Here is a 56,547-nt window from a genome sequence, read left to right on the forward strand (position 1 = left end):
ACCGAAGCCCCAGTAAACGGCGGCCGTAACTATAACGGTCCTAAGGTAGCGAAATTCCTTGTCGGGTAAGTTCCGACCCGCACGAAAGGCGTAACGACTTGGGCGCTGTCTCAACGAGAGACCCGGTGAAATTGTAGTCCCTGTGAAGATGCAGGGTACCCGCGGCTAGACGGAAAGACCCCGTGGAGCTTGACTGCAGCCTGATATGGGAGATGGGTCGGTCATGTACAGGATAGGTGGGAGGCGGAGAACTCCGGGCGCCAGCCCGGGGGGAGCCGGCGTTGGGATACCACCCTTGGCGGATTGATCTTCTAACCTGCGGCCGTGAACCGGTCGGGGGACAGTGTCAGGTGGGCAGTTTGACTGGGGCGGTCGCCTCCCAAAAGGTAACGGAGGCGCCCAAAGGTTCCCTCAGCGCGGATGGACATCGCGCGGCGAGTGCAAAGGCACAAGGGAGCTTGACTGCGAGAGGGACGTCTCGAGCAGGGACGAAAGTCGGGCTTAGTGATCCGGCGGCACTGAGTGGAAGGGCCGTCGCTCAACGGATAAAAGCTACCCCGGGGATAACAGGCTGATCTCCCCCAAGAGTCCACATCGACGGGGAGGTTTGGCACCTCGATGTCGGCTCATCGCATCCTGGGGCTGGAGTCGGTCCCAAGGGTTGGGCTGTTCGCCCATTAAAGCGGTACGTGAGCTGGGTTCAAAACGTCGTGAGACAGTTTGGTCCCTATCCACCGCGGGCGTTGGAGACTTGAGGGGAGCTCCCCCTAGTACGAGAGGACCGGGGGAGACGGACCGCTGGTGTCCCAGTTGTCCCGCCCGGGGCATCGCTGGGTAGCCATGTCCGGCACGGAGAAGCGCTGAAAGCATCTAAGCGCGAAGCCGGCCCCAAGATGAGGTCTCCGCTCCATGAGGAGTAAGACCCCTGGAAGACCACCAGGTCGATCGGCCGGAGGTGTACGCACGGCAACGTGCTCAGCTGACCGGTACGAATCGGTCGAAAGCTTGACCCACCCCGTTCGTCCTTCCCGGACGGCCCGTGCGCATCCTCCACGCGCTCGCCTCCCGCGCCAACTCTTCTCTTCTGTGCGATCCTTTGGACCGGCTCCGGTGGTGAGAGCGGAAGGGTCCCACCCGTTCCCATGCCGAACACGGCCGTGAAACCTTCCAGCGCCAATGGTACTGGGCGGGCCACCGCCCGGGAGAGTAGGTCGCTGCCGGAACCGGTTCGCTCTTCGTTCCTGGTTAGCTCAACTGGTAGAGCATCCGGCTGTTAACCGGAGGGTTGCAGGTTCGAGTCCTGCACCAGGAGCCAAGATGGAGGGCCCGCGAACTCCCCGGAGTTCGCGGGCTTTTGCTTTCGGTCTGTCCGGCCTCGGCAGGGGGGCGCCGGCGCCGAGCGCGCGGGCGGGAGAGCAGGTCGAGTCGCCGGCGCGCCGCCGTTCTGATACCTTACGCGGGGAGGAAGGAACGATCCAAGGGCTCTTTCTGAGCTTCGAGGGCGGCGAGGGCGCCGGCAAGTCGACCCAGGCGGCTCGCCTGGCGGACGCGCTGGCGGCCCGGGGCGTTCCGGTGGAGCTGGTGCGGGAGCCGGGCGGGACGGCGCTGGGCGAGGCGGTGCGGGCTGTCCTCCTGGAGCGGCGCGAGACGCCGCTGGTGCCGGCCGCGGAGGCGCTCCTCTACCTGGCGGCGCGGGCACAGCTGGTGCGGGAGCGGATCCTGCCCGCGCTCGCCGCAGGGCGGTGCGTCGTCGCGGACCGCTTCGCCGATTCCACCCTGGCCTACCAGGCCTTCGGCCTGGGGGAGCCGATCGAGCTGGTGGAGAGTGCCAACGGATGGGCGACGGCGGGAAGGAAGCCCGATCGCACCTACCTCCTCGACCTGGATCCGGAGGTCGGGCTGGAGCGGCACGAGTCGGAGCATCCCGTGCGGGACCGTATCGAGGCGCGGGGCTTGGAGTACCATCAGCGCGTGCGGGAGGGCTACCGCCGGCTGGCGCGGGCCGAGACGGGGCGGTTCCTGGTGCTGGCGGCGGAGGAGCCGGTGGAGCGGCTGCACGCCATCATTCTCGAGGACGCTTGGCGGCTCTGGTGTTCTCGCGGGGAGCGGGGTGGGGAAGCGTGAAGCTGGTGATCGCCGTGGTACAGGACAAGGACTCGGGGCGGCTCCTGAGCGCGCTGGTCGACCGCGGGCACTCGGCGACCAAGCTGGCGAGCACCGGGGGCTTCCTGCGCGAAGGGAACACCACCCTGCTGATCGGCGTGGAAGACGACGAGGTGGAGGAGGTGCTCCACCTGATCGGGGAGGTCTGCCAGTCGCGCCAGCAGATGGTCAATCCCATGCCGCCCGCGGCCGGCCAGGTGGAGAGCTACATGACCTACCCGGTCGAGGTGACGGTCGGCGGCGCCACGGTCTTCGTCCTCGATGTCGAACACTTCGCGAAATTCTAGCGGCGGCGGTCCCGGCTCCGGTGGCGGCGCCCCGGCGGCGCGGCCGCGGCCGCACGCGCTGCTCCTGGTCGGCCCCGAGGAGGCGACGGAGCGTGCCGCCCGCGCGCAGACGCAGCGCGCCCTCTGCGAACGGGGTGAGGGATGCGGTCGTTGCGCTTCCTGCCGCCGGCTGGAGGAAGGAGCACATCCCGACTGGCTGGTGGTGGAGCCGCCGCGGACCGGCAGCGTGGGCATCGACGAGGTCCACCGGGTCATCCGCTGGCTCTCCCTGCAGCCTCTGATCGCTGCGCGGCGGGTGGCGCTCTTCCGCCAGGCGGACCGGCTGAGCCCCGCCGCTCAGAATGCGCTGCTCAAGGTGCTGGAGGAGCCGCCCGGCGACGCGCTGCTGCTCCTGGCCAGCGCGCTGCCGGACCGCCTCCTGCCGACCGTCCGCTCGCGCTGCGGCGAACGCCGGATCGAGCCCGGAAGCGAGGCGCGTGACCGGGCGGATGACGGCGGTCGGCGGCCGCCGGCGGGAGGCTCGCCGGAGGCGGCCTGGCTGGAGGCGATCCTCTCCCCCGGCTCCCTGGAGATCTGGCAGGCGGCGCGGGAGGCGGCGGGGTCGAGCCGGGAGGAGATCGAGCAGGGCCTGGGCGCCCTGGAAGAGGTGCTGGCCGCCAGCTTTCGAGAGCCGTCGCCGGGTGGGGCGGAGGCGGGCTGGCCGGCGCGGCTGCGAGTGCTGGGCCCGTCCCGCCGGCTGGCCGCCGCGCGCGCCGTGGCCCGGGCGCAGCAGGCGGTCCGCGCCAACGTGGGGCTGGAACTGGTGTTGGACGTGCTCTTCCTCGAGTTGCGGCGGCTCCTCGTCGACGCCGATCCTGCAACGTCAACCGGGATGCGGGCTTCGGGCCGCGGGCGGGCCGATGGAGGTGTCTGGAGTTGAACGAGGAACGGGTGCGGGTGATCGGTGTCCGTTTCCGCTTGGCCGGACCGGTGGCGGAGGTGACCGCCGGCGAGCTGGAGCCGGTGCTGGAGACGGCGGTGGTGGTGGCCGGCGAGCGCGGGGAGGAGCTGGCCCGGGTGGTGCGACGGGGCCGGTGGGTTCCCGCCGCGGAGGGCGAGGGGCTCCCGCGGGTGGTCCGCCTGGCGACCGCGAGCGACCTGGAGGCCGATGCGGAGAACCGGCGGCTGGCCGACGAGGCCTTCTCCACCTGCGCCGAACTGATCGAGGAGGAAGGCCTGGCCATGCACCTGGTGGATGCCCGCTACAATCTCGACCGGTCGCACCTCCTCTTCTCCTTCACCGCTCCGGAGAGGGTGGACTTCCGCCACCTGGTCCGCCAGCTGGCCACCCGCTTTCGCACCCGGATCGAGCTGCGCCAGGTCGGTCCGCGGGATGCAGCGCGGTTGCTGGGCGGCATCGGTCCCTGCGGGCGGATCCTCTGCTGCACCAGCTTCCTGAGGGAGTTCAACACCGTCACGGTGCGGATGGCCAAGGCCCAGGCGCTGGCGCTCAACCCCGAGTCGCTCTCGGGGCTCTGCGGCCGCCTCAAGTGCTGCCTCCGGTACGAGTGGACCGGCGGCAACCAGGGCGGCGGCGAAGCCGACGCCAAGGGCGAGCTCCTGACGGGAGTGGGGTAGCCTTTGGCCGGTACGCTTTATGTCGTGGCCACGCCCATCGGCCACCTGGAGGATATCACCCTTCGCGCGCTCCGGGTGCTGAGGGCGGTCGACCGCATCCTCGCCGAGGACACGCGCCACACGGCACTCCTGCTCCGGCACTACCGGATCCGGAAGCCGCTGGTAAGCTATCATGAGCACAACGAGCGCCAGCGGGCCGGGGAGGCGCTGGCCTGGCTGGAGGCGGGCGAGGAGCTGGCGCTGGTCAGCGACGCCGGGACGCCCGCCCTCTCCGACCCAGGCTATCGCCTGATCCGTCTGGCCGCGGAGCGAGGGGTGCGGGTGTCACCGGTGCCGGGCGCCATGGCGGCGGTGGCGGCGCTGAGCGCCTCCGGGCTGCCCACCGACGCCTTCACCTTTGCCGGCTTTCCGCCCCGGCGGGTGGGGCCGCGCCGGCGCTGGCTCGAGCAGCTGGCCGCCGAGCCCAGGACCGTCATCCTGTACGAGGCGCCGGAGAGGGTGGCGCGCACGCTGGCGGAGATGCGGGAGATCTTCGGCGGCGAGCGGCGAGCGGTGGTGGCCCGGGAGTTGACCAAGGCTTTCGAAGAGTTCCGCCGCGGCCGGCTGGACGAGCTCGCTCACCTGGCGACGGAAGGCAGGCCCCGCGGGGAGCACGTCCTCCTGGTGGAGGGGGCCGGCCGGCGGCGCGTCGCCGAGGAGGGGAACGCGTGAGCAGAGGGGAAGCGGCAGCCCGGGAAGGCAGCAGGCCTTCCTTCTATCTGACGGTGGCCATCGACTACTCCAACTCGGCCCCCCACCTGGGTCACGCCTACGAGAAGGTGGCGGGCGACGCCCTCGTCCGCTACCACCGGCTGCGCGGCGAGGACGGCTTCTTCCTGGGCGGCAACGACGAGCACAGCGTCAACGTCCTCAAGAGCGCGCGGGCCCAGGGACTGGAGCCGAAAGAATACTGCGACCGGATGCACCGGGTTTTCCAGGAGACCTACGAGCGGCTCGGCCTCCAGCTGGACGAGTTCATGCAGACCAGCGGGGAGCGGCACGTCCGGGCGGTGCAGGAGCTGGCGCGCGCCATCTACGAGAACGGCTACGTCTACAAGGGCCGCTACGCCGGCTGGTACTGCCCAAGCTGCGAAGCCTTTTACACCGAGAAGGACCTGGACGCGGAGCACCTCTGCCCCGTCCACGGCAGGCCGGCCGAGTACATCGAGGAAGAGAACTACTTCTTCAGGCTGTCCGCCTTCCGCGACCGGATCCTGCGGCACATCGAGAGCCACCCGGACTTCGTCCAGCCCGAGACGCGGCGGAACGAGGTGCTGGCGGTCCTGCGCGGCGGCCTCGAGGACATCAGCATCAGCCGGGCCCATATGGAGTGGGGCATCCCGATCCCCTGGGATCCCTCCCAGGTGGTCTACGTCTGGTTCGACGCGCTGGCCAGCTACATCTCGGGGATCGGCTACGGGAGCGATCCCGAGCGCTTCCGCCGCTACTGGCCGGCCGACGTCCACCTCGTCGGCAAGGACATCAGCCGCTTCCACGCCATCATCTGGCCCGCCATGCTGATGGCGGCCGGCCTGGAGCTGCCGAGGAAGGTCTTCGTCCACGGCTTCCTCAATTACCGCGGCTCCAAGCTCTCCAAGTCGAGCGGCAACGTGATCGCCCCTGCCGATCTCCTGGACAAGTACGGCGTCGACCCGGTCCGCTGGTTCCTCTGCGCGGAGACGCCCTTCGGCGAGGACGGCGACTTCACCGAGGAGACCTTCATCCACCGGGTCAACGCCGACCTGGCCAACGACCTGGGCAACCTTCTCTCGCGGGTGACGGCCATGATCGACCGCTACGCGGCGGGCCGGATCCCCTCGCCGGAGGCGAGCGACGGCGTCCTGCGCAAGGCCGCCGCCGCGGCCAAGGAAGCCTACACCCAGGCGATGGAGCGGCTCGCCCTGCGCGAGGCGGCGCAGGCGGCGCTCGAACCCGTTCGACGCGCGAACAAGTACCTGGACGAGCAGGCGCCCTGGGAGTTGGCCCGGCATCCGGAGCAGCGGGCGAGGCTGGAGGCGGTCCTCTACGACGTGGCCGAAGTGTTGCGGGTCTCGGCGGTGCTGGTCTCGCCCTTCCTGGTCCAGGCGCCGGAGCGGATCTGGGAGCAGCTGGGAGCCGAGGGCTCGCCCCGGAGCGGCTGGTCGGCGGCAGAGTGGGGCGGGCTCCGGGCGGGGACCCCCATCCGGCGCGGATCGGCGCTCTTCCCCCGCCTGGAGCCGCCCTCCGCCGGCGCCGGCGCCGCGGCTCCGTCGCCCCAGCCCCAGCGGGGCACGCTGGCCGCCGCTGCCCGGGACGAGGCTCCCGCGGCGGCCGGGCTGGTCGACGTCGAGACCTTCCGCCAGCTGGATCTGCGGGTGGCGCGGATCGAGGAGGCCGAGAGGATCCCCGGCGCCGACCGGCTGCTCAGGCTGGTCCTGTCGGCGGGAGAGCTGGGGCGGCGACAGGTGGTGGCGGGGGTGGCCGAGCACTACCGCCCGGAGGAGCTGGTCGGGAGGCAGGTGGTCTTCGTCGCCAATCTGAAGCCGGCGCGGTTGCGGGGCGTGGAGTCCCAGGGCATGATCCTGGCCGCCAGCGGCGAGGGCGAGCTCGCCCTGGTGGCGCCGGAGCATCCCGTAGAACCCGGCACACGGGTGAAGTAGGGTGCCTGAGCCGTCCCGGAGGCGCGGCGAGGCGGGGAGGGAGGCCGACCCGTTCGCCGGCGGCCGGCTGGAGGCGGGGGCGCCGGCCAGGGGGCCGCTCTTCGACGCCCACGCGCACCTCGCCGACCCGGCGTTGGCCGGCGAGCGGCAGGCGGTGCTGGAGCGGGCCCGGCAGGCCGGGCTCCTCTGGATCCTCGACAGCGGCACCTCGCTCGAGGACTCCCAGCGGGCGCTGGCGCGGCGCGGCGAGGCGGCGGGCGTCCGGGTGGAGGTAGCCGTGGGGGTCCACCCGCACGAGGCGGCCGGTGCCCCGCCGGACTGGCCGGAGCGGCTGCGGGGACTGGCACGCCGGGGCGCCGTCGCCATCGGCGAGATCGGCCTCGACTATCATTACGATCGGTCGCCGCGACCGGTACAGCGGGAGGCGCTCCGAAGGCAGCTGGAGCTGGCACGGGAGCTGGATTTGCCGGTGGTCCTCCACGAGCGGGAGGCGCACGCCGATCTCCTGGCCATCCTGGACCAGACCGGCCTGCCGCCCCGGGGAGGGGTGATCCACTCCTTCTCGGGCGGCCCCGGCGAGGCAGAGGCCTACCTGGGGCGGGGGCTCTTCCTCGGCGTCTCCGGTATGGTCACCTTCCGGCGGGCGGACGCCCTCCGCCAGGCGATCCGCGAGGCGCCGGCGGAGCGGCTGCTTTACGAGACGGACTCGCCCTACCTCGCGCCGCATCCGCTCCGCGGAAGGCGGAACGAGCCGGCCCACGTGGCCTGGACCGTGGCGGCGGTGGCCGAGCTGCGGGGCGAGCCGGCCGCGGAGCTCCTCCGTGCCGCCTGGACCGGCCTGGCCAGGCTGTACGGCGCACCGTTGCCGGAGAGACCGGTGCGGGGCGGGCCCGCTGGGTGAGAGGATGAACCGGCTGCCGGGCACCTCCCCGCGAGCGCTCAAGGCCCTGCTGGCCGAGCTGGGGGTGCGCCCGGACCGCCGGCTGGGGCAGAACTTCCTGGTCGACGCGCGTGTCCTCCGCTCCGCGGTGGAGGCCGCCGAGCTCCACGCGGGCGACGCGGTGCTGGAGGTGGGGCCGGGAACCGGGACGCTGTCGGCCGCCCTGCTCGAGGCGGGCTGCCGGTTGCTGGCGGTGGAGCGGGACCGCCGCCTGGCCGGCTGGCTGTCGCAGGCCCTGGCCGGCCAGCCGGCGTTTCACCTGCTCGTGGGCGACGTGCTCCGCCTGGACTGGCGGTCGGCCTGGCGGGCGACGTTCGGACCGGTGGAGCGCGCGCTGGTGGTCTCCAACCTGCCCTACGCCATCTCCGGGCCGCTGGTCCGGGACCTGGTGACGGCGGACGAACCGGCGTGGGAGCGGCTGGTCCTCCTCGTGCAGCGCGAGTTCGCCGACCGGCTGACGGCGCCTCCCGGGACGGAGGCCTACGGGGCGCTGACGCTCCTGACCCGGCGCTATGCGCGCGTGGAGCGGCTGCTCCGGGTCTCTCCCGCCTCCTTCTGGCCCGAACCGGAGGTGGAGTCGGCGCTGATCCGCCTCTGGCCGATCCGGCCGCGACCGCCACGGGAGCCCTTCGAGTCGCTGGTCCGCGTCGCTTTCGCCCACCGGCGCAAGACGCTGGAGAACGGCCTGAAGGGCTGGCGGGGTCCGCGAGGCGGGTTGGGACGGCCGGAGGTGGAACGGCTCTGCCGGCGAGCCGGGCTCGACCCCGCCGTGCGGGCGGAAGAGCTGGACGTGGCCGACTTCGAGCGCCTCGCCCGGGTGGTGGAGGCCGGAGAGCTATAATCGAAGCATGCCAAGCGGCACGCAGCGGCCCGAAGAGGGGTGGCCGGCGAGGGCGCCGGAGACCGAGATGACCTTCTTCAGCCCGACTCGGGGAGCGCTCGACTTCGATGGGGTTTTCCAGGAGATTGTCCGCTTCCTCGAGGAGGATCCGGAGTCGGAGTACACCCTCATCGTAGGCAGCGACTCGCAGCTTCGCAGCCACGATGTGGTCTATGTGACCGCCATCGTCGTCCACCGCCGGGGAAAGGGTGGGCGATATTTTTATGAGAAACGGGTACGGCGGAGGTCGGAGAGCCTGCGCCAGCGGATCCTCTACGAGGCCTCCCTCAGCCTGCAGGTGGCGGGCAGGTTGGCCGAGGCGCTCTCGGAGAACGGCCACGCCCGCATGAACGTGGAGATCCACCTCGACATCGGCTCCCATGGCGACACCAAGGACCTGATCCGGGAGATCGTCGGCATGGTCACCGGGAGCGGATTCGGCGCCCGCATCAAGCCGGACTCCTTTGGCGCCTCCAGCGTCGCCGACAAGTACACGAAGTGAGGTTGGCGGCTGTTGACGGATAAGCGCCGGCCTCCTATAATACCATGCCTTTGACGCCGAGCCCCTTTCGTGGTAGATTTTCATCGTATGGACGGAGAGGGGTGGGCGGCAGCGTGGCGGGCCAGAAGGAGATGCTCCAGATCCGGCGCGTTCTGGAGGCGCATCTCGGCGAACGGGTCCGGGTCCGGGCCAACAAAGGCCGCCGGAAGTTCGTCGAGCGCGAGGGAACGCTGGAGAGCACCTACTCGAGTCTCTTCGTGATCCGGCTGGAACAGGGCAGCGAAGGGCGACACGTCTCGTACACGTACCAGGACATCCTGACCTGCGAGGTGGAGCTCCACCTCCTGGACCGCGAGGGCGAGCAGGTGCTGGTACCTTCCGGTACCCTCTGAGGCCTCCCCGGCGGAGCGGCGCGAGGGAGTCTCGCGGCACCGGAAGGGATCTCGTGGAAGCCATGGAACCGGTCACGAAGAGGCGTGGCCGGTCTTTTTTTGTGACGCCGGAAGGGGGCGGCCGGACGGGACGGCCCCGGCTTGACGCCGTCCGCCCGGAACGCCCATCCTCTCTGTGGGCCGGAGGCCGTCGGAGCCTCCGCGAACGAGCGCCGAGGAAGGGTGTCGACCATCCGCCTGGATGCCAGGGCCAAGCTGAACCTCTCCTTGCACGTCGTGGGCCGGGTGGGCGACGTCCACGCCATCACCTCGGTGATGCAGTCGCTGCTCCTCTCGGACCGGCTGGAGATCGAGAAGGCCGACGAGACCTCGCTCTGGGTGAGCGAGGCAGGGCTGGCCGACGGCTCCAACCTGGTCTGCAAGGCGCTCCGCGAGCTGGAGGCCCGGGTCGGACGACCGCTTCCCCTGGCCATACGGCTGGAGAAGGAGATACCGGCGGCGGCGGGGCTCGGTGGCGCCAGCGCCGACGCCGCCGCCCTGCTTCGGGCGGCGGATCGGATCTACGAGCTCGGCCTGACGGGGGCGGAGCTGTCGGCGGTGGGGCGGCGCGTGGGCTCGGACGTCCCGTTCGCCCTGGTGGGCGGCAGCGCCTACGTCGCCGCCACCGGCGAGGAAGTGGTGCCGCTCCCCTTCCTCGGGGATCTGGAGGTGCTGCTGGCCGTCCCCGATCCCCCGCTGCTGACCGGCCAGATCTATGCGGGATGGGACGAGCTGGCGGCCGGCGACGCCTCCTGTCTCCACCCCGACCCGCACCGGCGGCTGGGGCGGATCCGGCCGGGCGACCGGCGATCGCTGGCCGGTCTGCTCCATAACGATCTCCTCGAGCCCGCGGCGCGCCGCTCGCCGGGGCTGCGCCGGCTCCTGCGGAGCTGGCGCCAGGTGACGCCCCTGGCCGGCATGAGCGGAAGCGGTCCGACGCTCTTCGCCCTGCCGGTCGACCGCTCCGAGACCGAGGAGCTGGAACGCCTGGCCCGCCGGGAGGGGGCGCGCATCTTCCGCACCCGCTTCGCCCGGAGCGGCGTCGTCGTCCGCGAGGGATCGCGGGAACGAGGGGCGAGGATCGGCATCCAGGCCGGCAGGCCGGCGAAAGGGTGAGCCGAGTGTTGCATGCCATCGTCTTGGCGGGCGGCCCCAACACGGGGCCGTTGCGCGAGGTGGCGGAGGTGGCGTTCGAGGCCGAGGTGCCCGTGGCGGGGAGGCCCATGGTGCTCTGGGTGGTGGACGCGCTCCGCCAGTCCGAGTGGGTGACCGGCGTCCGCGTCATGGGGCCGTCGAGCCTGGCTCCGCTGCTGGAGGGGAAGGCCGAGCTGCGCGAGCCCGGCGCCACCTTCGCCGGCACCATGCTCCGTTCGCTGGAAGGCCTGGAGGCCGACGACCGGCTCCTCTTCGCCACGGCCGACATCCCGCTGATCACCGCGCCGATGGTCGACCGCTTCGTGGCCGCGGCCGCGGAGGAAGACGCCGACCTGGCGGCGACCGTGGTGCTCCGGCAGGTCTGCGAGCGCGCCTATCCGGGGGTGCACCGGACCTATGTACCCCTGCGGGAAGGGCCGGTCACCATGGGGAACCTCTTCCTGGCGCGGCCGTGGGTGATGCCGCAGGTGATCGAGAACGTCCAGCGCCTCTACGATGCGCGCAAGAACCCGCTCCGCCTGGCCGGCCTGTTCGGGCCGGGCATGATCTTCCGCCTGCTCACCCGCTCCATGAGCCTGCCGGAGCTGGAAGCCTACTTCTCCAAGCGACTGGGCGGGGCGCGGGGCGTGGCGGTGGTCTCGCCGGATCCGGAGGTCGGCATCGACGTCGACAAGGTCGCGGACTGGCAGCTGGCCGAGGAGCATCTGGCCAGGAGGGCGCGGGCTTGAGCCGGGAGGAAGGTGCCCGGGGGTTGGATCATCCGCGGCGCAGCCGGCGTCTGGTGGCGCTGACATGGCAGTTCACGGAGAACCCCTCCCGGCTGATCTCGCTCTCGCGGCTGGGCGAGGAGCTGGGGGTGGCCAAGTCCTCGCTCAGCGAGGACGCCGCCATCATCGACGCGACGCTCCGCTCGCTGGGCGTCGGCCGGCTGGAGACCGTGAGCGGAGCCACGGGTGGCCTCCGCTTCCGCCCCGAGCTGGCGCCCGCGCTGGAGGAAGCCTGGCTGCACGAGCTGGCCCGCCTCCTCGCCGATCCGGAGCGGATCCTGCCCGGCGGATACCTCTACATGAGCGACATCATCTTCGATCCGGCCTGGGCGGACCGGATCGGCTGGATCCTGGCCCATCGCTTCCGGGAGGCCGGTGCCGACCGGGTGGTCACCATCGAGACCAAGGGGATCCCGCTGGGGCTGATGACCGCCCGGGCGCTCCACCTGCCGCTGGTGGTGATCCGCCACGGCTCCCGGGTGAGCGAAGGCTCCTCGGTCAGCGTCAACTATCTCTCCGGCTCGGGACCGCGCATCCAGACCATGTCGCTGGCGCGCCGGGCGCTGGTGGGCGCGCGGCGGGCGCTGGTGGTGGACGACTTCCTGCGCGGCGGCGGGACGGTGCTCGGCATCCGCCAGCTCCTCCACGAGTTCGACTGCGAGGTGGCCGGCGTGGGCGTCCTGGCCGCCACCCGGCTACCGGAGGTGAAGCGCGTGGACGAGTACACGGCGCTGGTGGAGGTGGGCCAGGTGGACGAGGGCGCCGGGCGGGTCGAGGTCCGCCCACTGGCGCCAGGGGGCCCCGGCGGAGAAGGGGAGAGGCGGCATGGAGAGGCCTGAGCGCGGCGTGGAGCCGGAACCGACGCCGGCGCTGATCCGCCAGGCGGCGGAGAGGCTGCAGGGCGTGGCGGAGCGGACGCCGCTCCTGCGCTCGCCGATCCTGTCGGAGCGGTACGGGGTCGAGGTCTTCCTCAAGGCGGAGTGCCTCCAGCGGACCGGCTCCTTCAAGGTGCGCGGCGCCTACGCCCGCATCCTCGGTCTGAGCGAGGAAGAGCGCCGCCGCGGGGTGGTCGCCGCCTCGGCGGGGAACCACGCCCAGGGCGTCGCCTTTGCCGCGGCGGCGCTGGGCATCCCGGCCACCATCGTCATGCCCGTCGACGCGCCCATCACCAAGCGTTCGGCCACCGAGCGATACGGCGCCCGTGTCGTCCTCTACGGCGAGAGCTTCGACGAGGCGTTCGCCTGGGCCGTCCAGGTCGCCGAGAGCAGCGGCGCCACGCTGATCCACGCCTTCGACGACCCCTGGGTGATCGCCGGCCAGGGCACGGTCGGACTGGAGATCGCCGAAGAGATGCCGGACGTGGATACGGTGCTGGTCCCCGTCGGCGGCGGCGGCCTCGCCTCGGGCGTCGCCCTCGCGCTCAAGGCGAGCAATCCCTCGATCCGCGTCATCGGCGTCCAGTCGGCTGCCGTGCCCGCCGCCTACGACGCGCTCCGACGCCGCCGGGCGGCGACCGAGACGGGGAAGGCCCCGGAGCAGGCCGACGCCCCCCGGCGGGGTCACGCGCCCACCCTGGCCGACGGGCTGGCGGTCAAGCGGCCCAGCGAGCGGACGCTCTCCATCCTGGAGCGGCTACTGGACGACATCGTCCTGGTGGGCGAGGAGGAGATCGCCCGCGCGATCCTCCATTACCTGGAGCGGGAACGGCTGGTGGTGGAGGGTGCCGGCGCGGTGACGCTGGCCGCCCTGGCGGGACAGGAGCGGCTTCGCGCCGGTGCGCGGCGGGTGGTGCTGGTGGTCAGCGGCGGCAACATCGACGTCAACCGGATCGCCCGCATCATCGACCGGGGCCTCTACGAGGAGGGGCGGGTGGCGCGCTGGAGCGCGCTCCTGGACGACCGCCCCGGGGCGCTCGAGCGCTTCCTGCACGTGGTGGCGGAGGCGGGCGCCAACGTCCTGGACGTGGTCCACGACCGGATCGACGCCCGCATCCCGGTGGGCCGGACCCGGGTGACGGTGACGCTGGAGCTGCGGGACGCGGCGCACGGGACCGAGGTGGAGAGCCGCCTGACGGCCGCCGGTTACGACCTGCAGGGCTGAGAGGGCGGCGCCGCGGGGGCGGAAGGGGGGAGGCGGTCGTGAACCTCTGGTGGGGACTGCTTCTGGCGGCGATCCTGTTCCTGGCCGCGCTCCGCTTCCTGGCGGGCCTGGTCGCCTGGGTGATCCGCCTCCTGGTCCTGGCGGGCGCCATCGCCTTCGTGGTCTGGATGCTGAGACGGTAGCGAACTGGTAGGAAATGGCAGATCCATGTCGAATCCTCGTCCAGACGGGGAGCGAGCCCGGCGGCACCGGGAGAGGCCCCGCAAGAGGAGGGATCGACGTGGAAGTGACCGAGGTGCGCATCCGGCGCCTCAACGGCCAGGGCAAGGTGCGCGGGAGCGCCAGCGTCACCTTCGATGACGCCTTCGTGGTCCACGACATCCGCATCGTGGAGGGGGAGCGCGGCTACTTCATCGCCATGCCCAGCCGCCGGACGCCGGCCGGCCAATATCTGGACGTGGCCCACCCCATCACGGCGGCCATGCGGGACCGCCTTCAGGGGGCGGTGCTGGCCGCCTTCCAGGCGGAGGAGGAGGTCCGGGAGCTGCGCGAGGGCACCGCGTGAGGCGGTCGGGCGATGTCCCAACCGCCCGAAAGCTGTCCTGACAGGTCGTAAGGCAGGCTGTATAATGACGCGGGCTTGCGGGCTCCGAAATCCTTCCCGGCCCTCAGGAGGGGAAGCCGTGGTACGCGGAAGACCTGGTTGGGTCTCGCTCCTGCTGGCTTTAAGCCTTGTCCTCGCGGCCTGCGGAGGCACTCCGGCTGCGAAAACCGGCTCGCAGCAAGGCCAGACTCAGGGCAATGGAACGGCGTCGACCAAGACGATCCGCGTCGGCCTGGTCACCGACGTGGGCGGACTCAACGACCACAGTTTCAACTACCTTGCCAACCAGGGCCTCCAGCGCGCCATACAGCAGCTGGGCGTCCAGGGGAAGGTGGTCGAATCCCACAACCAGACCGACTACGTCCCCAACCTGACCAACTTTGCGCAACAAGGCTATGACCTGGTGATCGCCGTCGGCTTCCTCATGACCGATGCGGTCAAGCAGGTGGCTCCGCAGTACCCCAACACCAAGTTCCTGCTCATCGACGACCAGATCACCGGCATCCCCAACGTCGCCTCGGCCATGTTCCGCAGCGAGCAGGCAGGCTACCTGGTCGGCGCGCTGACGGGGCTGGCGGAGAAGAACCATGCGCTTCCCAACCTGAAAGGGCAGGATAAGGTGGCGGTCATCGGCGGGATGAAGATCCCGCCCGTCGACTCCTACATCGCCGGCTTCCAGGCCGGGGTGAAGGCGGTCGACCCGAAGATCCAGGTCAACCTGGTCTACGAGGGGAAGTTCGACGACCCGACGGGCGGCCGCGAGGTGGCGTTGAGCCAGATCGCCCAGGGTGCGGACATCCTCTTCCACGTGGCCGGGGGCACCGGCACCGGCGTCATCAACGCCGCGGAGGCCCAGAAGGTCTACGCCATCGGCGTCGACGCCGACCAGAACTACCTGGCTCCGGACACCGTGATCACCTCGGCGCTGAAGCGGGTCGACGTGGCCACCTTCGACATCATCAAGGCGGTCAAGGACGGCACCTTCCAGAGCGGCGTCCACTGGTTCGACCTGAAGAACGACGGTGTCGGCTACGCCAAGCCCATCGCGGCCGTGCCGCAGTCGATCGTGCAGCAGGTGGAACAGATCCGCCAGCAGATCATCGACGGAAAGATCCAGGTGCCCGCGACCGTGGGCAAGTAGCGGCCGGCGCACCAGCGGTCGGCGGGGCTGCCGTCCACGGAGGCAGCCCCGCTTCATGGGTGGGATGGCGAGTGGACGAAGTCCTGCACCTGCACGGCATCACGAAGCGCTTTCCCGGTGTGCTCGCCAACGATCGCGTCGATCTCGGCCTGGTGCGGGGCGAGATCCATGCGATTCTGGGCGAGAACGGCGCCGGCAAGTCCACCCTGATGAAGATCGTCTCGGGGATGCTGGAGCCGGACGAGGGGTGGATCGAGCTGGACGGCCGGCGCGTCCGCTTCGCCAGCCCGCGGGAGGCCATCGCTGCCGGCATCGGCATGGTCTACCAGCACTTCATGCTCATACCGGTCTTCACCGTGGCCGAGAACGTGGTCCTGGGCGCCGAGCCGGGGCGGGGCCTCCGCTTCGACCGGAGCGAGGCCGAGCGCGAGGTGCGGGCGCTGGCGGAGCAGTATCACATGGAGGTGGATCCGGCCGCGCGGGTGGGCGATCTGTCGGTCGGCCTGCAGCAGCGGGTGGAGATCCTCAAGACCTTCTACCGCAAGGCCCGGATTCTCATCCTCGACGAGCCCACCGCGGCGCTCACCCCCCAGGAGGCGCGCGACCTCTTCCAGGTGATGAGGGGGCTCGTCCAGCAGGGCATCTCAATCCTTTTCATCAGCCACAAGCTGGACGAGGTCCTCGGGGTGGCGGACCGGATCACGGTGATGCGCCGCGGACGTACGGTTGCCACCTTGCGACCGGCGGAGACCGACGAGCAGGAGCTGGCCCACCTGATGGTGGGCCGCGCCGTCCAGCTGGTCAGCGCGCGACCGCCCGTGGAGCGCGGCCCGGTCGTCCTGCAGGTGGAAGAGCTGACGGTCCGGAGGGAGGATGGCCGGCTCGGCGTGGACGGCGTCAGCTTCTCCATCCACGCCGGCGAGGTCTTCGGGATTGCGGGCGTGGAGGGGAACGGGCAGGCGGAGCTGGTGGAGGCGGTGGCGGGGCTGCGGCCCGTGGCAGGCGGCAGGATCCGCTACCTCGGCCAGGAAGTGACCGCCTGGGACGCCCGGCGGCGGGCGATGGCCGGCATCGCCTACGTGCCCGAGGACCGCGTGGGGACCGGGCTGGTGATGGGCTTCACCCTGGCGGAGAACCTGGCGCTCAAGCGCTACTTCCTGCCGCCGCTGGCGCACCGCGGGTGGCTCGACCGGCGGGCGATGTGGAGCGAGGCGAAGCGGCGACTGGAGCTTTACGACGTCCGCCCGCCGGAGCCGGGGCTGACGGCGCGCGCTCTCTCCGGGGGCAACCAGCAGAAGGTGATCCTGGCGCGGGAGGTGGGCTCGGACCCCGAGCTCCTGATCGCCTACCAGCCGACGCGCGGCCTGGACGTGGGCGCCATCGAGTTCGTCCACCAGCAGATCCTCCGCCTGCGCGGGGAAGGGAAGGCGATCCTCCTGGTTTCGCTGGAGCTGGACGAGGTGTTGCAACTGAGCGACACGGTGGCGGTCATGTACCGCGGGCGGCTGGCGGCCGTCCTCCCCTCGGAGGAAGCCGACCGGGAGACGGTCGGCCTCTACATGACGGGAGGGAAGGCTCGAGCCGCCGAGCCGGAGCGCGAGGAGGGAGGCCGCCGGTGAACGGCTCGACCCGTCGCTGGCAGGCGGCGCTGATCCCCGTCCTGGCAGTGTTGCTCTCGCTCCTCATCGGCGCCGTGGTGATGGTGCTCAGCGGCTACAGCCCGCTCCCCGCCTATGCCGCCCTCTTCGTGGGCGCCTTCGGGACCCCGTTCAACATCGCCACCACGCTGGCGCACTCGGTGCCGCTGATGCTGACGGGCCTGGGCGTGGCCATCGCCTTCCGCTCCGGGCTCTTCAACATCGGTGCGGAGGGGCAGTTCTGGGCCGGGTCCATCGCCACCACGTGGGTGGGCTACGCCGTAGGCGGGCTTCCTCCCGTCCTCCACGTCACCCTGGCGCTCCTCGCCGGGGCGGCGGCCGGGGCGGTCTGGGCGGCGCTGATCCCGGGCCTGCTCAAGGCGTACACGGGCGCGCACGAAGTGATCACGACGATGATGATGACCTACGTGGCCATCCAGCTGAGCCACTTCCTCCTCGAGGGCGGACCGATGCAGGCCCCGGGCTATACGCCGGTCTCGCCGGACATCCGGCCGTCAGCCTTCCTGCCGCTTCTGGTGCCGCGGACGCAGCTGAGCGCCGGGCTCTTCATCGCGCTGGGCGCGGCCGTGATCGCCTGGCTGATCCTGGAGCGGACGACGCTCGGCTACCGGATGCGCGCCGTCGGCTTCAACGCGCGGGCGGCGGCCTATGCGGGGATCGACGTGGCCGCGACGACGGTGCTGGCGCTGGGCCTGAGCGGCGCCTTCGCGGGCGTGGCCGGGGCGGTGGAGGTGCTGGGCGTCAACCACAGGCTCTACGACTCGTTCACCGCCGGCTACGGCTTCACCGCCATCGTCGTCGCCCTCCTGGCCAAGAACGACCCGTGGGCGACGCTGGGAGCGGCGCTCCTCTTCGGCGCGCTCTCCACCGGCGCCTCCTACATGCAGCTCTCGGCGGGCGTCCCCTCGCAGCTGGTGGACGTGGTGCAGGGCATCATCATCTTCTTCATCGCCGCCGATGCCATCATCGCCTGGCTGCTGCGCAGGAGCAGGAACAGGAAGGAGGTGGCGGCGTGAGCCTGGGCGACTTCCTGGGCGTGCAGACCTGGGTGGGGACGATCAGCTGGGGCGCGCCCATCGCCCTGGCGGCGCTGGGCGGCACCTTCTCGGAGCGGACCGGCGTGGTCAACATCGCCATGGAGGGGCTGATGCTGATCAGCGCCTTCTTCTCGGTCCTGGGTGCCTGGGCGCTGCACAACGCCTGGCTCGGCCTCGGGGTGGGCGTGGTCAGCGCCATGCTCTTCGCGCTGCTCTTCGCCTGGGGTGCCATCCGCTTCAAGGCCGACCAGATCATCCTGGGCATGGCCATCAATACGCTGGCCATGGGGCTGACCGGCTACCTGCTCAACACGATCTTCGGCTACGGCGGCACCCCCGTGAACACCCCGCAGCTGCCCACGGTGAGCATCCCGCTCCTGGCCTCGATCCCCTGGCTGGGGCCCGTGCTCTTCCGCCAGAACGTGCTGATCTACGCCCTCTTCATCCTTCTCGTGCTCTCGCACTTCCTGCTGTTCCACACGCGGCTCGGGCTGAGGATGCGCGCGGTGGGGGAGCATCCGCAGGCGGCGGACGCGGCCGGTATCAACGTCTACCGCATCCGCTACCTGGGCGTCCTCCTCTCCGGGTTCTTCTCCGGCCTGGCGGGCGCCTACCTCTCGATCGGGGCGCTGAACAGCTTTAATGTCAACATGAGCAACGGACGGGGGTACATCGCCCTGGCCGCCATGATCTTCGGCGGCTGGACGCCGCTGGGCGCCTTCGGAGCCTCCATGCTCTTCGGGTTTGCCAGTTCCATCGCCTTCAACCTGCAGGGGCTGGGCATTCCCAAGGACCTGGTTCTGATGCTCCCCTACGTGGCCACCATCGTGGCGCTGGCGGGCGTGGTGGGACGGACCACCGCCCCGGCGGCGGACGGCGTGCCCTATGATCCAAGCGAGTCCAGCTGACGGGGGCGGAGACGGCGGTGGAGCGAAGGGTGGCGGTCATCCTGGCCGCCGGACAGGGGAAGCGGATGAGGTCGGCGCTGCCCAAGGTGATGCACCCGCTGCTGGGGCTGCCGATGCTCGAGTATGGGGTGCGGGCGGCGGAGGGCGCCGGAGCCGACCTGATCCTGGTGGTGGTGCCGCCGGCGGGGGAGGCGATCCAGAGCTACCTGGGCGACCGTTGCACCTACGTCGTCCAGCCGGAACCGAGGGGGACCGGCGACGCGCTCCGCCAGGTGGAGCCGCTGGTCCCCCGGGACGCGGTGCTCTGGGTGATGTACGGGGACATGCCACGGCTGGGGCCGGAACAGCTGCAGGGGGTGTTCGGGGAGCACCGCCGGGCGCGCGCCGCCGCCACGCTGACCAGCATGGAGCCGGCGGATCCCGACGGGTACGGGCGGATCGTCCGTTCGGCCCAGGGCGACTTCCTTCGGATCGTGGAGGAGGCGGACGCCGACGAGGCGACGCGGGCGATCCGGGAGGTGAACGCCGGCCTCTACGTCTTCGAGGCCGAGCCCCTCTTCGCCGCCCTTCGCCGGGTGGAGCCGCGGAACGCCCAGGGGGAGTACTACCTGGTGGACGCGCTGCCGAAGATCCGCGAGGCCGGCGGGCGCGTCGCCGTATGGAGAGCCGGCCGCCGGGAGGAGTTCGAGGGGGTGAACGACCGGAGCCAGCTGGCGGAGGCGGAGGCCTGGCTGCGACGGCGGATCGTGGCGCGGTGGATGGCGGAGGGCGTCACCATCGTCGACCCGGAGAGCACGTGGATCGGCCCCGACGTCGAGATCGGAGCCGATGCCCGCGTCGAGCCCATGAGCTGGCTGCTGGGCCGCTCCCGCGTGGCCGCGGGGGCGCGGGTCGGGCCGGGCGCCTACCTGGTCGACAGCGAGGTGGGCGAGGGGGCCCGTGTCCTCTTCTCGGTGGTCGAGTCGAGCCGGATCGGGAGAGGCGCCTCCGTCGGCCCGTTCTCCCACCTCCGGCCGGGGGTCGAGCTGGGCGAGGCCGCGCTGGTGGGCAACTTCGCCGAGGTGAAGAACAGCCGGGTAGGGGCCGGGACCAAGATCCACCACCACAGTTACATCGGCGACGCCGACCTGGGAGCGGGGGTGAACATCGGGGCCGGCGTGGTGACGGTCAACTACGACGGGCAGAGGAAGCACCGGACCGAGATCGGCGATGGTGCCTTCATCGGTTGCAACGCCAACCTGATCGCTCCCTTGAGCATCGGCGAACGCGCCTACGTGGCGGCGGGGTCGACGCTCGACCGGGACGTGCCGGCCTGGGCGCTGGCGATCGCGCGGGAACGCCAGACCAACAAGGCCGAGTGGGTGCGGCGGCGGCAGGAACGCACCGGTTCCGAGGGGGAGGAGCGGTGAGCCACCACGAGGAAGCCGAAGACCGCCCCTTCAGCGGGCTGAAGATCTTCTCGGGCAACGCCAACCCGCACCTGGCACAGGAGATCTGCGACTACCTGAAGGTACCGCTGGGGAACGTGGAGGTGGGTCGCTTCTCCAACGGGGAGATCCGCGTCTCCATCCGCGAGAACGTCCGTGGCATCGACGTCTTCGTGGTTCAGCCCACCAGCCAGCCGGTCAACGACAACCTGATGGAGCTGCTGATCCTGATCGACGCGCTGCGGCGGGCCTCGGCCGGCCGCATCACCGCGGTCGTCCCCTTCTACGGCTACGCGCGCCAGGACCGGAAGACGCGGGGGCGCGAGCCCATCACGGCCAAGCTGGTCGCCAACCTGATCACCGTCGCGGGAGCCAACCGGGTGCTGACCGTCGACCTGCACGCCGGGCAGATCCAGGGCTTCTTCGACGTGCCGGTGGACAACCTCTCCGGTGTGCCGCTGCTGGCCCAGTACCTGCGGGAGAAGGGGCTGGACCGGAACGCGGTGGTGGTCTCGCCCGACGCCGGCGGCGTGCCCCGGGCCCGCGACATGGCCGACCGCCTGGGTGTGGGTCTGGCGATCCTGGACAAGCGCCGGCCCGAGCCCAACGTGGCCGAGGTGACCCACGTGATCGGGGAGGTGGACGGCCGCGACGCCATCATCGTCGACGACATGATCGACACCGCCGGCACCGTCAAGGAAGGAAGCCTTGAGCTGAAGCGCCGCGGCGCACGGCGCGTGATCGCCTGCGCCACCCACCCCGTCTTTTCGGGTGACGCATGGAAGAATCTGGCGGAGGCCGGCCTGGAGGAGGTGGTGGTGACCGACACCATCGCCCAGCCGCAGCGGAGTCGCATCGACGGCCGCCTCACCGTCCTCCCCACCGGCCCGTTGCTGGCGGAGGCGATCCGCCGCATCCACAGCGACAAGTCGGTCAGCGCCCTGTTCGACGACCCGCCCAGCATGCTGTAAGCTTGGTTTCCGTGAATCCGCGAAGCGGCCGGCGCGCCCGGTGCGCGCCGGCGCGAGCCCGGGAATAGGAAATGGAGGGTGCGAACATTGGAACGTCCCGTGCTGCACGCCCAGCCGCGCCAGGCCGGGCATCCCAACCGGGAGCGCCGGCAGGGCCGGTTGCCCGCGGTGGTCTACGGCGAGGGGGAGAGCCAGCCCATCTCCCTCGACCGGCGGGAGTTCGAGGAGCTGATGGGGCAGGGGGGCGCGCACGGCCTGCTCGATCTGGAACTGGAAGGAAGCCTCGCCCCCACCATGGTGGCGGAGGTCCAACGGCATCCCGTCTCCGGTCGCCTGCTCCACGTCGACCTGCACAGGGTCGCCCTCGACCGGCCGGTTCGCGCGGAGGTCCCCATCGTGATCACCGGCGAGGAGGAGCTGGTCAAGAGGCACGGTATCGTGGAGCGCCTGCTGCGCGCGGTGGAGGTGGAGGCGCTTCCTTCCGCGCTGCCGGAGGAGGTGGCTGTCGACGTCGGCGGCCTGGAGCCCGGCACCACCCTGACGGCCGGGGAGCTCCGGCTGCCCGAAGGGGTCCGCCGGATCACGCCGGCGGAGGAGCCGGTCCTCTCCATCACCCTGCCGCAGGCCGAGGAGACGGGGTCCGAGGAGAGCGGCGCCGAGGCCGGGAAGACCGAGGAGAAGGGCGCCGCCGGCGGCGAGGGTGGCGAGTGAGGCGACCGGGCGCTGGGCCGTGGTCGGCCTGGGCAATCCCGGGCCGGAGTACGCCACCACCCGGCACAACCTGGGCTTCCGGGCGCTCGACCGCCTGGCCCAGCGCCATGCCCTGAGGTGGAGGCGTCGCGAGCGCTACCTGTGGGCCGAACTGCCGGCTGCGGGAACGGCTGAGGGAGCGATCCTGGTCAAGCCTCTCACCTATATGAACCTCAGCGGCGAGGCCGTGCGGGCGGTCCTGGCCCGCTGGCGCGTACCCCTGGCCCGGCTTCTGGTGGTCCACGACGACATGGACCTGCCCTGCGGGCGGCTCCGCCTGCGCAGGGGCGGACGGGCGGCGGGGCATCATGGAGTCGAGTCGCTGATCGAGTCGCTGGGCAGTCCGGATTTCGCACGGTTGCGGATCGGCATCGGCCACCCGCCTGCGGGCGAGGATGTGGTCGCCTACGTGCTGGGAGCCCCTGCGCCGGAGGAGGAGGCCGTTCTGGAGCAGGCCGTGGAGAAGGCCTCCGACGTGGTCCGGCTGGTCCTGGAGAGGGGGCTGGAAGCGGCCATGAACCAGGCGAACCGGAGCGGCGGCGGAGAGGCGGGCGGAGGCGGAGGAATGCTGCGGGGTTGAACATCTGGGATCGGATCTACCGGGAGTGGCTGGCGAGGCCGGAGACGCCCGGGTTGCTGGACGTGATCCGGAAGAACCGCAGGGCCTGGTTGTGGGGCGTGACCGGAGGAAGCCTGCCCATGACCATGGCCATGCTGGCGCGCGCCCTGGAGCAGCGTTCGCTGCTGGCGGTGGTGCCCAACCTGCGCCAGGCCGAGCAGCTGGCTCGGGACCTGAGCTGGTGGCGGCCGGAGAAACGGGTGCTCGTGCTCCCTCCCATGGAGGTGACCCTCTACCGGCTGGAGGCTCGCTCCTGGGACCTGCTGGCGCCGCGGCTGGAGGTGCTCAGCTCCCTGCTGGGCAGGGAGCCGGTACTGGTGCTGGCTCCGGTGGACGCGCTGACCCGCGCGCTGGAACCGCCCGCCGTCTTCCGGCGCTACCTGGTCGACCTGGAGCCCGGGGATCGGGCGGAGCCGGCGTCGCTGGCGGCGCGGCTGGTCGAGGCAGGCTTCGAGCGGGTCGAGCGGGTGGACGGTCCGGGACAGCTGGCCGTGCGGGGCGACATCCTGGACGTCTATCCCCCGGCGGCCGAGCCGATCCGGATCGAGTTCTTCGACGATGTGGTCGACTCGATCCGCGTCTTCGACCTGGAGAGCCAGAGATCCCTGGCCCACCTGGAGCGTGTCCTCCTCTCCCCTGCCTGGGAGGTCCAGGCCAGCCGGGAGGAGCGGGAGTCGGCCGTGGAGCGCGCCGGGGATCGCTTGAGCCCGGAGGCCCGCGAGGAACTGGGCGGCGGGGGCGATCCCTCCCGCTTCCTGCCGCTGATCCACGGGGCGGTCGGCTTGGAGGCCTACCTGCCCCGCGGGGCGGTCACCCTGGCGGTGGAGCCGGGCCGGCTGCGCGATCGGCTGGAAGGGATCCGCCGCGAGTGGGAGGAGCGGATCGGGCGGCTGGCCGAGAAGGGGGAGCTCGAGCCGGGGCAGGAGCAGCTCCAGCTGGCGCCGGAGCGGGTGACGGCCCTGTGGCGCGACTGGCCGGGGGCCGATCTCTCCGGCCTGGCCCCGTCGGCGACGGAGGAGCGGCCGGTGGAGATCCGCTCCCGGTCGATCCCGACCTTCCGCGGGCAGATGACGCTGGTCACCCAGGAGATGGAGCGCTGGCGGGCGCGCCGCCAGCGCTGCCTGGTCGTCCTGGAGGGGGAGGCGCAGCGGCACGCCTTGGCCGAGCAGCTGCGGGAGGCGGGCCTGGAGCCGGTGGAGGCGCCCTCGGGCGAGTGCGAGCTGCCCGAGGGGGCGATCCGGCTGGTCGAGGGGCGACTGGGCAGCGGCTTCGAGCTGCCGGGCCTCCGCCTGGTGGTGCTGACGGCGGCGGAGCTCCGCGGCCGCCAGCCCGGCCTGCGCCGCCAGCGCCCGCGCCTCGAGTCGGTGGGTGAGACGCTCTCCCGCTGGGAGGATCTCCGCACCGGGGACTACGTGGTCCACGTCCAGCACGGGATCGGGCGCTTTCTGGGCGTGCAGCCCATGGAGGTCCAGGGCGTGCGGCGCGACTACATGATCCTCGAGTACGAGGGCGGCGACCGGCTTTACGTGCCCACCCAGCAGATCGACTCGGTCCAGAGGTACGTGGGCACGGAGGGCCGGGCGCCGAGGCTCTACCGGCTGGGCGGGAACGAGTGGGAGCGGGTCAAGGAACGGGTCCGCCGCTCGGTCCGGCAGATGGCCGACGAGCTTCTCCAGCTCTACGCGGCGCGCCAGGCGGTGGAAGGCCACGCCTTCTCGCCCGATACCCCGTGGCAGCGGGAGTTCGAGGAGAGCTTCCCCTACGAGGAGACGCCCGATCAGCTGCGCGCCGTGGAAGAGATCAAGCGGGACATGGAGCGGCCCAGGCCCATGGACCGGCTGCTCTGCGGCGACGTGGGCTTCGGCAAGACGGAGGTGGCGCTGCGCGCCGCCTTCAAGGCGGTGATGGACGGGAAGCAGGTGGCCGTCCTGGTGCCGACCACGGTGCTGGCGCAGCAGCACTACGTGACGTTCCGCCAGCGCCTGGCCGGCTTCCCCGTCCGGGTCGAGGTGCTCAGCCGCTTCCGCTCCACGGCCGAGCAGGAGGCGATCCTGACGGCCACGCGGCGCGGCGAGGTGGACGTCCTGATCGGCACCCACCGGCTGGTCCAGCCGGACGTGGCCTTCAAGGACCTGGGCCTGGTGATCGTGGACGAGGAGCAGCGCTTCGGCGTGGAGCACAAGGAGTTCCTGAAGAAGCTGAAGAGCTCGGTGGACGTGCTGACGCTGACCGCCACCCCCATCCCGCGGACGCTCCACATGTCGCTGGCAGGGATCCGCGACATGAGCGTGATCGAGACCCCGCCTGCAGGCCGCTTCCCGGTGGAGACCTATGTGGTCGAATACGACGAGGCGCTGGTGCGCGAGGCGCTGGAAAGGGAGCTGGCCCGGCACGGGCAGGTGTACTACGTCCACAACCGGGTGCGGACCATCGACCAGGCCTACGAGCGCGTCCGCCGGATGGTGCCGGAGGCGCGGGTGCTGGTGGCGCACGGCCAGCTCTCCGATGAGCGGCTGGAGCAGGTGATGATGGACTTCCTGGAGGGGCGGGCGGACATCCTCGTCTGCACCTCCATCATCGAGAACGGGCTGGACCTTCCGCGGGTGAACACCCTGGTGGTGGAGGACGCCGACCGCTTCGGGCTGGCCCAGCTCTACCAGATGCGCGGCCGGGTCGGCCGTTCCGACCGGGTCGCCTTCGCCTACTTCACCTACCGGCGCCAGAGGGTGCTGCCGGAGGCGGCCCAGAAGCGGCTGGAGGCGCTGAAGGACTTCACCGAGCTGGGCTCCGGCTTCCGCATCGCCCTGCGGGACTTGGAGATCCGCGGGGCGGGGAATATCTTGGGAGCGGAACAGCACGGGTTCATCGCCTCGGTGGGCTTCGAGCTGTATGCGCAGATGCTGGAGGAGGCGGTGCGCGAGCTCCGTGGGGAGCGGACCGCGCCGGCCACGCGCGCGACCGTCGAGCTGGCCGTGGACGCGTACGTGCCCGACGGATACGTGCGCGATCCCAGGCAGAAGATCGAACTGTATAAGCGGGTGCAGCGGGTGGAACAGGCCGACGAGGTCGACGAGCTGGCGGAGGAGCTGGTCGACCGGTTCGGCGAACCGCCGGCGGAGGTCCGGAACCTTCTCGAACTGGCCCGCCTGCGGGTACTCGCCACGGAGTTGGGCATCCTGGCCTTGACCCAGGAGCGGCGGGAGCTCCACGTCCAGTTCGCCGGCTTCCTGAGCGGCGGGCTGAAGGGCGAGCTCCACGGCCTGACCGTGCCGGGGGTCGGCCGGGCCCGGGTGGACGCGGGAGGCAGCGTCGGCTTCCGCATCCCGCTGGGTGGGGTGCAGGGCGACGAGCTCCTGGGGCGGGTGCAGCAGGTGCTGCAGGCGGTGGCTTCCTTGGAGGGGGTCCGGCGCTGGAGCCGGCGGGCCGGAGCCGACGCGGCCAGCGTCCGCTGAAGGTGGGGCGCGGAGGAAGCCGGGCGGCGCGCGGCGGCCGGCGTCGAATAAACCATGGAAACGCACCCGTACACTATCCGGGAGGGCGGTGCGGGAGGGGGGGTAGACATGAAGGCTACCGGCATCGTCCGGCGGATCGACGATCTGGGCCGAGTGGTCATTCCCAAGGAGATCCGCCGGACGCTCCGCATCCGCGAGGGGGATCCGCTGGAAATCTTCGTCGACCGGGACGGCGAGGTGATCCTCAAGAAGTACTCGCCCATCGGCGAGCTGAGCGACTTCGCCAAGGAGTACGCCGAGTCCCTGCACGAGGTCTCCAGGCACGTGGCTCTGGTCTCCGACCGCGACGTCTTCATCGCCGTGGCGGGAACCGCCAAGAAGGAGTTCATGGACAAGCGGGTCGGTCCGGCTGTGGAGAAGGCCATGGCGGATCGCCAGGTGGTCGTCGGCCAGGGGGGTGAGGAGACGCTGCTCCCGCCCGACGACGAGGTGAACGGGCACATCACCGCCTATGCCGTCGCCCCCATCGTCAGCCTGGGCGACCCGGTCGGTGCGGTGGTCCTCTGCTCACGCGAGCCTGGGGCGAGCATGGGAGAGACGGAGCAGAAGCTGGTCAGTGCGGCGGCCAGCGTGCTCGGCAAGCAGATGGAACAATGAGGGAGCTGCAGGGAGGCGGAGCCGGGGCGATCCATGCCCCGGCTCCGGCCGCTTCCGCGGATCCCGCCCGAAGGACCGGGTTTCGGGGGAGGCGTCGCATGGAAGACCGCGAAGAGGCGGTCGCCCGAGCGTTCCTGGAGGCGGTCCGCACCGTGGAGCGCCTCCGCCGGCCGGACGGCTGCCCGTGGGACCGCCGGCAGGATCACCGCTCGCTCCGCCGTTACGCGGTGGAGGAGGCGTACGAGCTGGTCGCCGCCGTGGATGAGGGGCGGCCCGAGGCGGTCAAGGACGAGCTGGCCGACCTCCTGCTGCAGGTGCTGCTTCACGCCGCCATCGCCGAGGAAGCAGGCGAGTTCACGCTGGACGACCTGCTCCACCACTTCACCGCCAAGCTGATCCGGCGCCACCCCCACGTCTTCGGTGACGCATCGCTCCAGACGGCGGAGGAGGTGGAACGGAACTGGGAGCGGATCAAGGCGGGGTCCGGCGAGGAAGGCGCCGGCTCGGTGCTGGGACGTCCCCCCTTCGAGCAGCCCTCCCTGGCGGCGGCGCAGGAGATCGGCGAGCGGGCCGCCGCCGCCGGCTTCGACTGGGAGTCGGCGGAGAGCGTCTGGAGGAAGCTCCGGGAAGAAGCGGAGGAGTGGAAGCAGGCCCCGGATCCGGCCGCGCGCGAGGAGGAGGCCGGCGACTTCCTCTTCACCGCGGTCAACCTGTGCCGATGGTATGGGGTGGATGCGGAGCTGGCGCTGGCCCGTGCCAACCGCAAGTTCGTCCGCCGCTTTCAGACCATGGAGCGCCTGGCGTCCTCTTCCATGGCGGATTTCGACGCCCAGGAGTGGGAGAAACTCTGGCAACAGGCGAAGGCGCTGACCGATCCGGGCGGGGCGGGGGCGGAGAGAAGCAAACACGAGGCTTGCGACTGACGGATTTGGGAGGAATATGGGAGGCGGACGCGAATACCGCTTCCGAAAACTCTCACGGGGGAGCGATTCGACCTTGAACAAGAACGACCTGGTGGCAGCGGTCGCCGACAAGACCGGCCTGACGAAGAAAGACTCGGAGCGCGTGATCAACGCCGTCATCGACGGGATCCAGGAAGCCCTGGCCGACGGTGATCGGGTCTCTCTGGTCGGTTTCGGCACCTTCGAGGTTCGCCAGCGGAAGTCCCGCGTCGGCCGCAACCCGCGCACCGGCGAGACCATCCAGATCCCCGGGAACGCGGTGCCCACCTTCAAGGCCGGCAAGACGCTCCGCGAGATGGTGACCAAGCGCTGAGGTCCCGCGCTCGAGGCGGTCGACAGAATCGCGGGCGGGCCGCTTGAGCCCGCCCGCTTCGTCCTTCCAGGGGGCGAGTGGAGGTGCGCGTGGACAAGTGGTTGAAGGCGAGCCGCCTGGTCAAGCGGCGGGCCGTCGCCAGCCAGCTCTGCCAGGCCGGTCGCGTCTGGCTCAACGGGCGCCTGGCCAAGCCGGCCAGCGAGGTGAGGGCGGGCGATCGTCTCCGCCTGCTGCTGGGGGGCAGGGAGCTGGAACTGACCGTCCTGGAGGCCGAGCCGCGTCCGGGATCCCCGGAGCCTTCCTATCAGATGGTGCCATCCCCCTCGGCCCCGCCCCCGGCGGACCCCGCCTCCGACCCGGGGCGTGATACGGCCCCGTCCGCGTGACATAGGATGCAGCGACGAAGGGGCGGACGGGGGTGCGGGCATGGAGAAGACGGAACAGGGCCGGCACGAGCTCCACCTCGTCGACCGGAGCAGCCTGCGCGTCGTCGGCGTCGAGAACGTCGAGAACTTCGACGAGAACCAGGCGCTGCTGGCCACGCCGCTGGGCCTCCTCCAAATCCGGGGGAGCAACCTGCACATCCGCCAGCTGGATCTGGACGCCAGCGAGTTCGCCATCGAGGGCGAGATCTCCGCCCTGGAGTACCGCGAGTCGAGGGCGCTCAGGCAGCGCGGGCGGGGCCTCCTGGCGCGCATGACGCGCTGAGACGACCGTGCCGGTTCCTGCCTCTCCCGACCTCCTGGGCGGGCAGATCTACGTCTTCCTCCTGACCGTCCTGGCCGGGAACGCCGTCGGCCTGCTCTACGACCTCTTCCGCGCCCTGCGCGGCCCCGGGGGCCGGCGCTCCTGGAGGAGCGATCTGCTCGACCTCCTCTTCTGGCTGGTGGCGGGTCTGCTCCTGGCCGTCGCCATGACCCTCGGCAACTGGCTGGAGTTCCGCCTCTACCCGCTGCTCGGTGCGGCCACCGGCATCGCCCTCTACTTCTCGCTGGCCAGCCCGGTGATCCTGGGCGCCCTCCTGGCTTTGCGCCGCGCCCTGGGCCGGGCTTCGAGCCGTCTGCTCCGATGGCTCGGCCGGCACGCCCTGCTGCCGCTGCGGCGAGCGCTGGGCCATCTCCTCCGCGCGACCGCCCGCCGGCTCCGCTGCGCCCGGGGCCGGCGTCCGCCGGGACGGCGCCTGCGGCGCCTCTGGCGCCGCCTTCGCCGCCGGCGCCGCTAGGAGGCGAAGCCGCCCTCCCCCCGGCCGGCCGTCCCCGCCTTCGCCTCCACCCGAGGTACGGAGCGCCGCCCGCCGCTGGCACGAAACGGGAGAAGACGAGCTTCTCCCTGCCGGCAGGGATCGCGAGCCGCCTCGCGAACATCCCCAGCGTGTACACAGGTTGTACTGAATTTGTACACAGTCTTTTCCACAGCTGTGAACAACCTCGGACGGGGGCAGGCTTGTGCGGGTCGAGATCCGGGGCGTGGAACGCCTCAGCTTCCGGGAGCGACAGGTGGTGGCGCTGAAGGAGATGGGCCGGTCGACCGACGAGATCGCGACGGCCCTCTCGCTGGCTTCCGCCACCGTCTCGACCCTGCTCAACCGCGCACGGAGCAAGGGGTATCAGGTCGTCATCGTCCTGGAGGGCGACCCGCTGGGCCTGAGCGCCGCGGACGAGGCGGGCGGCGACGAATGACGACGGAGGAAGGAGACGGTGAGACGCCATGAGTCCAGCCAGCGAGCGTGCGACCGGATTCCCCGAGGCGCAGGAGGCCGGCTGGGCGACAGCGAGCGCGAGGGCTGCGGCTTCGGCGCGGCCGCTCCAGCGTCCCCGGCCTCGACCGTCGCCGCAGCCGGAGAGAGGGCCGAAACTGCGCCTCACCCGCCCGGGCAGGCTGGTCGCCCTTCTGGCCGGCGGAGCGCTTCTCTTCCACCTGGGTACGGCCGGCGTCCGGCTGCTCGAAATCCAGCGGCAGCTGGCGGCGGCGGAGCAGATGGTCCAGGCGGAGGCGGCCGGCAATCGCGCCCTGGAAGCCGAGGTGGCCAGGCGGGGGAGCCTGGCCTACATGGAGCAGAGGGCGCGCAGCGAGTTCGGCCTGGTCCGCCCCGGCGAGACCGTCTACCGCCTGGACGGGGAGCCGACTCCGGCGGTCCCCGCTTCCGGCCCCGGGGCGAGCCGCCAGCTGCCGGGGGCCGCCTCTTCCCTGGGGGCAGCCCTGGGCGCGCTGCTCTCCCGTTGAGCCGGACGGCGGGCATTTTGACCCCCTGCCGGTGCTGAGCTAGAATCAATGCAAACGAGAGCCGGAGGAGGAGAGCCGACCGCATGGCGTTGGAAGTCGGCAGCGTGGTGGAGGGCGTCGTCACGGGTGTCACCAACTTCGGCGCCTTTGTCCAATTGCCGACCGGGGAGACCGGACTGGTCCACATCTCCGAAGTCTCCGACGAGTACGTGGAGAACATCGAGGATTTTGTCAAGAAAGAGGACCATGTACGGGTGAAGGTGCTGTCCGTCGACCCGGTGGCGAAGCGCATCGGCCTCTCCATCCGGCAAGCGCAGGAAGGTTGGAAACCCAAGCCGAAGGGCGGGCGGTCCCGCGGCAACAGGCGCGGTCCGCAAAGCTTCGAGGAGAAGCTGGCCCGGTTCATGAAGGAGAGCGAGGAGCGCCAACGCGACGCCCGCCGGCGGGCCGAGGGCAAGCGTGGCGGTCGCGGCCACTGAGGGCGAGAGCCGTCTGCCGGGGTGCTGGAAGAGGCAGACAGGGGCGACTTAAAATCGCTTGCCCGTGAGGGCGTGGGGGTTCGAGGCCCCCTCCCGGCACCAGCTGTCTCCCGCGGCGTGCGCCGCGGGCTTTTCTTTCCCCATCCGGCAGGAACCTCCCCGAGAATCCCCGCCCGCCGCGCGGCGCCGAAGCCGCTGCGGGAAGGCGCATAGGCGCCCGTCCCCCGGGAAGACTGGAAGCGGTCACGATTTCCGGAAGCGGAGCCGATGGGTGGCTCTTCGAGGGCCCGCTCCGGCGAGGGGGGAGCTGCTTGGCAATCACGTACACGGAGAGCTGGTGGCTCGAGGAGTGCGCCAAGGCCGAGCAGGAGGCGGCCAAGAAGTACCTCGCCTACAGCGAACTGGCCGGCGACACGGAGCTGAAGCGCGTCTGCGAGGACCTGGCCAGCATGCACAGACACCATCTCGACCTGCTGGCCGACGCGGTCTCCACGATGATGTAAGGAAGCGGATGCAGGGACACGGGGGTGAGACGGAGACGATGCAAGCTCTTCCCGTCGGCGACAAGGACATCGCCGGTGATGTCCTGATGACCGAGAAGCGGATGGCCGAGATGCTGGTCCGGGCAACGCTGGAGATGATGCCGGGCGGCGTGCGCAACGAGCTGCAACGGTCGGCGGACGACACGATCCGGGCCGCCGAGCACGTCTTCAACTACATGAACCGGCACAACTGGTACAACCCGCGCAACGCCGACCCGCAGACGATCGGCTGGTTCCGCAACGCCCTCGATCGGATGCGAAGCGACCTGGGCAGCGTCTGGGCCAACCGGCCCGGGCGCTTCGCCGGGGCGCCGGCCGGCACCATGGCGGACGGGGGCAACTGGGGACAGCTCGGTCCGGGCCCCGGCTGGAACCGCCCCGACGTGCGGCCGGGCGAGCCGCTGCCCGCGGGGGGTGGAACCGGGTACGGCTGGCCGCAGGGCGGCTTCCGCCCGGGTGGCCCGGGGGCCTGAGCGGTTTGCCGCTCGTCGCGCGAAGCGGAGTGTGAGGACGGTGGCGGGGCGACGATCGGGGATCGTCGCCCCGCGCTTTGCCGGGAGCCGCGGGCCAGGGGGCCCGGAGGCCGGAGCCGCACTGCCAGAGCAAGGCCGCGGCCGCCCCGGAAGGGAAGGGAGCCGGCGGCCGGGAACCCCTCCATCCGACCGGCGGCCGGCCGCCCGCTTCGCCGGCCGCCGGCCGGAACGGAGGGGAGGATGGGATCACGGACGCCAGAAGAGAGGAAGCGCGCCGGAGGCTGGAGAGCCTCTCGGCGCGCATCATCGACCACCAGCTCGACCTGGTGCCGCCCATGGCCACCGACCTGGGCATCCACGACCGCGACGACCGCTTGGGGGAGTTCGACCCGCCGGCGCTGGAGAGCGCGGCGCGGCGGACCCACGAGCTCCTGGACCAGCTGGAGGCGTTGCCGGTCGCCGAGCTCGACCGCGAGGAGCGGGCCGACTGGGAGACGCTCCGCATGGCGCTGGAGAGCCTCCGCCTCCAGCTGGAGGTGGAGCGTCCCTGGGCCCACGACCCTTCCTTCCCGGTCCAGCTGGCCGCCTGGTCCGTGCTGGGCCTGGCCCGGCGCAGCTTCGGCAGCCCGGAGAGCCGCCTGCGCGCGCTGATCGGCCGTGAGGAAGCGATGCCTTCGCTCTTCGAGGCGGTCCGGCGTCAGCTGGAGAACCCGCCGGAGGTCCGCGTCCGCATCGCCCTCGAGCAGCTGCCGGGGACGGCCGCCTTCCTGGCCGACGAGCTTCCCGCCGCCTTCGGCGAGGTGGGTGATCCCGCCCTCCGCCGCCGCTTCGAGGAAGCCAACCGGCGCGCGGTGGAGGCGTTCCACCGCTACCACGCCTGGCTGGAGGAGCAGCTGCCCCGCGCCCGCGGGAGCTTCGCCCTGGGCGAGGAGCTCTTCCGCGCCAAGCTCCGCTGGGAGGAAGGCCTCGAGATCCCGCTGGACGAGCTGGAGCGCCTCGGCCGGGAGGAGCTGCGCCGCCTCCAGGCCATGTTCCGCGAGGCCGCGGGCCGGATCGCCCCCGGCCGCGATCCCCTCGAGGTGCTGCACGAGCAGGCCCGCCAGCATCCCGCGGCCGAGGAGGTGCTGGGAACCACGCGGAGCCTCCTGGCCGGGCTCCGGCGCTTCTGCGAGGAGCACCGGATCGTCTCCATCCCCAGCCCCGTCGACCCGGCGGTGGTGGAGACGCCGCCCTTCCTGCGCGCCACCACCCTCGCCTCCATCGACCCGCCCGGCCCCTTCGAAGAGGAGTCGAAGGAGGCCTTCTTCCAGGTGACGCTGCCCGACCCGGCCTGGAGCACGGAGCAGAAGGAGCAGCACCTGGGCGCGCTCAACCGGTACACCAGCGAGGTGATCGCGGTCCACGAGGTCTTCCCGGGCCACTACGTCCAGTTCCTCCACCTCCCGGCCTCCTCGAGCCGGGTCCGGAAGGTCTTCGGCGCCACCACCTTCATCGAGGGGTGGGCCCACTACACCGAGGAGATGATGCTGGACGAGGGGCTGGGGGAGGGCGATCCGCACCTCCGCCTCAGCCAGGCGACGGAGGCGCTGGAGCGGGCCGGCCGCTTCCTGGTGGCCATCGGGCTCCATGCCGGCGGCATGCGTTTCGAGGAAGCGGTCGATCTCTTCCGGCGCGAGTGCTACATGGAGCCCGTCCCGGCGCGCCGCGAGGCGCTGCGCGGCACCACCGACGCCATGTACCTGGCCTACACCCTGGGGAAGCTGGAGATCCTCCGTCTCCGCGAAGAGTGGCGGCGCCAGCAGGAGGCTCACGGCCAGACCGCCGACCTCCTCGCCTTCCACGACGCCTTCCTGGCCCACGGCTCGCCGGCCTTGCCGGTCCTCCGCCGGCTCCTGCTCGACGAGACCGGGGGCGGGGAGGCGACCCGGTCGTGACCGCGCTCTTCGGGTCCTTCCGCCTGCGCGGGATCGAGCTGGAGAACCGCATCGTCATGTCGCCCATGTGCCAGTACATGGCCGCCGAGGACGGGCTCGCCCGCGACTGGCACCTGGTCCACTACGGCGGCCGCGCCGTCTACGGACCGGGGCTGATCGTCCTGGAGGCGACGGCGGTGGAGGCCCGCGGCCGGATCACCGGGCGCGACCTGGGCCTCTGGAACGACGGGCAGGTCGGACCGCTTCGGCGGATCGTGGACTTCCTCCACGCCCAGGGGGTGCCGGCCGGCATCCAGCTGGCGCACGCCGGCCGCAAGGGGCAGGCCCGGGGCGAGCGGATCATCGGCCCGACGGCCGAACCCTTCCGGCCGGGCGATCCCGTTCCGGAAGCCATGGACCGGGCCACCATCGAGGAGGTGGTGGCGCACTTCGTCGAGGCGGCGCGGCGGGCGCGCCGGGCCGGCTTCGACTGGGTGGAGATCCACGCCGCCCACGGGTACCTGCTCCACGAGTTTCTCTCGCCGCTGGTCAACCGCCGCGACGACGAGTACGGCGGTTCGGAGGAGGGGAGGCTCCGTTTCCCGGTGGAGGTGGTCCGCGCCGTGCGGCAGGAGCTGGGCCGGGACTTCCCGCTGGCGGTCCGTCTCTCGGCCCGCGACTACGCACCGGGCGGCCTCGACGTCCCCGCCACCGTCCGCATCGCCCGGGCGCTCCGGGAGGCCGGAGCCGACCTGGTCGACTGCTCCTCGGGCGGGGCGGTGCCCGTCCGGCCGGAGGAGTACCCGGGCTACCAGCTGGAGGCGGCCAGGCGCGTCCGGGCGGAGGTGGGGATGCCGACGGCGGCCGTGGGGCGGATCACGGAGCCCGAGTTCGCCGAGGCCGTGGTGGCCAACGGCTGGGCCGACCTGGTCGTCCTGGGGCGCGAGCTTCTCCGCCACCCGAGCTGGCCGCAGGACGCGGCCATCCGGCTGGGCGCGAGGGCGCGGCCGGCCCATCCGTACGAGCGCGCCTACCGGGCCTGGCCGGCGGAGGCTCGGCAGGTGGGGAGCGGCTCGGCGCTGGAGGAGCCGCCCGCCCCGGCGGCTCACTCGCGGGCGAGCTTCCAGGGGCCGGCCCAGAAGCCCTGACGGTCCCAGCCGTAGCGCTGGCGATAGAGCGCGCCGCAACCGGGGCAGCGCGCCTCGCGCTCGCCCCGGCCGGTGCCGGGCGGCAGCGGCGCGACGGGGACCGCTTCCTGGCAGAGAATGCAGCGGAACGTCTCCTCGCGCGGGTGCCGGCGCAGGAAGCGGAACATGGTTCGGCCCCTCCCCCCCAGACGGAGGTTACCGCACCGGCCCGATGGCTCCCCATCGCCTTGACCTCGGAGAGGCCGGGACGTACATCAAAGGGGGCGAGTCCGGAGAGGCTCTTGGCCGGCGAGCGCTGCGGGGCGCCCGCGGAAGGCGGGTTCGCCCCCACGACGGAGAGGAAGGAAGGGGTCGGCGATGTTCGAAGATCGTCCGCTTCCTCGGCGCTGGCGGGCACGCAGGATGTGGAGCACCTTCGACGATCTCGAGCGGATGCGGGACGAGCTGATGCGGTTCTTCGAGGAACCGGCGCTCACCTGGACGCGGCTCTGGGGGCCGCGGACCGACGTCTACGAGCAGGGCGGCGAGCTGGTGGTGACGGTGGAGCTGCCGGGGGTCGACGCCAAGAACCTGGACGTCCGGGTCTACGAGGACCGGGTCGTCGTCCGCGGCAGCAGCGAAGAGGAGACCACCGTCGAGGAGGGGCAGTTCTACCGGAGGGAGCGGAGGAAGGGGAGCTTCCACCGCGTGATCCCCCTCGAGGTCGAGGTGGTGCCGGACAAGGCGCGTGCCAGCTTCCGGAACGGGTTGCTGGAGATCCGGATTCCGAAGGCGGAGCCGGCCGACGACGGGCATCGCATCCCGGTCGACTGACCGGGCGGCGAGGCGGGCGAAGAGGGGCGGCGGGGCCGAGACGAGGCGGACCCGCCGCCTCTCCGTCTCACCCGGGCCGAAGACGGGCGGAGGCGGGCGGAGGGCGGAAGGAGGAAGGAGCGGCCGATCCGGGCGCGGAAATGGTGCCTGGGCCCGGGCCGGTCGCGGGGGCGGGAACGGAGGAGACGGGCGTGACCAGCGGCTCCGAGGAGTACCTGAAGGCCATCTACATCCTGGAGGACGAGGGCACCCAGGTGATCGCGGCGCGGGTGGCCGACTTCCTCGGTCTCTCGGCGCCGGCGGTGAGCGAGACCCTCCACCGGCTGGAGCGCGAGGGCTACCTGCGGGTGGGCGCCGACCACCGCATCGAGCTGACCGAGGAGGGGCGGCGGGAGGCGGAGCGGGTGGTCCGGCGCCACCGCCTCGTGGAGCGCTGGCTGACCGACCGGCTGGGACTGGATTGGGCGACCGCGGACGAGGAGGCGGGGGCCCTGGAGCACGCCATCTCGCCCGTGGTGGAGGAGGCGCTGGACCGCCACCTGGGCCATCCCCTGACCTGCCCGCACGGGAACCCCATTCCCGGGAACGCGCCCCGTTCGCGGAGCACGGGAGAGCCGCTCAGCCTGGCGCCCACCGGCCGGCGCCTGCGGGTGGAGCGGGTGCGGGAGCGGGCGGAGGAGATCCGGCCGCTCCTGGAGTACCTCGGCGCGCTGGGCATCGTGCCGGGGGCCGAGCTGGAGCTGCTGGCGGCCGATCCCTACCAGGGCGTGGTGGTCCGGCGGGGGGAACAGGTGGTCACGTTGACGCAGGCGACGGCGGAGGAGGTCTGCGTGGTGCCGGCCCCGCCCGGCGCGGGCGCCGGCGGCCCGCAGGGAGGCCGAAGGGGAGGTGGGGCGGGGTGAGCACGGAGGCGCAGGCGATCGGCGGCGGGAGGGCGCGGCTGGCACGCCGCGCCCTGGCGCACGAGCTCCCGGGCGCCGCCCTCCCGGGCGGCGAGGGGGCGGAGGGCGGCTGGATCAGCCTGGGGTGGGGCTACCCGGATCCGACCACCTTTCCGGCCCGGGAGCTGGAGGAAGCCCTCCGCGCCGCGCTGGCGGAGGAGGCCGGCCGGATCCTGCAGTACGGCGGCGGGAGCGGACCCGCCCGGGTGCGCCGGGCGGTGGCGGAGCACCTGGTGTCGCGGGGGCTGGAGCTGGACGAGGGGGAGCTCTTCCTGACGGGGGGGAGCACCCAGGGCTTCGACGCGGTCGCGCGCCTCTTCCTCGACCCGGGCGATCCGGTCTGGACCGAGCGGCCTTCCTACTACGGGGCGATCCGCGTCTTCGGGCTGCACGAGGCGCACCTCCGCGGCATCCCGGCCGACCGGGCGGGGCTGGATGTCGAGGCGCTGGAGGCGGCGTTGCGGGAGGCGGCCCCCGGCGAGCGACCCAAGTTCCTCTACGTGGTGCCCAGCTTCCAGAACCCGACGGGCGCGCTCCTGCCGCCGGAGCGGAGGAAGCGGCTGGTGGAGCTGGCGGAGCGGTACGACTTCTACCTGGTCGAGGACGACGCCTACGCCGAGCTCTGGTTCGACGAGCCCGCCCCTCCGCCGCTGAAGGCCCTGGCTCCCGAGCGGGTCTTCCTGCTGGGAACCGCCTCCAAACTGGTGGCGCCCGGACTGCGGCTGGGCTGGTGCATCCCCCCGCGCCACCTGCGCGACGCCTACGTGCGCGTGCAGCCGGGCGGGGAGGGCTCCCCCCTGGCGCTGGCGGCGCTGGCCGGTTACCTGGAGGCGGCCGGCGCGGAGGGCGGCCGTCTCTTCGAGCGCCACGTGGAGGAGCTCCGCCGGCACTACGCCCGGCGGCGGGACGTCCTGGAGGCGGCGCTGGAGCGGGAGCTCGGCGGGCGGCTCTCCTGGGAGCGCCCGCGGGGAGGCTTCTTCCACTGGGTGACCTTGCCGCCGGGGGTCGACGCCGCGGCCTGGCTCGGGGCGGCACGGCGCCGGGGCGTCGACCTGGTGCCCGGTCAGGCCTTCTTCTTCGACGGCGGCGGGGCGGACCGGGCGCGGCTCTGCTTCTCGTACGTGCCGCCGGAGCAGCTGGAGGAGGGCGCGCGGCGGCTGCGCCTGGCGCTGGACGAGGTGGAGGAGGGAGGCGGGGGATGAGCGCAGCGGGGAAGGCGGAGCTGCTGCCGGCGATGCTGACGCCCTTCGACGAGGAAGGGCGCGTCGAGACGCGGCTACTCCGGGAGTACGTCGATTTCCTGGTGGGGCGCGGTGCGGACGGCCTCTTCGCGCTGGGGAGCAACGGGCTCTTCCCGCTGCTCAAGGCCGAGGAGCGCGAGCGGGCGGTGGCGGCGGTGGTGGAGGCGGCCGGCCAGATCCCCGTGGTGGCCCATGTGGGCGCCGCCACCACGGAGGAGGCGGTCCGGCTGGCCCGGGCAGCCCGCCGGGCGGGGGCGGCCGCCGTGGCGGCGGTGACACCCTACTACTACCCGTACGACGAGGAAGCGCTGCGCGACCACTTCCTGGCCGTCAGCGAGGCGGCCGGCGACCTGCCCGTCTACCTCTACACGATCCCCACCCACGCGCGCAACGAGGTGACCCCGGCGCTCCTGCGCCGGCTGGCGGCGGAGCTGCCCAACCTGGCCGGCGTGAAGGACTCCAGCCGGGACTTCGCCCACGTGCAGGCGACGCTCTCCGCGGCGGCGGAGGTGGGCCGCCCGCTGGCGGTCTTCGTCGGGACCGAGAGCCACCTGCTGGCAGCCCTGACGCTGGGCGCCACCGGCGCCGTCTCCGGCGTGGCCAACGTCTTCCCGGAGGCGCTCCGGGCGGTGGAACGCGCCTGGCACCAGGGAAGCCCGGTGGAGGCGGTGGAGGCGCAGCGGCGCCTCGACCGCCTGCGCGCCATTCTCGGCGAAGGTCCGGCCATCTCTCCGCACTACGCGGCCCTCCGCTGGCGCGGGCTCGACCTGGGCCGCCCGCCGAGGCCGATCCGCCCCCTGGGCAGCGCCGAGGAGGCGCGCCTGCGGGCACGCCTGCGCGAGGAGGGCTGGCTGGAGGAGGCGGACGCCGCCGGCCGCTAGGCAGCCGGCAGCGCCCGCGGCGTGGGGGGTCGCTAGGCCCGACGGGCGCGGAACTCCTTCCACGCCTGCTCGACCAGCTCCGGCTGCAAGAGGAGGTCGAGCGCCGTCGCCGCCAGGAGAGCGGCGGCGGTCCGCGCCGTCTCCAGCCCCCGGCGCGAGAGCGCCGCCTGGGCGAAGGCCCGGGAGTGGTTGGGCTGGTCGACCGGCGCGATGGCCAGGTAGGGATGGAGCGCGGGCAGGACGCGGCTGACGTTGCCGATGTCGGAGGAGCCCGTCCCGTGGGGGTTCGGCTCCTCCAGGCGGACGCCGCGACGGGAGGCGTTGCGGGCGAAGAGCTCTTCCAGGACGGAGTTGGGCACGCGCTCGGCGTAGATGCGACCCTGCTCCAGCTCGAGCCGGCATCCGGTGGCCTCGGCGGCACCCCGGGCGCAGGCGTGAACGCGCTGGAGCAGCGGGAGGAGCGACTCCACGTCCCGCTCGCGGATGATCCAGGTGGTCTCGGCCAGGTCCGGGATGACGTTGGGCGCGTCGCCGCCCCGGGTGATGACGCCGTGGAGGCGGGCCGTCGGCGAGGTCTGCTGGCGCAGGGCGTTGACCGCGTCGTAGAAGAGGAGGACCGCATCCAGCGCGTTGATCCCCTGCTGGGGCGCCGCGGCGGCGTGGGCGGCGCGGCCGTGGAAGCGGTAGCGGACGTCCACGCAGGCCAGGGCGTCGCTGCCGACCACGTTCTGGGTGGCCGGGTGGAACATCATGGCGGCGTCGTAGCCCCGAAAGGCTTCCTGCTCGACCAGGATGATCTTGCCGCCCCCCTCCTCCTCGGCGGGGGTGCCGAAGACGGAGAGCCGGCCGCGGAAGCGGTCGCCCAGCGGTTCCAGCACCTGGCGGAGCGCCAGCGCCGCCGCGAAGCCGGCCGCGGCGATCAGGTTGTGGCCGCAGGCGTGGCCCAGACCGGGGAGCGCGTCGTACTCGCAGAGAAGGGCGACGGCCGGCCGCGCCTCGGGCCCCGCCGGTTGCCAGTCGGCGCGGAAGGCGGTGGGCATGCCGGCGATGCCGCGGGTCACCTGGAAGCCGGCCGCTTCCAGGCGGTCGGCCAGGAAGGCGGCCGACCGCTCCTCCCGGAAGGCGGTTTCGGCGAAGCCGTGGATGGCGCGGGCCACCTCCTCCAGGGGGCCCGCCAGCCGGTCGACGGCCCGGTCGATCTCGCCTTTCAGTGCCTCCAGGTCCCAGTTCCGCGACGCGCTTCCGCTCGGGCTCACGGGGACGCCTCCTCTCCCGGATGGCGCTCCATTCGCCGGCTGGCGGCGGCGCTCCTGCGGGCGGCGGAGGCGGTGCGGGCTCCCGGGGCCGGGCGCGACCCGTAGCCGCGGCCCGGCGGTTGCAGGATAATCAACCCGCGGCTTACGAAAGTACGGCGGCCCTGTGCGCCCGTGACGCCGGGGCTGCCAGCGCGTCGGGGGTGATCCTGGCGTCCACGCGTCTCCCGGGCGGCGAGCGGGGTGAGGGCCGCGCCGCCGTGACGGTGGCGGTGATGGTGGCCACCTTCCTGACGGCGATGGACATGAGCGTCGTCAACACCGCCATCCCCACCATCGTCGGCAACCTGGGCGGGATGCAGCTCTTCTCCTGGCTGATCTCCGCCTATCTGCTCACCTCGGCCACGACCGTCCCCATCTACGGCAAGCTCGCCGACCTGTACGGCAGGAAGCGGGTCTTCGTCGTGGCGACGCTCCTCTTCCTGGCCGGCTCCGCCCTCTCCGGCCAGGCGCACTCCATGGAGCAGCTGATCGCCTACCGGGCGCTGCAGGGGATCGGCGCCGGCGGCGTCCAGCCCATCACCGCCACCATCATCGGCGACATCTTCACGCTGGAAGAGCGGGCGCGGATGCAGGGCCTCTTCTCCAGCGTCTGGGGGGTCTCCGCCATCATCGGGCCGGCGGTGGGCGGCTTCATCGTCGACGCGCTCAGCTGGCGCTGGATCTTCTACATCAACCTGCCGCTGGGGCTGGCGGCCGTGCTCCTCGTCGCCCGCTACCTGGTGGAACCCGTCCAGGAGCACCGCCGGCCGCCCATCGACGTGGCGGGGCCGGTGACGCTCAGCATCTCCGTGGTGGCTCTCCTCCTGGCGCTGACGCTGCTCGCCCAGGGCGCGCCGCTCGCCTCGGGGCAGGTGCTGCCGCTGCTCGCAGCCTTCGCCGCCGGGGGAGCCGCCTTCCTCTGGGCGGAGCGGCGGGCGGCCGAACCCATGCTTCCCTTCGACCTCTTCGCCAACCGGATTGTCCTGGTGGCCAGCCTGGTCGGCCTTCTCTCCGGGGCGGCCATGACCGGGATGACCACCTTCGTGCCCATGTTCGTCCAGGGGGTCCAGCTGGGCACCGCCTCCACCGCCGGCTCGGTGGTGGCGCCCATGTCGGTGGGCTGGCCGCTGGGCTCCATCCTCTGCGGGCGGCTGGTGCTGCGCACCGGCTACCGCCGGATGGTGGTGCTGGGCATGGCCCTCGACCTGGCGGCCAGCTTCCTGGCGCTCTCGCTCGGCCCCGGGACCCCGCTCCCCTTCACCGTCGGCGTCATGGTGCTGATGGGCCTCGGCCTCGGCTTCAGCTCCACCGCCCTCCTGATCGGCATCCAGAGCTCGGTGCCGTGGGGCCGGCGGGGTGTGGTCACCGCGCTCAACCAGTTCGTCCGCAACCTGGGCTCCACCGTGGGGGTCTCCGCCCTCAGCCTCCTCCTGGACGCCCGGCTCCTGGCGGTCCTCTCGCCGCTCGCCCTGGCGGGCCGCCTCCCGCGAGGGAGCAACCCCGTCTCCGACATCAACGCGCTCCTCGACCCGACCCAGCGTCCCCATCTGCCCGCGACCTACCGGGAGCTGCTCCAGGGGGCCCTGGGCTCAAGCCTGCACGTGACCTACTGGGGGATCGCGGCGCTGGGCGTGGCCGGCCTGGCGCTGGCGCTCCTCACGCCCGGGGGCGACCCTGCGCGCTACGCCGTCGAGGAGCGGCCCGGGGAGCGCCCGGCGGCGGGGCCGGCGCCGAGGCAGGGCGAACAGCCGGTGGGAGGTGGCGTGGCCGCGCCCGGCACCGCCACCACGGGCCGGGAAGGACGATAGCCGGCCCGGCGCGGCCGGAAACGGCGGGGGGCGGCCCGCCGGACCGCCCCCCACCGGCGCGCCGGCTACCGGAGGGAACGGGTCAGGAGCCGCTGCCGCCGGCCTCCGCAGGTGCCCGCTGCCGGAGAAGCGCCACCGGCGCTCCCCGCCAGAGGACGAGCCGCACCTGCGAGCCGCCGGGGATCCAGAGCGGCGAGAGCTCGGGTCCGATGCGCTCCGCCTCGAGCAGGTCGGCCGGCGTCGCCAGCGCCGAGAGCGTGCGCGGGCTGCCGTCGGGCGGCTCGAGCCGGATGCCGGCGGCGGTGGAGGCGACCACCCGGGCCTCCTCCACGCTGGTGCCGGGTCCCGCGGGTTCGGCCGCGGCTGCGCGGGCAGGAAGCGCACCGGGCGAGGCGAAGGCGAAGACCAGGAGCAGCGGGCGACGAGCTGGAAGCGCGCCCCCTGGCGAGGTTCATGATCGGACAAGCGCGGAGGAGGAGAGAGCGTGGCGGGGGAGATCGTCGCGCCGGATCCGGCCCTGCCTTTGCGGGGCGTCATCTTCGACCTGGGCGGCACGCTCATGCACGGCGACGGCTACTGGGAGGACTTCCTGGCGCCCGGGCTGGAGGCGCTGGAGGAGTATGCGGCGGAGCGGCTCGGCGGGGCGGCGGCCCGGTCGCTGGCGGCCGCCTTCGAGCGGAACTGGCGGGCGGTCCTGGAGCGGTATGATCACGACCAGCCGGAGGTGCCCGCGGAGGAGGTCCTGCGCCGGGCGGCCGCCGAGGCGGGGTTGCTCGAGGAAGGGTGGGCGCGGGAGTCCGGCTTCGACCCGGTGCGGGCGCTCGATCTCTTCCTCGCCCCGGAGCTTTCCAGCTGGCGCGCGCTCCCCGGGGCGGTGGAGCTCCTGCGTGCGCTCCGGGCCATGGGCCTCCGCGTCGGCCTGATCTCCAACGCCTCGCGCCACCGGTTCGTCCTCCAGGAGGTGGAGCGGTTCGGCTTCGCCCCCTACCTGGACCCGGTGGTCACCTCCGCCGGCTTCGGCCGGCGCAAGCCGTCCCCGGCCATCTTCCGGCACGTCCTCGACCGCTGGCGGCTCGAGCCCGGGGAGGTGGCCATGGTGGGTGACCTCCTGCAGGCGGACGTGGAGGGGGCGCGTCGGACCGGCATGCGGTCGATCTGGCTCACCCTGGTGCCCAATTCCTGGAACGACCCGTACGTGGGCCGGATCGAGCCGGAGGCCACCGCCGGCTCCTACCCCGAGGTGCTGGCCATCCTGCGGCGGTGGTGGAAGGCCTCGGGGGAGGGGGAGGAGGCCGCGTCAGGCAGCGCTTCCTGAGGGAGGGGTCAGAGCGCCGAGGGCGGGATCCAGCCCGGGAGCTCCTCGCGGGACCGGGCGCGCCACTCCTCCTCGAGGATGGCCATCAGCACCACGTCGTGGTAGGCGCCGTCGCGGAGGATCGCCTGGCGGAGGCGGCCTTCCTCGCCGAAGCCGGCGCGCGGGCACATCCGGTAGGCCCGCTGGTTGAAGGCGCAGACCCGGAGCTCGATGCGGTGCAGGTGGAGCTCGTCGAAGCCGAGGCGGAGGATGAGCCGGGTCGCCTCCGTCCCGTACCCCTGGCCGCGCGCCTCGGGGTCGGCGATGGCTCGTATTCGGCCGAGCGGTTCCTGGGCTCGCGCAGGCGGAGGGTGATGGTCCCGACGGCCCGCTCCGAGTCGACAGCAGGCCGGGGTCGCCGAACCAGCGGGCGAAGAGCGGCAGGTCGTCGGGACGGACGGCGTCCAGCGTGACGCGCACGGCTCAGGCACCTTCCTTCCCGGGCGCGGGCCCGCCGGCTTCCGGGGGCTCCGCCGCGGCTCCTGGCAGGAGCTCGTCCAGCGCCTGCCGGTAGAGGGCCGCGTCGGTGTCGCGGAAGAGGACGAAGCGGACCTCCTCCACCCCCGTGTCACCACGGGCGGCCGCCTCTTGCAGCTCCTCCACCACCGTCCGCAGCGCCACCCGGGCCGCCTCCGCCACGGGATAGCCGTAGGCGCCGGTGCTGATGGAGGGGAAGGCGACGCTGCGGTCGCCCGCCTCCCGTGCCCGGGCGAGCGACTGCCGATAGGCGCTGCGAAGCGTCTCCGCCTCGCCCCGGCCGCCGCCCTGCCAGACGGGTCCTACCGCGTGGATCACGTGACGCGACCCCAGGCGGCCGCCGGCACGGGTGAGGACGGCCTGGCCCGGCGGGCAGCCGCCGGCGTCGTGCAGGCGGCGGCAGTCCTCCTCCAGTTCCGGACCGGCGGCACGGTGGATGGCGCCGTCGACGCCTCCCCCGCCGAGGAGGCCCGGGTTGGCGGCGTTGACGATGGCGTCGACGCGCTCGCGGGTGATGTCGCCGCGCACCAGCACCAGCCGGCTGGCCGTGCCGGGGACGGGCCGGCGGACGAGCAGCCGGTTCTCCGGACGATCCCCCATGGGGGAGGTCACCTCCTGATGCGGACCGCTTCCTTCCAGCCCGGGGCGCCCGGGGGCGCCCGCACGGAGGGCGGGGCCGGCGGCCGGGGGCTCACTCCGTCAGGTCGGCTACCGTCGCCCGCACGAGGCGGACCAGGTCGCGAGGGTCGACCAGCATCTGGAGTCCCCGCGCGCCGGCGCTCACCATGATCCGCTCGTGGCGGAGCGCCCGCTCGTCGAGGAAGAGCGGCAGGGGCCGCTTCGAACCGAGGGGCGAGCAGGCTCCTCGCAGGTAGCCGGTCAGCCGGCGGAGATCCGGCTCCGGCGCCATCTCGGCGCGCTTGAAGCCGGCCAGGCGCGCCGCCTTCTTCAGCGAGAGGCGGGCGTCGCCCGGGATGCAGGCGAGGAAGTAGCCCTCCGGACGGGCGCCGGTCTCGCCGCCGCGGGCCAGGAGCGTCTTGAAGGTCCGCTCCAGCGGCCAGCCTACCTTGGCGGCCGCTTCCTCGGCCGTCTTCTCCGTCTGGTCGAAGGCGCGGAGCTCGTAGGGGATCCCCGCCTCCTCCAGGATCACGATGGCAGGCGTCCGCACCCGCGCCCTCACTCCCCGCTCTCCGAACCGCTTCCCGCAGCCGCCGCCCGGCCCGGCTCGGTCTCGGGCGGCCGCCGGTCCTCCTCCGGGACGCGCTGGCCGCCCCAACGCTCCAGCCAGAGGGCGGCCCGCCGGAGCCGGTCGATGGCGCGGCGAGGACGCGAGACGGCGTGGTGCTCGCCCGGCCAGATCACCAGCTCGGCGGGCACACCCCGCAGAACACTGGACGTCGAAGCGGAAGCCGGGCTGGTCGTAGGCCATCGGCCCGCCGTGGATCATCACCAGCAGCGGTCGCGGCCCCTGCTCCGGCTCCCACCCGGGAGGAAGCGTCACCAGCCCCTCCACCTCCCAGCCGTCCCCGTCGGAGAAGAGGAGCCGCTCCATGCGGCCTGCGGCTCGCTCCCGCAGGAGCTCCTCGTGCGCCCGGAAGAGGGGACGCCACTCGCCCTCCGCCTCCGCCTCCGTCGCCGCACCGACCGCGCCCGCCAGAAGCTGGCGGCCGCTGCCGGGGCCGTCCACGAGGAGCACCAGGCGGCCGGCGGCCGCGGCCACCTCCAAGAGGCTCTGGTCGCGCCGGTAGGGGAGGAGCAACTCGGCGGCGGGCGGTTCCCCCTCCTGGGCCGGGGCCTTCCCGGCGCCGGGGTCGGGGTGGGCCTCCTCCGCGGCCGGGGCCGTGGCCAGCTCGGGGGCCTGGGAGAGCGAGAAACGCCCCAGCCTGCCCTGGCCCCGGTCGCCCACCACGGCCAGCAGCCGGTCGGCGTCGAGCCAGACGGGCGGCGCCACCACCGGGCGGTCGAGACCGGCGGTCAGGAGCCGTGCCGGCGTCCGCTCCAGCGGCTCCGGGTAGCGGCGGGCGTTGCGGACCCGCTCCGCCTCCGGCAGGGCGCCGGGGCCCTCCAGCGACTCGGCGGGGAGGTCGGGGATGACGCCGCCGATGCTTCGCCAGCCCTTCCCCACGAAGGTGGCCAGATCTTCCACCGGGCGCGCCTCCGCCACCGGCACCGCCAGCAGGTGGGTGAGCTTGTAGGCGTTCTCCGGCTCCAGCGGGGAGAGGAAGGCCACCCAGCGGCCGTCGGGCGAGACGCGCGGCGAGCCGGCGTCCACGTCGCCCAGCGTCAGGCGGCGCGCCTCCCCGCCCTCCGCCGCCACCATCCAGAGGTCGCTGCGGCGGTTGTTGTCGGGGTCGCCCGTCCGGTTGGAGACGAAGACCACCCAGCGGCCGTCCGGCGTGAAGACCGGCTGCCGCTCGTCGCAGGGGCCTGTGGTGAGGCGGCGGACCTGCCGGCTGCCCACCTCCACGAGGAAGAGATGCGTCCGGACGTCGTCCAGGAAGCCCTCCCCGTCGAGCTTGTGCTGCACCCGGTCGATGACGACGGGGCCGTGCTCCTCCCGGAGCGCCTTGAGGTACCGGCGCTGCTCCTCGGTGGGGTCGCGGGCGGCGAAGACGATCCGCGTGCCGTCGGGCGACCAGGCGAATTCGCGCACGCCCTCCTCGGCGCGGGTGAGCTGGCGCGGCTCCCCGCCCAGGAAGAGGTCCAGGAGCCAGATCTGCGGTCTGGGCTCGGCCTCCTTCTTGCCGGCCGGTCCGTCGGCCGCCCCCGGCGCCGGCCGGGAAGGCTCCGGGATATCCGGCTCCGCTGCGACGCCCTCGGCCATCTCCACCTCGTCGGCACGGCTGGAGAGGAAGGCGAGGTAGCGGCCGTCGGGCGACCAGGCGGGCGAGCCGTCGCGGGTCGCCCCCCGGGTCAGGCGGTGGGCCGGCTCGGAGCCATCGGTCAGGGCGAGCCAGAGGTTCTGCTGGTGATCATCCGATTTCCGGCGGGCGTAGCGGACGACGAAGGCGACTCGCCGGCCGTCGGGCGAGAGGGCGAGTTCCGAGACGTTCCGAAAACGGTAGTAGTCTTCCAGGCGCAGCGGGCTCTTCACAGCTGGCGCTCCTTTCCCCCAGGAGGTCTGCACGCCCGGGCGTCGCCGGTAGAAGGTTCCGCATGCGAGGCCGCGCCCCTTCCGTCGCCGGGTGCCGCCGGCGTGGGCCGGGCCGCGGGACCCCCGGGGCGCTCTGCGCAGGGCGGACGTCGCACAGAAGGGTGATGGAAAAGCGTTCTTATCGTCGATAATCTCGGAGGCGGAGCGAGCGCGCCAACAGAGACGGGAGGTGGCCGGGACGGAGCGGTCGCGGTCCACACGCGAGGAGATCCTCTGCCTGCTCCAGCAGCATCCCGGAGCGACGGTGGCGGAGGTGGGACGGCAGCTGGGCATCACCCCCATGGCGGTCCGCCAGCATCTGGCGGTCCTGGAGCGGGATGGCCTGGTCCGGGTGGCGAGGCGCCGCGGCAGCACCGGGCGCCCCGCGCACGTCTACTTTCTGACGGCGGACGGGCAGGAGGCCTTCGGCCAGGCGTACGACGCCTTCGCCATCGAGATCCTGCGGGCGGCGGAGCGGGTCGGCGGGCGGTCGCTGGTCGACCGGCTCTTCGCCGAACGGGAGCAGGAGATGACCGAGCGGCTGGTGCGCCAGCTGGGCGCCGAGCAGGGGGAGCGCCGCCTGCGACGGCTGATCGAGGCGGAGCGGGAAGGCGGTTACCGGGGCGAGCTCCGGGTGGAGGGGGAGCGCTTCGACTTCCTCCAGTTCAACTGTCCCATCGCCAAGGTGGCGGTGGAGTACCCCGAGGCCTGCGTCCACGACCATGCGATGTACGAGCGGCTCCTGGCCACCCGCCTCGAACGGTCCGGCTGCGCGGCCCAGGGCGACGGACCCTGCGTCTACCGGGGACAGGTGGCGGAGGTGATCCAGCACCCGGCGCTCTAGTTTGCATAGCGCCAATAGCCCAAATTGGCTATAGTCGAGAAGGCTGCTCCGGCTGCACACTTCTTTCGCCAGGGAGGGCTGCCGCCGGGGAGCCGTCCCTTTGATGCCGGTCTGTCAGGGAGGTTCGGGCTTTGGCGCATGCAGCTTGGAGGCGCGGTGGGCGGTCGCTCCTGGCCGCCGTTCTCGTTCTGGTCGCGGTTGCGCTGGTGGCCAGCGCCTGCGGCGGCGGAGGCTCGGCTGGAGCGGGCGGAGGGACCACCGCACAGGTCTCGCTCAAGGAGTACAGCATCACCATCGACGGCACGACGCTCTCCAAGGGCGGCTCCATGCAGATGAAGCCGGGCAAGGTGACGTTCAACGTGACCAACGACGGCACCATGGTCCACGACTTCGCCATCACGGGGCCGGGCGTCGACGAGAGCCAGCCCAAGGGACTGCAGCCCAAGCAGAGCACGACGGTCAGCGTCACCCTCCAGAAGGGGAGCTACCAGGTCTGGTGCACCCAGCCCGGGCACAAAGACCTGGGCATGTACGGGGTGATCCAGGTCCAGTAGCTTTTCTCGAAGCAGGAATCTTCCGAGGGAAGCCCGGCCTGCCCGAGCCTGGGAGGCTCAGACCGGCCGGGCTCCCACATGCCGGACCGCCTCTGAGGCCAGGCGGAGCGCGGCGCGCATGGCTTCCGCCGGGGAGCCGCCGGTGAGGCGGGCGCCGAGCCAGCCCGCGGCGAAGGCGTCCCCGGCCCCGGTCGTATCCACCACCGGCACCCGCGGCGCCGGTGCCCGTCGCAGGGCGCCCCTGCGGTCGGCCCAGACCGCCCCGTCCCGCCCCAGCTTGACCACGGCCTCGCCGTACCGGTCGGCCAGCTCCAAGGCCAGCGTCTCGGGTGAGCGCCGGCGACCGCGCCCGCCGCCGAGCACCTCCGCCTCTTCGCGGTTGGCGAAGAGGAGCGAGGCACCCCCGCTCCAGCGGAACCAGGACGAGGCCCCTTCCCGCGCGAGGAGAGAGGCTGAGGCGGCGTCCACGCTGACGCTCATGCCGGCTGCCAGCGCGAGGCGGATCGCCTCCCGGCCGGCGGCGCGCGGGCCCGGATCGAGCAGGACGTACCCGGAGAGGTGGAGGTGGGCCCCGGGCACGAAGAGGGCGACGGGCAGGTCGGCCGGAGCCAGCGCCAGGTTGGCACCGCGATCGGTGAGCATGCTTCGCTCGCCCTCCGCATCGACCAGGAGGACGATCAGGCCGGTGGGCCTGCGGGAGTCGCGGGCGAGATGGACCCGGACGCCCAGGCGGGCGAGCTCGCGCTCCTGGAGGTCGCCGAAGGGGTCGGCGCCGGCGCGCCCGACGAAGTGGACCTCCAGGGCTGCGCCCGAACGCGCCAGCCAGGCGGCCGTGTTGGCCGCCGACCCCCCCGGCCGGGGCTCGATGCGGGCCGGCGTGTCGCTTGCCCAGGCCAGGGGAGCCTGGATCCGGACGACGAGGTCGGTGACGAGATCGCCCACCGAGAGCACCCTTCGCGGCCCCGGCGGCCGGGCCCCGGGAAGGGTCGGCCGGCCGCCTTCCCCCCTGCTCACGGGCGGGACGGGCGGAGCGGGCGGCCCGCCCAGGCGACGGCGATGCGCGCGGCCAGCCGGGCGTTGCGGAGGACGATCTCCCGGTTGACGCGCAGGCTCTCGCCGCCCGTCTCCTCATGGAAGCGTTCCAGGAGGAAGGGGGTGACCCCCTTTCCGCGGATGCCCCGCTCCTCCAGCTCCTTCAGCGCCTCGGCCAGCACCCGGTCGTGGAGGAGCGGGTCCAGCTGCTGCTCGGGCGGGATCGGGTTGGCGATGACGATGCCCGACTCGCGGGCCAGCTCGAAGTGGGCGGCCAGGAGCGCCGCCGCCTGGTCCTCGCTCTCCACGCTCCAGTCCAGGCTCTGGCCGCTGTCGGTGAGATAGAAGCCGGGGAAGCGACGCGTCCGCCAGCCTACCACCAGGACACCCAGCGTCTCCAGCCGCTCCAGCGTGGCGGCGACGTCCAGAATGGACTTGACCCCGGAGGAGACCACGGCCACGGGCGTCTCGGCGAGCGTGACGAGATCGTTCGACTCGTCCCAGCTCTCGCGGGCGTCCCGGTGGACGCCGCCCAGCCCGCCGGTGGCGAAGAGCCGGATCCCCGCCTTGGCCGCCAGCCAGGCGGTGCTGGCGACGGTGGTGGCACCGTCGGTGCCCAGGGCGATGGCGGCTGCCAGGTCGCGGACGCCCAGCTTGGGAACCTCGGGGCGGGCGATCCGGTCCAGTTCCTCCGGCTCCAGCCCGACGGTGGCCACGCCCTCCACCACGCCGATGGTGGCGGGGACCGCGCCTTCCTCCCGGACGATGGCCTCCAGCTCCCGTGCCACCTCCAGATTCTGCGGCCGCGGCAGGCCGTGGGCGACCAGCGTCGATTCCAGGGCCACCACGGGGTCGCCCCGCCGGAGCGCCTGTTCCACCTCGGGAGCGACATGGATCACCCGGTTGGTCGGTTGCACCTTTTCCGTTCACCTCCAGCCGCCCGCCGGGCGGGCGGCGACTCCGACCTAGCCTACCATCCTCGCGGGCGGCTCCGCGGGGGAAGCGGGGGGAGGAGAAGCGGGGGAGGAGGCGGTCAGCCGGCTCCGCCCCGGAGGGCGCGGACCGCGCGGAGGACGGCCTTGCCTCCCTCGCCGAGGAGGAGCACCAGCACGAGGGCGAGGAGGACGACGGCCCAATCGCCGGGGGAGAGCGCGGCCGTGCCGAAGAGCCAGCGCAGCCACGGCTGCAGAAGGATAGCCAGCCCCAGGAGGGCCGAGAGGCCGACCGCGCCCAGGAGACTGCGGTTGGCCAGGGGTGCCAGGCGGAAGAGACTCTGCTCGATGGAGCGGGCGTTGAAGGACTGGACCAGCTGGCCGAAGGCCAGGGTGGCGAAGGCGAGCGACTCCGCCCGCTCCACGGAGCCGGTGGCGTGGCCCCAGGCGAAGACACCCAGGGCCAGGAGCCCGAGGCCCACCCCCTGGACCAGGAGGAGGGGCGCCATGCTGCCGGCGAAGAGGCTCTCGCGCGGGTCCCGCGGCGGGCGGTCCATCACGTCGGGCTCCGGCGGCTCCATGCCCAGGGCCAGGGCGGGGAGCGAGTCGGTCACCAGGTTGAGCCACAGGATCTGGACGGGCGTGAGCGGCGAGCCGAGCCCGAAGAGGATGGCCAGGAAGATGGCCGTGATCTCGCCCACGTTGCAGGAGAGCAGGTAGTAGATGCTCTTGCGGATGTTGGCGTAGATCACGCGCCCCTGCCGGACCGCCTCCACGATGGTGGCGTAGTTGTCGTCGACGAGCACCATGTCGGAGGCTTCCCTGGCGACGTCGGTACCGGTCCGGCCCATGGCACAGCCGATGTCGGCGCCCCGGAGCGCGGGCGCGTCGTTGACGCCGTCGCCCGTGACCGCCACCACCTCACCCCGGGCTTGGAGCGCCCGGACGATGCGGAGCTTGTGCTCCGGGCTGACCCGGGCGTAGACGCGGACCCGGCCGACCGCCTCGGCCAGGGCGTCGTCGTCCAGCTCCTCCACCTCCCTGCCCGTGAGGAGGCCGGAGCCGGTGCCCCCGCGCGAAAGGGCGGTTTCGGCCCGCCCGCTGCGGGCGGGCTCCTCCTCGAGCAGGCCCAGCTGCCGGGAGATGGCGGCGGCGGTGGCAGCGTGGTCGCCGGTGACCAGCAGCGTCCGGATGCCGGCCCGCTGGGCGAGCCGGACGCTCTCCCGGGCCTCGGGGCGGAGAGGATCGGCCATGCCGACCAGGCCGAGGAAGACGAGCCCGCGCTCCACCTGCTCCGCCTCCATCGGCCCGGGTGAGTGGCTCCACACCCGTTCGGCCACGGCCAGCACCCGCAGCGCCTGCCGGGCCAGCCTCCGGTTGGCCTCCAGCCAGCGCGCCCGCTCCGGTTCGTCCAGGGGCAAGAGGCCGCTCGGGGTCCGGATCCGGTCGCACAGCGGGAGGAGGAGGTCGGGTGCCCCCTTGGTCAGGGTGCGCCACCCTCCTTCGGGATCGCGGTGGAGCGTCGTCATCCGCTTCCTGTCGGAGTCGAAGGGGAGCGCGCCCTCGCGGGGCCAGCGGGAGAGGAGGCGGGCCGGGTCGAGCCCGTTCTCGGCGGCGGCCAGGAGAAGCGCCCCCTCGGTGGGGTCGCCCACCACCTCGGGCATGCCGTCCTCGCCTCGCTCCAGCCGGGCGTCGCTGGCCAGGCAGGCCGCGGACAAGAGACGGCGGACCGGCTCACGGAGCGCCTCCTCCCCGGGAGAGAGGGGGTGGCCTAGCCGCTCGGACTCGCGCCGGTGAACGCCCGCGGGCCGGCCTTCCGGATCGGGCACCAGCAGCTGTTGGACGGTCATCCGGTTCTGGGTGAGCGTGCCGGTCTTGTCGGAGACGATCACCGTCGCGGTCCCCAGCGTTTCCACGGCCGCCAGTCGGCGCACGATGGCGTTCCGCTCGGCCATGCGCCGGACGCCCAGGGCGAGGACGACGGTGACCACGGCCGGAAGCCCCTCCGGGATGGCGGCCACGGCCAGGCTGACAGCGGTCAGGAGCATCTCCAGCCAGCCTAGCCCCCGGAGAAGGCCGGCAGCGAGGACGAGCGCGACCAGGAAGCCCGCGGCGGCCCCCAGCGTCCGCCCCACCTCGGCCATACGGCGCTGGAGCGGCGTCCGCTCCTCCGGTTCCCGGGCGACCAGCCCGGCAAGCCGGCCGAAGGCGGTCCGGCTTCCCGTGGCCACCACCACGGCCCGGCCGTTCCCGTAGGTGAGCGTGGTCCCGCTGAAGAGGAGGTTGACCAGGTCGCCGACGCCCTCCGGCGGCGGCCCGGTCAGCGGCGCTGCCTGCTTCTCCACCGGGAGCGACTCGCCCGTCAGCGGGGCTTCGTTGACTCGCAGGGCCGTGGCCTCGATCAGCCGGGCGTCGGCCGGGACGCGGTCGCCTGCCTCCACGTGGATCAGATCCCCGGGCACGAGCTGGCTGCTGGGCACGGTGCGCAGCCGGCCGGCGCGACAGACGCGGGCGGTGGGAGCCGTCATGCGCCGCAGCGCCGCCAGGGCGGCCGCGGCGCTCTGCTCCTGGCTCGCCCCGATCAAGCCGTTGAGAAGGACGACCACGGCGATCACCGCCGTGTCGACCCACTCGCGGAGGAGCGCCGAGAGGAGGGCAGCCGCGAGCAGGATCAAGACCAGGGGCTCCCTGAGCTGGTCGAGGAAGAGACGGGCGAAGCCGCGCTCGCGCGGCTCGGGCAGCGCATTGGCCCCGTACCGCCGGAGCCTCGATCGCGCCTCGGCCTCGTCCAGCCCCAGGTCGGGGGAGGTGCCCAGGCGCTCGAACAGTGCCGGGGCGTCCAGCCGTGCGTAGGCGGTCAGCTCGTCCACGACGGACGGGGGTGCCGGCTCGGCAGGCGCCTCCGCCCGGGTCGGATCCGTACCCTGCTGGCGTTTCATCGCTGTCCACGCTCCTTGACGTGCCGGCGGGTCGCGGGAGGCTTGCGCGTTCCGCCCGCCTCCCTCCCCGCAGCATGGCCGGACCGGGGCGCCTCCACACGGGGGGCCTCCACCCCCGGGCGACGGCACAAGCCGTGCGCCACCTGGGCGCACGGCCTGCGCTCGTCCCGGCGGCCCGGCTTGACCCCGCCCGCCGTCTTCCCAGCCGCCACCGGACCGGAGAGAGCGGCGGGAGGGCCGACCGCTAGAGGAGCTTCTGCGGCACGCCCCCTGCCACGACCAGGAAGCGAAGGTAAAAACCGCCTACCAGCACCAGCACGGACTCCAGCGCCAGCCAGAACGGCTGCCTCAGCACCGGCGAGAGCGAGCCGACGCGGGTGAGCAGCTGGAAAAGAATGGGCAGGACGAGTCCCGCCCCCACCACCGCCAGCCAGAAGGCGGCGGCGAAAGGTCCACGGACCAGGAGCTCGACCGAGAGCCGCGCCGCCTCCGGCCCGTTGGCCGCGAAGTAGAGGAAGAGCGCGAGCAGCACCGCCTCGGTGACCACCAGGCCCAGGTGGAGTCCCTGGAAGGACTCCACGTCCTTCCAGACCTCCCGCGAGACCAGGAGCCCGCCGAGGAAGGTCGCCGCCATCCCGGTCGAGCAGGCGGAGACGACGAAGAGGACGGGCAGCAGCGCGCTGTTCCAGAAGGGGATGGCCTGGATGATTCCCAGCAGCACCCCGGTGTAGAGCGCGACGCCCACGGCGAAGATCGCGGTGAGCGGTGGGAGCCAGCGCGGCCGTCCGAGCCCCACCAGGTAGCCGTAGCCGTCCAGCGCGGAGAGAATCAGGAAGATGCTCAGGATCCACGTGCCCAGGGTCATGATCGACTCCGGGTGCGTGTAGAGCCCGAGGATGCGGAGGGGGTGCATCCGCCCCGCGCCCAGGTCGAAGACCAGCAGGGCGGTGCCCACGGCCACCAGCGGCGTCGCCAGCCAGCGGCCCATGGCGACCAGCACCGGGGAGGTCTTGCCCCGCTCGCCCCACCAGGCGGTCAGGTAGGCCCCCGCGCCCGCCCCCGCCAGGAAGAGATAGACCATCACCGGCCAACCCCAGATCGTCTGCGTGGTGCCCTGCACGTCCGGCATCCGGCTCACCCCCGTCAGAAGACGTAGTAGACGCTGGGCCTGGTGCCCAGGTCCGGCCGGAGCGGCAGCGCGTGCCGCTCGGCGATGGCCCGGCTCACTTCGCTCCCGGGGTCGTCGAGGTCGCCGAAGATGCGCGCGTGGCCGATACAGGTCTCCACGCAGGCGGGCTGGAGCCCCTGCTTCACCCGGCCCGTGCAGAAGATGCACTTGGCCACGGTGCCTTGCGCCTCGTCGAACTGTCGGGCGCCGTAGGGGCAGGCGGTCATGCAGTAGCGGCAGCCCACGCAGCGCTGGTAGTCCATCTGGACGGTGCCCGTCTCCGGGTCCTGGTAGGTGGCCCCGGTGGGGCAGACCTTGACACAGGGCGGGTCCTGGCACTGCATGCACTGGACCGGCAGCGTCACCCGGCGGACGGCCGGGAACCTGCCCGTCTCGAAGCTGCGCAGGTGGACGCCCGATTCGCCCGGCGGCAGGCGGTAGAGCGTCTCGCAGGCCACCGTGCAGGCCGAGCACTGGGCGCACATGGTCAGGTCGATGAGCATGCCGTAGCGGGCCACGGCTCACACCACCTTTCGCACGGTGACCAGCGTCTCCGCCGTCGCGCAGGCCCCGGAGTAGGGCGCCGAGCGGATCGGCGCCAGCGCCGCGTCGGAGGCGCCCTTGCCGTAGGCCAGGCGCTGGGCCGGTGAGATGCAGCCGAAGCCGTGCGCCATCCAGACCGCCTCCGGCACGATTCCCTCGGTCACGTGGGCGCGAAGCCGCTCCCGGCCGACCTCGGAGCGGACCTCCACCAGGTCGCCCTCCCGGATACCCAGCGCGCGAGCCCGGCTGGGGTGGATCCAGAGCTGGTTCTCCGGCATCAGCGCGTGCAGGTAGGCCAGGTTCTCGGTCGAGGTGTGGGTGTGCATGGGCACGTGGCCGGTGATGAGGCGGAAGTTGGTCTTGCCGTCGGGCTCCACCAGGGGCGGCTCCCAGACCGGCACGGCCGGGCCTCCTGCCTTCTCCATCGCGGAGGAGGCGAGCTCGATCTTGCCCGAGGGCGTCTTGAGCGCGAGCGGCTGGGGTGGCGAGGGCGGCAGCGGGAGCGTCACCTCGCGCTCCGCCAGATCGGCGGGTTGGAGGCCCAGCGGGGCCAGCATCGCCCGGTTGTACTGGTCGAGCGTGTAGGAGAAGTAGCCGCCCAGACCGGTGGCCTCCGCCAGCCGGCGGATGATCTCGTCCTCGCCCAGCGTGTCGTAGAGCGGCCGGATCGCCGGCTGGGGGAGGACCAGCTTGGTCCCGGAGACCTGGACCGGGCCCAGCCGCTCCAGGTAGGTGGACTCGGGAAGGACATAGTCGGCGGTGGTCCAGGCGGTGTCGCTCATCTGGTGGTCGATCACCACCACCAGATCGAGCCTGCGGAAGGCCTCGATCACCCGCGCGCCATGAGGATAGGCGCGGACCGGATTGGTGTGGTAGACGATCACCGCCCGCACGGGGTAGGGCTTCCCGCTCTCGATCACCTCGGGCAGGACGTGGGCCCGTCCCATCCCTTTGGCCAACGGCCACTCCGGTCCGCCGGCGCCGTCGAAGCGGGGGAGCTTCGGCGGCTGGGGCGCCGGCTGGAGCAATGGGAGCGACTTCTCGTCGGGCAGGGGGGAGGGACCCGGCAGCTTCAGCCCGCCCTTCTTCCCCAGGTTGCCCAGGAGGGCGTTGAGGCAGGCCGTGGCCCGGGTGAGGGCGACGCCGTTCCAGTACATGCCGCCCTGGGGACCGTGCCAGCCGGGGTCGACGAAGGCGGCCGGCGCCGCGGCAGCCAGCCCGCGGGCGATGCGGGCGATGGTGGCGGCGTCGATGCCCGACCGCTCGGCGGCCCACTCGGGCGTGTAGGGCTGCACCGCCTGGGCCAGCTGGTCGAAGCCGACGCTCTGGGCCACCGCGTCGGGACTGTACAGGTGTTCCGCGATCAGCACGTGGATCATGGCCAGGGCCACGGCCAGATCGGTGCCGGGCCGCACGGGCAGCCACTCGTCCGCCACCGCGGCGAAGTCGCTCAGGCGCGGATCGAGGGCCACCAGGTGGGCGCCGTTGCGGTGCGCGGTCATCAGTCCCTGCACCTGGGGGTTGGAGATCCCGTCGTTGATGCCGCGCCCGAAGGAGACGTAGTAGCGGGTGTTGGCGTAGTCACCCGAGGGGACCGCGCCGACGGTGGCCACCCAGCCCACGTTGCGGCTGGAGAAGCAGGTGGGCGCATGGCTCGTCCAGTTGGGCGAGCCGTAGGCGTTCATGAAGCGCTGCTCCCAGCTGGCCAGGACCTCCGGGTGCGTCAGCCAGACCAGCGCCTGGGGGCCGTCCTTCGCGCGGATCTCCTGGAGCTTCTGGCCGATCTCCTGGAAGG

At 72.5% G+C, this 56,547-nt stretch carries 57 protein-coding genes, 2 tRNA genes, 2 rRNA genes and 1 pseudogene (1 of these 62 only partly in view); 50 read left to right on the plus strand and 12 right to left on the minus strand.

The annotated features are described in order from the left end of the window. The 42 genes and pseudogenes from QJR14_00990 to QJR14_01195 form a co-directional block, all read left to right on the plus strand. Positions 1-1,013: ribosomal RNA gene (locus QJR14_00990) — 23S ribosomal RNA — on the plus strand; the annotation flags it as partial. Between the two features lie 93 nt (positions 1,014-1,106). Next, positions 1,107-1,223, plus strand: a 5S ribosomal RNA gene (gene rrf / locus QJR14_00995). A 16-nt stretch (positions 1,224-1,239) separates the two neighbouring features. Continuing rightward, positions 1,240-1,315 (plus strand) — tRNA-Asn (locus QJR14_01000). Positions 1,316-1,317: 2 nt separating this feature from the next. Continuing rightward, positions 1,318-2,124 (plus strand): dTMP kinase, encoded by an 807-nt coding sequence (gene tmk, locus QJR14_01005; protein MDI3316200.1) that lies wholly within the window; start codon positions 1,318-1,320, stop codon positions 2,122-2,124. Beyond that, positions 2,121-2,450: a cyclic-di-AMP receptor gene (locus QJR14_01010; protein MDI3316201.1), complete on the plus strand. Its 330-nt coding sequence runs from the start codon at positions 2,121-2,123 to the stop codon at positions 2,448-2,450. The genes tmk and QJR14_01010 overlap by 4 nt, the downstream gene beginning before the upstream one ends. Next, complete coding sequence (locus QJR14_01015; GenBank protein MDI3316202.1) at positions 2,425-3,369, plus strand: hypothetical protein; 945 nt, start codon at positions 2,425-2,427, stop codon at positions 3,367-3,369. The genes QJR14_01010 and QJR14_01015 overlap by 26 nt, the downstream gene beginning before the upstream one ends. Continuing rightward, the gene (gene ricT / locus QJR14_01020; GenBank protein MDI3316203.1) at positions 3,366-4,067 is read left to right on the plus strand and encodes a regulatory iron-sulfur-containing complex subunit RicT; all 702 of its coding nucleotides are present in this window, start codon (positions 3,366-3,368) and stop codon (positions 4,065-4,067) included. Before QJR14_01015 ends, ricT begins: the two co-directional genes overlap by 4 nt. Before the next feature lie 3 nt (positions 4,068-4,070). Beyond that, positions 4,071-4,778 carry a 16S rRNA (cytidine(1402)-2'-O)-methyltransferase gene (rsmI, locus tag QJR14_01025; protein MDI3316204.1) on the plus strand — a complete coding sequence of 236 codons (708 nt, stop codon included), beginning with the start codon at positions 4,071-4,073 and terminating at the stop codon, positions 4,776-4,778. Beyond that, positions 4,775-6,745: a methionine--tRNA ligase gene (metG, locus tag QJR14_01030; GenBank protein MDI3316205.1), complete on the plus strand. Its 1,971-nt coding sequence runs from the start codon at positions 4,775-4,777 to the stop codon at positions 6,743-6,745. Before rsmI ends, metG begins: the two co-directional genes overlap by 4 nt. Before the next feature lies 1 nt (position 6,746). Continuing rightward, entirely contained in the window at positions 6,747-7,646 is a 900-nt protein-coding gene (locus QJR14_01035; protein ID MDI3316206.1) for a TatD family hydrolase, read from the plus strand. A 4-nt stretch (positions 7,647-7,650) separates the two neighbouring features. Next, positions 7,651-8,526 carry a 16S rRNA (adenine(1518)-N(6)/adenine(1519)-N(6))-dimethyltransferase RsmA gene (gene rsmA / locus QJR14_01040; protein ID MDI3316207.1) on the plus strand — a complete coding sequence of 292 codons (876 nt, stop codon included), beginning with the start codon at positions 7,651-7,653 and terminating at the stop codon, positions 8,524-8,526. A gap of 67 nt (positions 8,527-8,593) precedes the next feature. Then, complete coding sequence (locus tag QJR14_01045; protein ID MDI3316208.1) at positions 8,594-9,067, plus strand: ribonuclease H-like YkuK family protein; 474 nt, start codon at positions 8,594-8,596, stop codon at positions 9,065-9,067. A gap of 113 nt (positions 9,068-9,180) precedes the next feature. After that, positions 9,181-9,459 (plus strand): Veg family protein, encoded by a 279-nt coding sequence (locus tag QJR14_01050; protein MDI3316209.1) that lies wholly within the window; start codon positions 9,181-9,183, stop codon positions 9,457-9,459. A 222-nt stretch (positions 9,460-9,681) separates the two neighbouring features. Next, entirely contained in the window at positions 9,682-10,614 is a 933-nt protein-coding gene (locus QJR14_01055) for a 4-(cytidine 5'-diphospho)-2-C-methyl-D-erythritol kinase (protein MDI3316210.1), read from the plus strand. 8 nt (positions 10,615-10,622) lie between these two features. After that, positions 10,623-11,381: an NTP transferase domain-containing protein gene (locus QJR14_01060; GenBank protein ID MDI3316211.1), complete on the plus strand. Its 759-nt coding sequence runs from the start codon at positions 10,623-10,625 to the stop codon at positions 11,379-11,381. Then, positions 11,378-12,259 (plus strand): pur operon repressor, encoded by an 882-nt coding sequence (gene purR, locus QJR14_01065; GenBank protein MDI3316212.1) that lies wholly within the window; start codon positions 11,378-11,380, stop codon positions 12,257-12,259. Before QJR14_01060 ends, purR begins: the two co-directional genes overlap by 4 nt. Further along, complete coding sequence (gene ilvA / locus QJR14_01070; protein MDI3316213.1) at positions 12,246-13,520, plus strand: threonine ammonia-lyase; 1,275 nt, start codon at positions 12,246-12,248, stop codon at positions 13,518-13,520. The genes purR and ilvA overlap by 14 nt, the downstream gene beginning before the upstream one ends. 38 nt (positions 13,521-13,558) lie before the next feature. Beyond that, positions 13,559-13,702: a hypothetical protein gene (locus QJR14_01075; protein ID MDI3316214.1), complete on the plus strand. Its 144-nt coding sequence runs from the start codon at positions 13,559-13,561 to the stop codon at positions 13,700-13,702. 98 nt (positions 13,703-13,800) lie between these two features. Next, positions 13,801-14,085: a septation regulator SpoVG gene (gene spoVG / locus QJR14_01080; GenBank protein ID MDI3316215.1), complete on the plus strand. Its 285-nt coding sequence runs from the start codon at positions 13,801-13,803 to the stop codon at positions 14,083-14,085. A 118-nt stretch (positions 14,086-14,203) separates the two neighbouring features. Beyond that, positions 14,204-15,265 (plus strand): BMP family ABC transporter substrate-binding protein, encoded by a 1,062-nt coding sequence (locus tag QJR14_01085; GenBank protein MDI3316216.1) that lies wholly within the window; start codon positions 14,204-14,206, stop codon positions 15,263-15,265. 71 nt (positions 15,266-15,336) lie between these two features. Further along, on the plus strand, positions 15,337-16,884 hold the full coding sequence (locus tag QJR14_01090) for an ABC transporter ATP-binding protein (GenBank protein ID MDI3316217.1): 1,548 nt from the start codon (positions 15,337-15,339) through the stop codon (positions 16,882-16,884). A gap of 80 nt (positions 16,885-16,964) precedes the next feature. Further along, positions 16,965-17,939, plus strand: a complete 975-nt coding sequence (locus tag QJR14_01095; GenBank protein MDI3316218.1) for an ABC transporter permease — start codon at positions 16,965-16,967, stop codon at positions 17,937-17,939. Positions 17,940-17,941: 2 nt separating this feature from the next. Beyond that, a complete protein-coding gene (locus QJR14_01100; protein MDI3316219.1) occupies positions 17,942-18,868 on the plus strand; it encodes an ABC transporter permease in 927 nt (308 codons plus the stop codon). A gap of 17 nt (positions 18,869-18,885) precedes the next feature. Beyond that, on the plus strand, positions 18,886-20,277 hold the full coding sequence (glmU, locus tag QJR14_01105) for a bifunctional UDP-N-acetylglucosamine diphosphorylase/glucosamine-1-phosphate N-acetyltransferase GlmU (protein ID MDI3316220.1): 1,392 nt from the start codon (positions 18,886-18,888) through the stop codon (positions 20,275-20,277). Beyond that, positions 20,274-21,266: a ribose-phosphate pyrophosphokinase gene (locus QJR14_01110; protein ID MDI3316221.1), complete on the plus strand. Its 993-nt coding sequence runs from the start codon at positions 20,274-20,276 to the stop codon at positions 21,264-21,266. Before glmU ends, QJR14_01110 begins: the two co-directional genes overlap by 4 nt. Before the next feature lie 87 nt (positions 21,267-21,353). Next, positions 21,354-21,977: a 50S ribosomal protein L25 gene (locus QJR14_01115; GenBank protein MDI3316222.1), complete on the plus strand. Its 624-nt coding sequence runs from the start codon at positions 21,354-21,356 to the stop codon at positions 21,975-21,977. Beyond that, a complete protein-coding gene (gene pth, locus QJR14_01120; protein MDI3316223.1) occupies positions 21,967-22,596 on the plus strand; it encodes an aminoacyl-tRNA hydrolase in 630 nt (209 codons plus the stop codon). The genes QJR14_01115 and pth overlap by 11 nt, the downstream gene beginning before the upstream one ends. Beyond that, on the plus strand, positions 22,593-26,087 hold the full coding sequence (gene mfd / locus QJR14_01125; protein ID MDI3316224.1) for a transcription-repair coupling factor: 3,495 nt from the start codon (positions 22,593-22,595) through the stop codon (positions 26,085-26,087). The genes pth and mfd overlap by 4 nt, the downstream gene beginning before the upstream one ends. A 108-nt stretch (positions 26,088-26,195) precedes the next feature. Then, on the plus strand, positions 26,196-26,744 hold the full coding sequence (gene spoVT / locus QJR14_01130; GenBank protein MDI3316225.1) for a stage V sporulation protein T: 549 nt from the start codon (positions 26,196-26,198) through the stop codon (positions 26,742-26,744). 98 nt (positions 26,745-26,842) lie between these two features. Next, positions 26,843-27,667 (plus strand): nucleoside triphosphate pyrophosphohydrolase, encoded by an 825-nt coding sequence (gene mazG, locus QJR14_01135; protein MDI3316226.1) that lies wholly within the window; start codon positions 26,843-26,845, stop codon positions 27,665-27,667. A gap of 73 nt (positions 27,668-27,740) precedes the next feature. Then, positions 27,741-28,019: an HU family DNA-binding protein gene (locus QJR14_01140; GenBank protein MDI3316227.1), complete on the plus strand. Its 279-nt coding sequence runs from the start codon at positions 27,741-27,743 to the stop codon at positions 28,017-28,019. Positions 28,020-28,102: 83 nt separating this feature from the next. After that, positions 28,103-28,405 carry a S4 domain-containing protein gene (locus QJR14_01145; GenBank protein MDI3316228.1) on the plus strand — a complete coding sequence of 101 codons (303 nt, stop codon included), beginning with the start codon at positions 28,103-28,105 and terminating at the stop codon, positions 28,403-28,405. A 40-nt stretch (positions 28,406-28,445) separates the two neighbouring features. Next, on the plus strand, positions 28,446-28,727 hold the full coding sequence (gene yabP / locus QJR14_01150) for a sporulation protein YabP (GenBank protein ID MDI3316229.1): 282 nt from the start codon (positions 28,446-28,448) through the stop codon (positions 28,725-28,727). A 7-nt stretch (positions 28,728-28,734) separates the two neighbouring features. Next, positions 28,735-29,241 carry a spore cortex biosynthesis protein YabQ gene (gene yabQ, locus QJR14_01155; protein MDI3316230.1) on the plus strand — a complete coding sequence of 169 codons (507 nt, stop codon included), beginning with the start codon at positions 28,735-28,737 and terminating at the stop codon, positions 29,239-29,241. A 223-nt stretch (positions 29,242-29,464) separates the two neighbouring features. Next, entirely contained in the window at positions 29,465-29,698 is a 234-nt protein-coding gene (locus QJR14_01160; GenBank protein ID MDI3316231.1) for a sigma factor-like helix-turn-helix DNA-binding protein, read from the plus strand. Positions 29,699-29,726: 28 nt separating this feature from the next. After that, positions 29,727-30,242: a septum formation initiator family protein gene (locus tag QJR14_01165; protein ID MDI3316232.1), complete on the plus strand. Its 516-nt coding sequence runs from the start codon at positions 29,727-29,729 to the stop codon at positions 30,240-30,242. A gap of 83 nt (positions 30,243-30,325) precedes the next feature. Continuing rightward, a complete protein-coding gene (locus QJR14_01170) occupies positions 30,326-30,721 on the plus strand; it encodes a S1 RNA-binding domain-containing protein (protein MDI3316233.1) in 396 nt (131 codons plus the stop codon). A gap of 15 nt (positions 30,722-30,736) precedes the next feature. Next, positions 30,737-30,823: transfer RNA gene (locus tag QJR14_01175), tRNA-Leu, on the plus strand. Between the two features lie 209 nt (positions 30,824-31,032). Further along, positions 31,033-31,224, plus strand: a complete 192-nt coding sequence (locus tag QJR14_01180; GenBank protein ID MDI3316234.1) for a hypothetical protein — start codon at positions 31,033-31,035, stop codon at positions 31,222-31,224. A 38-nt stretch (positions 31,225-31,262) separates the two neighbouring features. Then, the gene (locus tag QJR14_01185; GenBank protein ID MDI3316235.1) at positions 31,263-31,736 is read left to right on the plus strand and encodes a spore coat protein; all 474 of its coding nucleotides are present in this window, start codon (positions 31,263-31,265) and stop codon (positions 31,734-31,736) included. A gap of 77 nt (positions 31,737-31,813) precedes the next feature. Next, on the plus strand, positions 31,814-33,670 hold the full coding sequence (locus tag QJR14_01190) for a DUF885 domain-containing protein (GenBank protein ID MDI3316236.1): 1,857 nt from the start codon (positions 31,814-31,816) through the stop codon (positions 33,668-33,670). Continuing rightward, positions 33,667-34,650, plus strand: a pseudogene (locus QJR14_01195) (NADH:flavin oxidoreductase/NADH oxidase). The gene QJR14_01190 and the pseudogene QJR14_01195 overlap by 4 nt, the downstream one beginning before the upstream one ends. Positions 34,651-34,754: 104 nt before the next feature. On the opposite strand, the gene QJR14_01200 reads toward QJR14_01195, so the two are convergent. Continuing rightward, positions 34,755-34,964, minus strand: coding sequence for a hypothetical protein (locus tag QJR14_01200; protein ID MDI3316237.1), 210 nt, complete (start codon positions 34,962-34,964; stop codon positions 34,755-34,757). A 190-nt stretch (positions 34,965-35,154) separates the two neighbouring features. On the opposite strand from QJR14_01200, the gene QJR14_01205 reads away from it, so the two are divergent. The 4 genes from QJR14_01205 to QJR14_01220 all read left to right on the plus strand — a co-directional run bounded on the left by QJR14_01205 (position 35,155) and on the right by QJR14_01220 (position 38,673). After that, positions 35,155-35,610 carry an Hsp20/alpha crystallin family protein gene (locus QJR14_01205; GenBank protein MDI3316238.1) on the plus strand — a complete coding sequence of 152 codons (456 nt, stop codon included), beginning with the start codon at positions 35,155-35,157 and terminating at the stop codon, positions 35,608-35,610. A gap of 191 nt (positions 35,611-35,801) precedes the next feature. Further along, a complete protein-coding gene (locus QJR14_01210; protein ID MDI3316239.1) occupies positions 35,802-36,512 on the plus strand; it encodes a metal-dependent transcriptional regulator in 711 nt (236 codons plus the stop codon). Then, positions 36,509-37,753: a PLP-dependent aminotransferase family protein gene (locus QJR14_01215; GenBank protein MDI3316240.1), complete on the plus strand. Its 1,245-nt coding sequence runs from the start codon at positions 36,509-36,511 to the stop codon at positions 37,751-37,753. The genes QJR14_01210 and QJR14_01215 overlap by 4 nt, the downstream gene beginning before the upstream one ends. Beyond that, positions 37,750-38,673 carry a dihydrodipicolinate synthase family protein gene (locus QJR14_01220; protein MDI3316241.1) on the plus strand — a complete coding sequence of 308 codons (924 nt, stop codon included), beginning with the start codon at positions 37,750-37,752 and terminating at the stop codon, positions 38,671-38,673. Before QJR14_01215 ends, QJR14_01220 begins: the two co-directional genes overlap by 4 nt. Positions 38,674-38,705: 32 nt before the next feature. On the opposite strand, the gene QJR14_01225 is transcribed toward QJR14_01220, so the two are convergent. Continuing rightward, positions 38,706-39,929, minus strand: a complete 1,224-nt coding sequence (locus QJR14_01225) for an amidohydrolase (protein ID MDI3316242.1) — start codon at positions 39,927-39,929, stop codon at positions 38,706-38,708. Between the two features lie 200 nt (positions 39,930-40,129). Between QJR14_01225 and QJR14_01230 the strand changes: the two genes are divergently transcribed. After that, positions 40,130-41,776 carry an MDR family MFS transporter gene (locus QJR14_01230; GenBank protein MDI3316243.1) on the plus strand — a complete coding sequence of 549 codons (1,647 nt, stop codon included), beginning with the start codon at positions 40,130-40,132 and terminating at the stop codon, positions 41,774-41,776. Between the two features lie 82 nt (positions 41,777-41,858). Here QJR14_01230 and QJR14_01235 read toward each other — a convergent pair whose 3' ends face one another. Further along, positions 41,859-42,092, minus strand: coding sequence for a hypothetical protein (locus QJR14_01235; protein ID MDI3316244.1), 234 nt, complete (start codon positions 42,090-42,092; stop codon positions 41,859-41,861). Between the two features lie 168 nt (positions 42,093-42,260). Here QJR14_01235 and QJR14_01240 point away from each other — a divergent pair, with 168 nt between their 5' ends. Continuing rightward, the gene (locus QJR14_01240) at positions 42,261-43,091 is read left to right on the plus strand and encodes an HAD family hydrolase (GenBank protein ID MDI3316245.1); all 831 of its coding nucleotides are present in this window, start codon (positions 42,261-42,263) and stop codon (positions 43,089-43,091) included. An 8-nt stretch (positions 43,092-43,099) separates the two neighbouring features. Here the strand turns inward: QJR14_01240 and QJR14_01245 are convergent, their stop codons facing one another. The 3 genes from QJR14_01245 to QJR14_01255 form a co-directional block, all read right to left on the minus strand. Further along, the gene (locus QJR14_01245; GenBank protein MDI3316246.1) at positions 43,100-43,261 is read right to left on the minus strand and encodes a GNAT family protein; all 162 of its coding nucleotides are present in this window, start codon (positions 43,259-43,261) and stop codon (positions 43,100-43,102) included. Positions 43,262-43,553: 292 nt separating this feature from the next. Continuing rightward, positions 43,554-44,207: an O-acetyl-ADP-ribose deacetylase gene (locus QJR14_01250; protein ID MDI3316247.1), complete on the minus strand. Its 654-nt coding sequence runs from the start codon at positions 44,205-44,207 to the stop codon at positions 43,554-43,556. Positions 44,208-44,298: 91 nt separating this feature from the next. After that, positions 44,299-46,701, minus strand: a complete 2,403-nt coding sequence (locus tag QJR14_01255) for a YbaK/EbsC family protein (GenBank protein MDI3316248.1) — start codon at positions 46,699-46,701, stop codon at positions 44,299-44,301. A gap of 229 nt (positions 46,702-46,930) precedes the next feature. Here QJR14_01255 and QJR14_01260 point away from each other — a divergent pair, with 229 nt between their 5' ends. Further along, positions 46,931-47,584, plus strand: a complete 654-nt coding sequence (locus tag QJR14_01260; GenBank protein MDI3316249.1) for a winged helix-turn-helix transcriptional regulator — start codon at positions 46,931-46,933, stop codon at positions 47,582-47,584. Between the two features lie 131 nt (positions 47,585-47,715). Further along, entirely contained in the window at positions 47,716-48,138 is a 423-nt protein-coding gene (locus QJR14_01265) for a plastocyanin/azurin family copper-binding protein (protein MDI3316250.1), read from the plus strand. A gap of 57 nt (positions 48,139-48,195) precedes the next feature. Here the strand turns inward: QJR14_01265 and QJR14_01270 are convergent, their stop codons facing one another. From QJR14_01270 to QJR14_01295, 6 genes are all read right to left on the minus strand, one after another. Further along, complete coding sequence (locus QJR14_01270) at positions 48,196-49,080, minus strand: sugar kinase (protein MDI3316251.1); 885 nt, start codon at positions 49,078-49,080, stop codon at positions 48,196-48,198. A gap of 68 nt (positions 49,081-49,148) precedes the next feature. After that, a complete protein-coding gene (locus tag QJR14_01275) occupies positions 49,149-50,087 on the minus strand; it encodes a pseudouridine-5'-phosphate glycosidase (protein ID MDI3316252.1) in 939 nt (312 codons plus the stop codon). A gap of 116 nt (positions 50,088-50,203) precedes the next feature. Beyond that, on the minus strand, positions 50,204-53,041 hold the full coding sequence (locus QJR14_01280; GenBank protein ID MDI3316253.1) for a cation-transporting P-type ATPase: 2,838 nt from the start codon (positions 53,039-53,041) through the stop codon (positions 50,204-50,206). Between the two features lie 244 nt (positions 53,042-53,285). Beyond that, positions 53,286-54,170, minus strand: a complete 885-nt coding sequence (nrfD, locus tag QJR14_01285) for a polysulfide reductase NrfD (GenBank protein MDI3316254.1) — start codon at positions 54,168-54,170, stop codon at positions 53,286-53,288. Between the two features lie 14 nt (positions 54,171-54,184). Then, a complete protein-coding gene (locus QJR14_01290) occupies positions 54,185-54,727 on the minus strand; it encodes a 4Fe-4S dicluster domain-containing protein (GenBank protein MDI3316255.1) in 543 nt (180 codons plus the stop codon). Between the two features lie 3 nt (positions 54,728-54,730). Beyond that, a protein-coding gene (locus tag QJR14_01295) for a molybdopterin-dependent oxidoreductase (protein ID MDI3316256.1) crosses the window boundary here: on the minus strand, positions 54,731-56,547 show its 3' portion. Its footprint extends 394 nt past the window's final position; the window shows 1,817 of its 2,211 coding nt (coding positions 395-2,211); its start codon lies off the right edge, out of view — the gene reads right to left on this strand; its stop codon occupies positions 54,731-54,733.

It is taken from the genome of Bacillota bacterium (genome assembly GCA_029961055.1).
In the GTDB taxonomy this organism is placed as follows: Bacteria; Bacillota; Sulfobacillia; order JAIMAT01; family JAIMAT01; genus JAIMAT01.

What these genes read in the sequence shown, in the direction of transcription:
- QJR14_01205 (MDI3316238.1), top strand. Translation starts at nt 35,155, where the DNA reads ATGTTCGAAGATCGTCCGCTTCCTCGGCGCTGGCGGGCACGCAGGATG.
- QJR14_01220 (MDI3316241.1), top strand. Translation starts at nt 37,750, where the DNA reads ATGAGCGCAGCGGGGAAGGCGGAGCTGCTGCCGGCGATGCTGACGCCC.
- QJR14_01245 (MDI3316246.1), bottom strand. Translation starts at nt 43,261, where the DNA reads ATGTGCCCGCGCGCCGGCTTCGGCGAGGAAGGCCGCCTCCGCCAGGCG.
- ilvA (MDI3316213.1), top strand. Translation starts at nt 12,246, where the DNA reads ATGGAGAGGCCTGAGCGCGGCGTGGAGCCGGAACCGACGCCGGCGCTG.
- QJR14_01170 (MDI3316233.1), top strand. Translation starts at nt 30,326, where the DNA reads ATGGCGTTGGAAGTCGGCAGCGTGGTGGAGGGCGTCGTCACGGGTGTC.
- QJR14_01200 (MDI3316237.1), bottom strand. Translation starts at nt 34,964, where the DNA reads ATGTTCCGCTTCCTGCGCCGGCACCCGCGCGAGGAGACGTTCCGCTGC.
- QJR14_01280 (MDI3316253.1), bottom strand. Translation starts at nt 53,041, where the DNA reads ATGAAACGCCAGCAGGGTACGGATCCGACCCGGGCGGAGGCGCCTGCC.
- spoVT (MDI3316225.1), top strand. Translation starts at nt 26,196, where the DNA reads ATGAAGGCTACCGGCATCGTCCGGCGGATCGACGATCTGGGCCGAGTG.
- yabP (MDI3316229.1), top strand. Translation starts at nt 28,446, where the DNA reads ATGGAGAAGACGGAACAGGGCCGGCACGAGCTCCACCTCGTCGACCGG.
- rsmA (MDI3316207.1), top strand. Translation starts at nt 7,651, where the DNA reads ATGAACCGGCTGCCGGGCACCTCCCCGCGAGCGCTCAAGGCCCTGCTG.
- QJR14_01095 (MDI3316218.1), top strand. Translation starts at nt 16,965, where the DNA reads ATGGTGCTCAGCGGCTACAGCCCGCTCCCCGCCTATGCCGCCCTCTTC.
- QJR14_01015 (MDI3316202.1), top strand. Translation starts at nt 2,425, where the DNA reads ATGTCGAACACTTCGCGAAATTCTAGCGGCGGCGGTCCCGGCTCCGGT.
- mazG (MDI3316226.1), top strand. Translation starts at nt 26,843, where the DNA reads ATGGAAGACCGCGAAGAGGCGGTCGCCCGAGCGTTCCTGGAGGCGGTC.
- tmk (MDI3316200.1), top strand. Translation starts at nt 1,318, where the DNA reads ATGGAGGGCCCGCGAACTCCCCGGAGTTCGCGGGCTTTTGCTTTCGGT.
- QJR14_01185 (MDI3316235.1), top strand. Translation starts at nt 31,263, where the DNA reads ATGCAAGCTCTTCCCGTCGGCGACAAGGACATCGCCGGTGATGTCCTG.
- QJR14_01045 (MDI3316208.1), top strand. Translation starts at nt 8,594, where the DNA reads ATGACCTTCTTCAGCCCGACTCGGGGAGCGCTCGACTTCGATGGGGTT.
- QJR14_01250 (MDI3316247.1), bottom strand. Translation starts at nt 44,207, where the DNA reads ATGGGGGATCGTCCGGAGAACCGGCTGCTCGTCCGCCGGCCCGTCCCC.
- nrfD (MDI3316254.1), bottom strand. Translation starts at nt 54,170, where the DNA reads ATGCCGGACGTGCAGGGCACCACGCAGACGATCTGGGGTTGGCCGGTG.
- QJR14_01165 (MDI3316232.1), top strand. Translation starts at nt 29,727, where the DNA reads ATGAGTCCAGCCAGCGAGCGTGCGACCGGATTCCCCGAGGCGCAGGAG.